This window comes from Pantoea coffeiphila, from assembly GCF_016909495.1.
In the GTDB taxonomy this organism is placed as follows: domain Bacteria; phylum Pseudomonadota; class Gammaproteobacteria; order Enterobacterales; family Enterobacteriaceae; genus Erwinia; species Erwinia coffeiphila.
In genome coordinates this window covers 517,081-574,751 of the sequence record NZ_JAFBFW010000001.1, presented here as the reverse complement: position 1 = coordinate 574,751, position 57,671 = coordinate 517,081, and the positions used below count along the sequence as shown (strand labels likewise).

The following is a 57,671-nucleotide window of genomic DNA, read 5'->3' as shown; positions in this document are numbered from 1 at the left end:
TGTGATGTATGCACAGGAGGCAATGAGGGAGCGGTTCCTGTTCAGCGACGTGCATATGCGCGGGCACTATCCTGCTTACATTCTTAAAGAGTGGCAGCGTAAGGGCTACAGTATTGCCATGGAACCTGATGATGCGCAGATCCTCCGCGAGGGATGTGCTGATTACATTGGGCTGAGTTATTACATGAGCAACGCGGTCAGTAAAGCCAATGCGGGCTCAGGATCGGCGCTTTCAGGTTTTGAAGGCAGCGTGCCGAATCCGCATGTCAAAGCCTCCGACTGGGGCTGGCAAATCGACCCGGTTGGTCTGCGTTATGTTCTAAACATCCTTTATGAGCGCTATGAGAAGCCGCTTTTCATCGTCGAAAATGGCTTTGGTGCGATTGATAAAAAGGAAGAATCCGGCGAAATCAACGATGACTATCGCATTGATTACCTTCGCTCCCACATTGAAGAGATGAAGAAAGCCGTAACGGAAGATGGCGTTGAACTGATGGGCTATACCCCGTGGGGCTGTATTGACTGCGTGTCTTTCACCACCGGTCAATACAGTAAGCGCTATGGTTTTATTTATGTGGATAAAAACGATGACGGCAGCGGCACCTTTGCGCGTTCGAAGAAGAAAAGTTTCGACTGGTATCGACGGGTTATTGCCAGCAATGGGAGTGAACTTTAACGATCCTGAGAGCCGAACGGTCCAACGTTAGGGGCAGATCGCGGTGTGATTAGTGAATGGGGTGACCGATAAGGGCAGATTGCGGCGGGATTGGTGAATGGGGCGACCGCTGCGGGCAGATCGCCGGGCCGCCGTGAACCCAGTCCCTGGGTGCTTGGCTGCCGCATCCGTGCGGCAGACACCTGGCTAACCTGTCCCGCAGCGGTCACCCTTCCAAATCATGGCGTTGCTGCCGAAAAAGTCCTTTCTTAACAGCAACACCGAAGTCTTCAGGCAATCGGTGCTATCCGGATAAGCGGACCGTCCGAGCACAGGGAAGTGCGAGGCCGAGCGAACAGGGAAGTGCCAGCGGGTCCGCGTTCCGGATAGCACCGATAGGCCGGGCACGTGAACTGAAGCGATCGGTTGACGCGCTACACTGTGTAAGTTCGAGCGAACAGGGAAGCGCCAGCGGGTCCGCGTTCCGAATAGCACCCATACGCCAGACTCAGGAACCCACAGCGAGACAATCCCTGCCTAACCCAAGTGCCAGCGGGTCTGCGTTCCGGATAGCACCGATACGCCAGGCTCAGGAACTCGCAGCGAGATAACCCCTTCCTGACCGCCAGCGTTAAAAATCATCCTGTTGGAGATAACGCCACGCATACTGCGCATACAGCTCAGCGCCGTGCACCATCACATCCTCATCAATATTGAAGCAGCCGTGATGATGCGCCCAGTCGGTGCCTTTCGCCTTGTTACCGCAGCCCAGCAGGGCAAAGCAGCCGGGGATATTCTCAATAAAGTAGCTGAAATCCTCACCGCCGGTGGTCGGCCGTTCGGCGTACAGCACCTCTTCACCGAAGGCATCACGGATCACCGACTGCGCCAGCAGGGCGCTGCGCTCTTCATTGATCACCGGCAGCGTGCCGTAGGTGTACTCAACTTCCGCCGTGGCACCGTAGATCTCCGCCGTGTGATGAGCATAGCGCTCGATCGCCGCTTTCAGGCGTTCACGGGTGGCAACGTCAAAGCAGCGCACCGTGCCGTCCAATACCGCATTCTCGGCAATCACGTTGAAGCGCGTGCCGACTTCCATCCGACCAATGGTCACCACCGCGGATTCCAGCGGCGAGGTCTCGCGCGAGACAATCGCCTGCAGATTCATCACAAACGAAGAGGCCACCACGGCGGCATCAATACAGGCTTCCGGCATCGAGCCGTGGCCGCCGCGCCCTTTGAATCTCACTTTCAGCAGATCGGCCGAGGCAAAGCTGGAGCCGACGTTGCAGGAAATCTTGCCGGAGGCGGTGGTCGTCCAGATATGCATGCCAAAGACGTTATCTACGCCCTCAACCGCACCCTGGCGAACCATCTCACGCGCACCTTCGGCGATCTCTTCCGCCGGCTGGAAAATCAGACGCACGTTGCCGCGTAGCCCGGCGCGGTTCTCCTGTAGCGCTCTGGCCGCGTTCAGCAGCATGGAAGTATGCGCATCGTGGCCGCAGGCGTGCATTTTACCGTCGGTCAGGGATTTGTAGCTGAGTGTGGTGCTCAGTTCCTGCACCGGTAGCGCATCCATATCGGCACGCAGCGCCACGGTTTTACCGGGCTGGCCGCCTTTGATCTCGGCGATAATGCCGGTTGGCTGAGTCAGACGGTAGCTGATGCCGATCTCATCCAGCGCCTGCGCCACTTTCTGGGTGGTGCGGATTTCTTCCCACGGCAGCTCGGGGTGCGCATGCAGATCGCGACGGAAGGCGATCATCGCCTCTTTCCAGGCGTGGACGGCCTGCGTAATTGACTGGCTTGTCATAACGGTTGCTTCCCTTATTTTTCGTACCATTGCACTGAATAATGATTTAAACAGCAGGAATAATGTAGCCCACCATGATCCCGGCAAGCACCACCGACACCATGGTGACGGAAATAAAGCCCCCGACCAGCATCGGTGCCAGCATGTGCTGGGTCAGCACCTCGCGCTCTTTCTCATCTTTGGTCAGCGCGGTGATGGCTTCGTTAGTAATAATATAGTCCGCCGGGAAGCCGTACATGGAGGTTAGCGCGATAGCGAATGCCATCTCCATGCTGACGCCCAGCATTTTTCCCACGATCCAGGAGACAATAAACATCCCGACTACGGCAGCGGCAATCAGCACCAGCATCGGCAGCAGCAGGCGCAGCAGCATTTCCGGCGTGGCGCGGTTCAGCGTATCAAAAATAAACAGCATCAGGCCCATCACCGCAAAGCCGAAGCCGTTGGCTTTTTGCAGCGGCTGCCGCTCCAGGAAACCCAGCGAGGCGGCGATCACGCCGAACAGCAGGCACAGCACGAACGGGCTGACCGCAACAACGGGAGCCAGCCAGCCGGAGACCAGATACGCCAGCCAGCCGACGAAGGCGAGGCGCATAAATTTAAAATAGCTGGTGTTGTAGTGGGCGGGCATGCGACCAAACAGGCGCGGCATGGCGTTATCCGCTGCGCCGGAGGTTTTATCCGGCAGCGGGGTGCCCGCGACCGTCTCCTGCCACTCGCCGCTGCGGTACTTTTGCAGCACGCGCTTTCCCTCACGCTGCAGCATAATGGCGGTCAGCGGATAGCCGGCAAAGCCCTGCATCACGTAGATCAGAATGGCGAAAACGGATAAATCAACCAACCCGGCGGATGCCGCGCCCTTGGACATGATGATCGCCGAGACGATGCCGCCGACCAGCGGGGGAATGGTCACAATGGCGGTGTTGCGGTCGAACATCAGCATACAGACCACAAATACCGTCACCATAATACCGGCGATACCGGCCAGAGAGATGATAATGGTTTTCCACTGGCGGATCAGTTCAGGAACCGACAGCAGGGTGCCCATATTGGTGATCAGTAAATACATCAGCATCACCGCAACTACCGGGGTGATACCGGCGCGGCTGACGATATCCTGCGGGAAGAAGGTCCAGTAGCCAAATAAAAACAGCACGGCGCAGACAAATACGGAGGGTATCCAGGCTTTCGTTCTGACAGAAACCAAATCGCCCAGGTATAAAATGACCATGACCAGTAAAAGTGCGAACATTTGTGACATAAGACACATCCATTTGATTATTTTTAGAATAACAGCCCTGTTGGTCAGATAATCTGATTTTTACCTGATGATTATAATTATCAACTAGTTGGTGGTGTTGCTAACGCGAAGTTTTAGAATAAATGCCCAGGGTGTTAAATAAGGTGACCGGTGACAATAATTAACACAGCACAAAACTGATGACCAGAGAAGAATCACTGAAAGTGTGAGGTTATAAGGAAAAACTATGTGAATTTAACTTTCAGGGGGTATTTCCGGCGGCGTTGAAAGTTTGACAGGGCTATATTCGGGCGAGTGCTAAAAATCTAATTTTACTTACGGTACGTAACGATAAAATAACAACCGACAGCGCTGCCAGGCGCTGTCGGTCATATTGTTAACGTGCCAGACGATAATACGCTTCATTCCAGCGCAGCGCATCGCGGAAACCGTGGATGGTGGTGTCGTTATCAATCACCAGCACTTCGATGTTATGTAGTTCGCCGTACAGACGCATATCGTCAACCGTCAGCGCCTGGCTGAACACCGTATGATGTGCACCGCCGCCGAGTATCCAGGCTTCTGAAGCCGTCGCCAGCGAAGGCTGGGCACGCCACAGCGCGCGGGCAACCGGCAGTGCAGGCAGGGCATGCGGCTGCTCGATGGCATCCACCACGTTAACCAGCAGGCGGAAGCGATCGCCCATATCGATCACGCTGGCGTTGACCGCCGCACCGGCCGGAGAAGAGAAGATCAGCCGCGCCGGATCGGCCTTACCGCCAATGCCCAGCGCCTGCACATCCAGCAGCGGGCGCGCTTCACGGGCGATAGACGGGCAGACTTCCAGCATATGCGAACCTAATACCAGATCGTTGCCCGGCGAGAAGTGATAGGTGTAATCCTCCATAAACGAGGTGCCGCCCGCCTGATTGCCGGCCATCACTTTGAAAATATGCAGCAGCGCGGCGGTTTTCCAGTCACCTTCACCGGCAAACCCGTAACCCTGCTGCATCAGACGCTGCACTGCCAGCCCCGGCAGCTGGGTCATACCGTGCAGAGTCTGGAAGTTAGTGGTAAACGCGCGGCAGCCTTCTCCGTCGAGGAAGCGTTTCATGCCCAGTTCGATGCGGGCGGCATCCAGCACGTTCTGGCGTCTTTCCCCGTTAACCGCCGCTGCAGCAGAGAACTCATAGCGGCTCTCGTACTCATCAACCAGCGTGCTGACATCGCCGTCGCTGACCTGATTAATCACCTCCACCAGATCGCCAACGCCCCAGCCGTTAACGGCATAGCCGAACTGGATCTGCGCGGCGACTTTATCGCCTTCCGTAACCGCCACTTCACGCATATTGTCCCCGAAGCGCGCGACTTTCAGCTGCTGGCTGGCGAGTTTTGCGGCCGCCCCACGCATCCACTGAGCGATGCGTTGAATCGCCTGTGGGTCCTGCCAGTGTCCGGTGACCACCTGATGCGGCAGGCGCATACGGGCGCCGATGAAACCGAACTCACGGCCGCCGTGCGCGGTCTGGTTCAGGTTCATAAAGTCCATATCCATGCTGTCCCACGGAATCTCCGCATTGAACTGAGTATGGAATTGCAGCAGGGGTTTATTCAGCACGGACAGCCCGCCGATCCACATTTTCGCCGGTGAGAAGGTGTGCAGCCAGGTAATAATTCCCAGACACTGCTGGTCGTGGTTGGCATCGCGGCACAGCGCCAGCGCCTCGTCCGGGCTTTTGACCAGCGGTTTAAGCTGGAGTTGGAAGGGCAGTTTTCCTTCGCGGTTAAGCTGGTCGACGACCTCTTTGCCGTGCTGTTCAACCTGACGCAGAGTTTCCGCGCCGTACAGATGCTGGGTGCCAATCACAAACCATACGGTTGCGGTGTTTAACAGGGTCATAAAACCACTCCTTCACTGACGGATGACTGTTGTGGCGCAAACTGCGGTTCGGCAACTTCGCACCATTGAAGATAACGCTGATAAAGCTGTTGAAAACGGGCGACGCGGGCAGGATCGGGTTGCAGAGTCTGCTCCAGCGGGCTGGCCATCTGCTGCTGCGCGGCCGGAATATCGGCGTAGACGCCTGCGGCAACAGCGGCAAAAATGGCCGCACCCAGCGCGCAGCACTCGTCGGAAGCGACGATGTCCAGCGGGCGGTTCATCACATCACAGCACACCTGCATGATGGCCGGAGACTTGCGTGCAATGCCGCCGAGCGTCAGGATCTGCTGTACCGGGATATCCTGATTTTCGAAGCATTCCATAATGGTTCTGGCCCCGAAGGCGGTGGCGGCAATAAATCCGCCGAACAGCGTAGGGGCATCGGTGCCCAGATTCAGGTCGGTAATCACCCCCTTCAGGCGCTGATTGGCAAACGGCGTGCGGCGGCCGTTAAACCAGTCCAGCACCACCGGCAGATGATCGAGCTGCGGATCGCTGGCCCAGGCTCTGGTTAAATCTTCCAGCAGGGCGCGGCGGATCGGTTCCAGCTGGGTTTTCAGTTCCGGCTGTTGCTGCATCACCTGCACCAGTGGCCAGCTGAGCAGGCGGCTGAACCAGGCATACATATCGCCAAACGCCGACTGACCGGCTTCAAAGCCGATCATCCCCGGCACTACGCTGCCGTCCACCTGGCCGCAGATGCCTTTAATCGCCCGATCGCCCACGCGCTCGGGATCGGCAATCAGAATGTCGCAGGTGGAGGTGCCGATGACTTTCACCAGCGTGTAGGGCTTCGCCCCGGCACCAACCGCGCCCATATGGCAGTCAAAGGCACCGCCGGAAATCACCACGCCGCTCGGCAGGCCAAGGCGTTCAGCCCATTCGGCGGTGAGCTCGCCCACAGGCAGGTCGGCGGTCCAGGTATCGGTAAACAGGGGAGAATCCAGATCGCGGGTCAGCAGCGGATCGAGCGCATCGAGGAATGCCGCCTCAGGCAGACCCTGCCACAGCGGATGCCACAGGGATTTATGCCCGGCGGCGCAGCGCCCACGGCGCAGATCGGCCGGAGCGGTGGTGCCGCTGAGCAAAGCCGGAACCCAGTCGCACAGCTCAATCCACGAGGCAGCAGCTTCACGTACTGCGGCATCTTCGCGGCTGACGTGCAGAATTTTGGCCCAGAACCATTCCGAGGAGTAAATCCCGCCGATATAGCGTGAATAATCTTCGAATTCGCCGCTGTGGCACAGGCGGGTGATGGCTTCCGCCTCTTCGATGGCGGTGTGATCCTTCCACAGCACGAACATCGCATTGGGGTTATCGGCAAATTCCGGGCGCAGCGCCAGTACCCGACCTTCACGATCGATGGGCGCAGGGGTAGAGCCGGTTGAGTCGACGCCAATTCCTACCACGTTCTGGCTGTCGCTACCGAGCTTAGTGACAACGTCACGGATGGCCTGCTCCAGCGCTTCGATGTAGTCCGCAGGATGATGGCGGAACTGATTGCGGTTGGGCTGACAATAGCGGCCCTCCTGCCAGCGCGGATAGGCAACGACCTGCTTCGCCAGTTCACGTCCGCTGGCACATTCCACCGCCAGCGCCCGAACCGAGTCGCTGCCAAAATCCAGACCGAGGGTTATGGCACCCTTGTTCATAGTTGTTCTCCAGAGACGATAGTCAAGTCTCTCTATCCTGGGAACATGGCGCAGAAGCGGTTAGGTGTGAGTGGCTGCAAATATGCACTTTTCTGCCATCAGATGCGGTTATGTGATGCGCTTCAAATGTTACTTTCCGGTTAAATCAGCTGAATGCATGGACAAAACGCCTGTAATTCCAGTGTGTGATAGCGCTCTACAAATTTCCGCCTGTATGCGGGTAAAACTAATTAACCGCCGCCGCAAAAAACACGACGGTTTTATATAAGCTACTGTTTATTCGATTTTAATTATTACATCTTCCGATTGTTACCGTTTACACAACCCCGTCAAAAGCGGGCACTGAGCCGGAGAGCCTCATGCACAAATTTACTAAAGCACTGGCCGCAATCAGCCTTGCTGCCGTTATGTCACAATCCGCTATCGCAGAGACAATGAAACTCGGTTTTCTGGTGAAACAGCCGGAAGAACCCTGGTTCCAGACCGAATGGAAGTTCGCTGACAAAGCAGGCCAGGAGCTGGGCTTTGAGGTGATCAAAATTGCCGTGCCGGACGGCGAGAAAACCCTTAACGCCATCGACAGCCTGGCAGCCAGCGGTGCCAAAGGCTTTGTTATCTGCACCCCGGACCCGAAACTGGGTTCCGCGATTATGGCGAAGGCGCGCAGCTACAACCTGAAAGTGATTGCGGTGGATGACCAGTTCGTGACCGCCAAAGGCAAACCGATGGATACCGTGCCGCTGGTGATGATGGCAGCGACCAAAATCGGCGAGCGTCAGGGGCAGGAGCTGTATAAGGAGATGCAGAAGCGCGGCTGGGATGTGAAAGACACCGCAGTAATGGCGATTACCGCTAACGAACTTGATACGGCACGTCGCCGCACCGGTGGTTCTATGGACGCGCTGAAAGCGGCCGGATTCCCGGAAAAACAGATTTATCAGGTTCCCACCAAATCTAACGATATCCCCGGTGCGTTCGATGCCGGTAACTCGCTGCTGGTACAGCATCCTGAAGTGAAAAACTGGCTGATCGTCGGCATGAATGACAACACCGTGCTCGGCGGCGTGCGCGCAACAGAAGGCCAGGGCTTCAAGGCACCTAATGTTATCGGCATCGGTATCAACGGTGTGGACGCGGTCAGCGAACTGTCAAAAGGCCAGGCCACCGGCTTCTACGGCTCGTTGCTGCCAAGCCCGGACGTTCACGGCTACCGCAGTATCAAAATGCTGCATGACTGGGTGACCAACGGCGCGGAACCGGCGAAGTTTACCGAAGTGACCGACGTGGTGCTGATCACACGCGACAACTTCAAGGCCGAGCTGGCTAAGAAAGGGCTGATGTAATGCGCTTTAAGTGACAACGTCACTTGATGTGGGTCGATCGCTGCAACGGTCGGCCCACGGTCTGATTATTTGTATTACGGGGCGAATAACGCCGTTACCGTCCCACACCGTTTCAGGGGAGTGATATGACCAGAGAACCCGCTTATCTCAGCTTTCACGGCATTGGTAAAACCTTTCCCGGCGTGAAGGCACTGCAGGACATCAGCTTCGACTGCCATGCCGGAGAGGTCCATGCGTTGATGGGGGAAAATGGTGCCGGGAAATCAACGCTGTTGAAAATTCTCAGCGGCAGCTATCGCGCCAGCAGTGGAGAAATTCGCCTTAAGGGCCAGCCGGTCAATTTTCAGCACACCACCGATGCGCTGAACGCCGGAGTGGCGATTATTTATCAGGAACTGCATCTGATCCCGGAAATGACCGTGGCAGAGAATATTTTTCTGGGCCAGCTGCCGCAGCGCGGCGGGCTGGTCAATCACCGTCGCCTGCGTGCGGAGGCGGCAAAACAGCTGGCGGTGCTGGGGATGGATATCGACCCCGATATGCCGCTGAAATACCTCTCGCTGGGTCAATGGCAGATGGTCGAAATTGCCAAGGCGCTGACCCGCAACGCGCAGGTGATTGCCTTTGATGAACCGACCAGCTCGCTTTCCGCTCGTGAAATCGATCAGCTGTTCCGCGTCATTCGCCAGCTGCGCGCCGATGGCCGTGTGGTGCTGTACGTTTCACACCGCATGGAGGAGATCTTTGCCCTCAGCGATGCGATTACCGTTTTCAAGGACGGACGCTACGTGCGTACCTTCAGCGATATGAGCACCTGCGACAACGAACAGCTGGTGCAGGCGATGGTCGGGCGCGATATCGGCGATATCTACGGCTACAGCCCGCGTCCGTGCGGCGAGGTGCGCCTGCGTCTGGATAACGTGCAGGCGAAAGGCGTGCGCAGCCCGGTCTCATTCAGCGTCCGCGCCGGTGAAATCGTCGGGCTGTTTGGCCTGGTGGGCGCAGGGCGCAGCGAACTGATGAAGGGGTTGTTTGGTGCCACTCGGCTGACCGGCGGCGAGCTGTGGCTGGATGGCGAAAAACTCAACCTGCGCGAGCCGGTTGAGGCGATCCGTGCCGGGATTATGCTCTGCCCGGAAGATCGCAAGGCCGACGGCATCATTCCGGTGCACTCGGTTCGCGACAACATCAACATCAGCGCCCGTCGCAATAACCTGACGGCAGGTTTTCTGATTGATAAAGCCTGGGAGTCGAAAAATGCCGGGCTGCATATCCGCTCGCTCAATATCAAAACCCCAACGGCGGACCAGCTGATTATGAATCTGTCCGGCGGCAACCAGCAGAAGGCGATCCTGGGCCGCTGGCTGTCGGAAGAGATGAAAGTGATCATGCTCGACGAGCCAACACGCGGTATTGACGTGGGTGCTAAAAACGAAATTTATCAGCTGATCTATGCGCTGGCCGAGCGCGGCATTGCCGTGCTGTTTGCCTCCAGCGATCTGCCGGAGGTGATGGGCCTGGCCGATCGCATTCTGGTGATGCGCGAAGGAGAGATTGCCGGCGAGCTGGCCCACGACGATGCCACCGAAGCGCTGACCCTCGGTCTGGCGATGCCTAAAACCGCTAAACCTGCCACCGCGGTGGCCTGATATGCAGGAGAAACCTATGTCTTCGACAACTTCAACGACCGCCCCGGCGGCACCGTCGCGCCTGAGCTTCGGACGTATCTGGGATAACTTCGGCATGCTGGTGGTGTTTGCCGCGCTGTTCCTCGCCTGTATGGTCTTCGTGCCTAATTTCGCCAGCATTATCAATATGAAAGGGCTGGGGCTGGCGATTTCGATGTCCGGAATGGTCGCGTGCGGCATGCTGTTCTGCCTGGCCTCCGGCGATTTCGACCTCTCCGTGGCATCGGTCATTGCCTGCGCCGGAGTGACCTGTGCGGTAGTCATCAACCTCAGCGAAAGCCTGTGGATCGGCGTCGGTGCCGGTCTGCTGCTCGGCGTGGCCTGCGGCTTCGTTAACGGTTTCGTCATCGCTAAGCTGAAAATCAACGCGCTGATTACCACCCTCGCAACCATGCAGATCGTGCGCGGTCTGGCCTATATCTTCTCCGATGGTAAAGCGGTAGGCATCGAAGATGAACGCTTCTTCGCGCTGGGCTATGCCAGCTGGCTGGGCGTACCGGCACCGGTGTGGTTAACCATTATCACTCTTGCGCTGTTTGCCTTCCTGCTGAATAAAACCACCTTTGGCCGCAACACGCTGGCTATCGGCGGTAACGAAGAAGCCGCGCGTTTAGCCGGTGTACCGGTGGTGCGCACGCGGATTATCATCTTTATCCTCTCCGGCCTGGTGTCCGCCGCGGCGGGGATTATCCTGGCGTCGCGCATGACCAGCGGCCAGCCAATGACCTCAATCGGCTATGAGCTGATCGTGATCTCTGCCTGCGTACTGGGCGGCGTATCGCTGAAGGGCGGCATCGGTAAAATTTCTTATGTGGTGGCGGGGGTTCTGATTCTGGGTACGGTGGAAAACGCCATGAACTTATTGAATATATCGCCTTTCTCACAGTACGTGGTTCGCGGTTTGATATTGTTAGCAGCAGTGATCTTTGACCGCTACAAACAGAAAAATAAAGCAGCCTGATAAGGGGACGCGTTATGTATCATCGCCTGGCACCGGTCACACAATCTAACCCGCTGTTACCTGGTTATCAGTTCGGTGCCTGGCTGGTGGCCGGGCTGACGCCGATTAACGCCGACGGGCCGCTCGATTTTTTTGTCGATCGTCCCCACGGCATGAAAGGCTACATCCTCAACCTGACGGTGAAAGGGCGCGGACGCATTTTCGACGGCGATGCGGCCTTTGACTGTGAAGAGGGCGATCTGCTGCTGTTCCAGCCGAAAACCCCGCACTATTACGGCCGCTCGCCCGACAGCAATGCCTGGCATCACCGCTGGGTCTATTTCCGCCCCCGCGCCTACTGGAGCGACTGGCTGTCGTTTCAGGACGAGGTGCAGGGCGTGGGACGGCTGCACCTACCCGAGGCGCTGCGCGGGGAGTTCGACCGCCTGTTTGCCAGCATTGAAAACACCCACAACTCCGGGCGGCGTTTCGCCGAAGAACTGGCGATGAATCTGCTGGAACGCCTGTTGCTGCGGGCGGTAGAAGAAGATCCGCGCAGCCATCAGCAGGTTCGCGACTCGCGGGTGATTGAAGCCTGCCAGTATGTCACCAGCAACCTGGCGGCAGAGGTAAAAATTGAGGAAGTGGCTAAACACGTCTGCCTGTCGCCTTCGCGGCTGGCACACCTGTTCCGCGAGCAGATGGGGGTTAACCTGCTGCGCTGGCGGGAAGATCAGCGGGTGATCCGCGCCAGACTGCTGCTGCAAACTACTCAGGAGCCGATTGCCAGCATTGGCCGGGAAGTGGGCTATGACGATCAGCTCTATTTCTCGCGGGTGTTCCGCAAACGGGTCGGCGTCAGCCCCAGCGATTTCCGCCGCCGCAGCCTGGATGCGCACGATGCGCTGGTCGCTCAGGAAACATGGTACGTACCACGGCGTGCTAATGAATAAGAATCAGAATGATTTCACCTTGTTCTCTCTGGTCCGATCGTCTTAAATCAATGGGTAACCAGAAGAGGGAAAGTGATGACTGATAAAATACGTGTAGGGCTGGTGGGCTATGGTTTCGCCAGTAAGACGTTTCATGCCCCGTTGATTGCCGGTACGGCAGAAATGGAGCTGGCCGCTGTTTCCAGCAGTGATGCCACAAAAGTCCACGCCGACTGGCCCTCGGTGCAGGTGGTTGCCGATCCTCAGGCGCTGTTTGACGATCCGAACATCCAGCTGATTGTGATCCCCACGCCGAACGATACCCACTTCCCGCTGGCGAAAGCCGCGCTGGATGCGGGTAAAAACGTGGTGGTGGATAAACCGTTTACCGTGACACTGTCACAGGCGCGCGAGCTGGACGCGCTGGCAAAAGCGAAAGGTCTGCTGCTGTCGGTGTTCCATAACCGCCGCTGGGACAGTGACTTCCTGACCGTCAAGTCGCTGCTGACCGACGGCACCTTGGGTGAAGTGCGTTATTTTGAGTCGCATTTTGACCGCTTCCGTCTGGAAGTAAAACAGCGCTGGCGCGAGCAGAAAGGCCCGGGTAGCGGCATCTGGTACGATCTGGGGCCGCATCTTATCGATCAGGCGCTGCAGCTGTTCGGTTCCCCGGTGGCGATTAACGTCGACACCACCGAGCTGCGCCCGGGCGCGCAAACCACCGACTACTTCCACGCTACGCTGATCTATCCGCAGCGCCGCGTCGTGCTGCATGGCAGCATGCTGGTGGCGGCCGAGTCCCCGCGCTATCAGATCCACGGCACGCAGGGCAGCTACGTGAAGTATGGCCTCGATCCGCAGGAAGATGCGCTGAAAGCGGGTGCCCGCCCGCCGCAGGAAGACTGGGGATACGATATGCGTGACGGCGTGGTGACGCTGGTTAACGGGGATGTGCTGGCTGAGAAGACTCTGCTGACCATTCCGGGCAACTATCCTGCGTACTATGCGGCGATCCGTGATGCGCTGAACGGCGTGGGTGAGAACCCGGTGAAGGCCGAAGAGGCGATTCAGGTGATGGAACTGATTGAACTGGGTCTGCAATCCGCAGAGAAGCGCCAGACGCTGTCGCTGAGATAATCTGAGCGGTTAACGTAAGACCCTGCCGCAGAAGTAATGCGCGGGTCTTCGTAAGTCACTGCCGCTGAGATGTCCGCAGCGCTGTAGACTCACTTGGGTCATTGAATGTCGAACCACTGCCGCCGCCTGTTGGATCGCTATCCGTCATGCGGCGGCAGTTTTTTCTTAATCTACTGTCTTGAACATTAACCCGCGACGCGAGCCCGTACCGCGGCTTTTTCCGCCTCGCTCAGGAAGGCGATTTTCAGTCCGTTATCCTGCGCGGTGCGCATCTGCTGCTGGCTCAGACCGGCTGCCGGTGCGGCAAGCTCATACTCATGACCAATCTCGATGCCCTGCACCGCCGGGTCGTCGGTATTGATGGTGGCCAGAATACCGTGCTCCAGGAAGGCTTTCAGCGGATGGCTCGCCAGCGAGGCGACGGTGCTGGTCTGGATATTTGAGGTGAGGCAGGATTCAATACCGATGCCGTTCGCCGCCAGATAATCCATCAGTGCCCGATCTTCAATGGCCTTCACGCCGTGGCCGATACGCTCCGCACCCAGCTCGCGAATCGCCTGCCAGATGCTGTCAGCACCGGCGGCTTCGCCCGCGTGCACCGTGATGCGCAAACCGGCATCGCGTGCGCGGTTGAAGTGGCTGAGGAACTGATTTCCCGGGAAGCCAAGTTCATCACCGGCCAGATCCAGCGCGGTGATACCGTCGCGGTGTGCCAGCAGGGCATCCAGTTCGCGCAGGCAGGCCTGCTCGCCGAAGGTGCGGCTCATAATTCCGATCAGGCGGACGTCAATGTTGTGTGCGGCACAGCCTGCTTTCACACCGTCGATCACGGCTTCCACTACGCCTGCTACCGGCAGATTATGGGTCATCGCCATATAGCCCGGAGAGAAGCGCAGTTCGGCGTAGTGAATTCCGGCGCGCGCGGCATCTTCAACGTTTTCCTGCGCCACGCGGCGGCAGGCATCCAGCGAGCCAAGTACCTTCACGCCCCAGTCGAGTTTATTCAGGAAGCTGACCAGATCCGGTTCGGTTTCGATAACCTGCACGTGCGGGCGCAGGGTTTCCAGCGTGCTGGCGGGCAGGGTGATGTTAAATTCGCGGCCCAGGTCGAGAATAGTTTGCGCACGAATGTTGCCATCAAGGTGGCGATGAATATCGGTAAGGGGAAGCTGGCTGTCGATCATGGTCGGCACTCTTGAGGTGATGTAAAAGTGCAGAGCATTATAAAAACTAATTGCGCAACAGTACCAGTTATTTGCGCAAATGGGTGATTGGTTGCTGGTTAATTGGGCGGAATGCTGATAGTTGGGCATTGGTGCTGCGTTGTTTGCAAAGCCGGGAGTTAGCGCTGGCTGGCCGCGCCCCCGCTCGGGCTGTCCTCGCGCCGCTTCGCGGTTCCCTCACTTCGTACGTCAGCCTGTCGGACCGCCACAGACGGGCCGTCCTGGCCCGACCGTGTCTTTCGGCCGCGTCCATGCGGCCGAATCCTGGCTTCCTTTCTCCGTTCAGCGCTGCGGATTGCCCGTTCGGGGGCACGGCCTGCCTGCTCTCAGAGTTTGGTGTTGCCTGAAAGCCAAAAAGCGATGAAATTGTCGGAAAGGGACAGCCTCTGCTGCTGCGTAAGGGCATCCGCAGCGCCGAGGTGGAGCCGTTGAGCCAGGAGACGACAGCAGGGACGCTGGCGTCAGGCCGGGTTTGAACAGGGATGTTCAATCCTGGCCGATCCGTCGGCGCAATGGCGTAACCGAGGGCACCGTGCCACGCACGGCGCGAGGACCGCCCCTGGAGCAGCAGCAGAGGCTGTACCCCCGCCACCATTTCACAGCGCTTCTTACTTTAAAAAGCAAAAAACGATGGAATTATCGAAGTGGGACCGCCCTGGAGCAGTAGCAGAGGCTGAACCCTATCCACCAGACATAAAAAAACCGCCATCACAAGGATAGCGGTTCTGGATCTCTACCGAATCACCGACTAAATCAGTTCTGCGGAGCAACCTGCGGCTGAACTTCAGGTGCAGCCTGTTGCTGCTCTTCCGGCTGCGCCTGCGGTGCAATCTCATCACCGCCGCCCAGCATATAACGCGACAGGAACTGCTCCAGCGGCATCTTCTCACCGTTCATCGTTACCTGGCCGGTAGCGTACTGCAGCGTGGTGAGAATATTATTATCCTTCTGGGTAGTCAGCTTAAACATCTGGCCCATCGCGGCCAGACCCTTCACCTGCTGATCGGCAAGCTTGGCGGCCTGATCCTTATCATACCCCTCGGTCATCGCCACGTGAGTCATCATCTCCGTCGCCATATCCATTGAAATCTGCAGCTTGCCGTCGAACGACTTCAGCACGTTATCCACCTGCTGGCCCACGGTCTGGGCTGGCGCCGTAGCCGCCGCCGGATCTTTAAACTGTACGGCAAGATTGAAGCTGCTCTCGCCTTTATCATTGCTCCAGCTCAGGGGGGCAATACTCACCGACGGGTTGCCTTTCAGCAGCAGCGGAAGGTTTGCCGCCAGCAACTCGCTGACGCGCTGCTGATAAAGCTCAGGATTGTTCTGGACGGCCGGATCGCCGGTCAGCGCCATCACCTGGTTGTTGTACTGAGTGGAGAACTGTTTCATCGCCTTGCCGTCGAAGTCGGCAAGTTTAATCAGCAGTTTACCGTGGCCGAAGTCCTGGCCCTGAAGCTTCAGGCTGTCGAGCGTGTAATCGATCTGGCCGGAAACGTGATTATCCTTCGAATCAAAAGTCGACTTGCCGTTAAGGTTCTCCAGCGTCAGCGCTTCTTTATCACTCACGGTCGCGCTGAGTTTTTTCAGCGTCAGATCCTGATCGCCGATGCGCAGTCCTTCCGGGCTGAGGCGGCTGTTCGCATCAAGCTTGAGGCCGTTAATGGTAAACAGTACCGGCATCTCCAGCTCATTTTTACTGGCAATGGAAACGCTGTCGATATTGCCGTCAAACTTGACCGCGTCACCTTTGTCATCCGCTGAAATCGACAGCGTACCGCCGTTAAAGGCAAAACGTTCACCGGTCTGAACATTGCTGTAATCAGCCGGCAGCAGGCGCACATCGGAATCGGTGCTGCCGCTGTAGCCAACGCGGGTTTCAACCTGAACAATGGACTGTCCCTTAGCAATTTCAAACAGCTTCTTCACCGGATCGGTGTTTTCCAGCTCGCTGTGAACGGAAGCCATGCTGGGTATGAGATTGAATTTTTTCAGCTGGGCAAGCGGGAAAGGACCATGATCGATGGTCTCCTTCATGACGATGCTCTGGCCGGGTTTCAGAATTGAGTTGTCTTCGGTTTGTGAACTGGACTGAAGGATCAGACGCACGGTGCTGCTGAACAGGCCGCGCTGATAATCCTGATAGCTAAGCTGCAGGCGGCTTTCCGGCGCCGTATCGCGAATCTGCGCGTTCGCTTGCTGTACCAGCTGATCCATGTTTTTTTCCAGCTGCTTACCGGTAAGCCAGGCACCCCCGGTCCAGATAACGCCAAGGGCAACTACTACGCCGACGGCAATCTTGGTTTTTTTCATCTGTAAGTCGTCCTTTTTTGATTCACGAACGCCGGTTAACCTCTTCAAACCCTGCAGGCAACATAATGGCGAATAAAAAACGCCTTACGGCGTTTTTGTGGAATAACTTCAATAATATTAGCAATTATGGCTGGATACGTCAGCCGCAATTAGCCAGATCGTTAAATGCCCGCGCAACGCGACCGCTTCCACTCAGGGTAATCGGCGATTCACTGGCGGCAATAAACGCTGACTCGCCCGGCTTCAGCGTCAGCTGCTGTTTGCCGTTGTCCAGTACCGCTTCGCCTTCGATGCAGAAAATAATGGCCGCGCTCTGCTGCTCAACGCTCAGCGGTTCTGCGCTAAGGGTGTGGATGGCGAAAGCAAAATCTTCTACCGGAATGGGGAAGGTTTGCGTATTTCCCTGCTGAACCGGCACCGTCAGCAGCGTATCCGCAGGCTTTTCGACAAACTTCAGGTTGGCCAGCAGCTCGGGAATATCGATGTATTTCGGCGTTAAACCGGCACGAAGAACGTTATCGGAGTTAGCCATAATCTCCAGCGCTACGCCGTTCAGATAGGCGTGCGGCGTTTCAGCGAACAGGAACATCGCCTGGCCCGGCTGCAGTTCAATCACGTTCAACAGCAGCGGGGAAAACAATCCGCTATCGTCGGGATACACTTCCGCGATGCTGCTGATGGTCTGCCACGGTTCGCCCGCGTTGGCGTTTAATTGCTCACGCAGAATATCCAGCGCCCGCGCCTTAACTTCGCCTTCCATCGACAGCAGGCTGGCAAACAGGTCGGACAGATTAGCGGCGTCCGGTGCGTGGATAAATTTCTCAATTGCCGGGTGCGCCGCAGATACGGGTAGCAGCAGGGCGGCAATCTCCTTCAGCGGACGGAAGCCGTTGATCGCCTGGAATGGGGTCAGCGCATAAACCAGTTCGGGCTTGTGGTTGTCATCTTTATAGTTGCGGTTAGCAGCATCGATCGGGATACCCGCCGCGTTTTCGCGGGCAAAGCCTTCAACTGCGGCGGATTTGCTTGGGTGAACCTGGATAGACAGCGGCTGGTCGGCGCACAGCACCTTAAACAGGAAAGGCAGCTCATTAAAACGCCTGGTGACGGCTTCACCCAGCAGGCCGGTTTTATCCTCGGCGATGACATCGCGCAGCGAACGCGGGGCATTATCAACGATAATCTGTGAAGAACTCTTCGGATGGGCACCCATCCACAGCTCCGCCATCGGCTGCTGCGATGGGTTTTCGATACCGTACAGCTCCGTCAGCGCCGTTTTACTTCCCCAGGCATAATTTTGCAGCGAATTGATTAATTTTTGCATGATGTTTCCCTGTTAAACCCTGTTCAGGTAGCTAATTGCCGATAGTAATACCCAAAGAATACCCTGGAAGACAATCCGAAAAATCCTCTTTAAAACAATCGGAGTGCAATAAACGCGAATGAGTCGCATAATGTTAAATAGTTGTATGTAAATATATGGCCCGCAGTTACTGGCCACCGGTTACTCAAAACGGGCCATTTAAAATCATATGTTTGTGCTAAAGGAGAGAGAGGAATGGCAGCCCACCGCATTGAAAAAGACTCAATGGGACCTATCGAAGTACCGGCTGATAAACTTTGGGGCGCGCAGACCCAACGTTCACTGGAACACTTTCGCATTTCAACGGAAAAAATGCCTGTCGAGCTGGTCTATGCTCTGGCGCTGACCAAGCGCGCCGCAGCCAAGGTAAACAGCGATCTCGGCCTGCTGCCGGGTGAACGTGCTGGCGCTATCATCAGCGCGGCGGATGAAGTGCTCGCCGACAAGCACACGGCTGAATTCCCCCTCGCCATTTGGCAGACCGGTTCCGGTACGCAAACCAATATGAACATGAACGAAGTGCTCGCCAACCGCGCCAGTGAAATTCTTGGCGGTGAGCGCGGCATGTCTCGTCTGGTGCACCCGAACGATGATGTCAATAAGAGTCAAAGCTCTAACGACGTCTTCCCGACGGCGATGCATGTGGCGGCGGTTGTGGCGGTGCAGGAACATCTGCTGCCGCAGCTGAAAGTGCTGCAAAAGACGCTGAATGATAAGGCTGAAGCCTATAAAGACATCGTCAAAATTGGTCGTACGCATTTGCAGGATGCCACGCCGCTGACGCTGGGCCAGGAAATTTCAGGCTGGGTTGCCATGCTGGCACACAGCCTGAAGCATATCGAACAGAGTATCCCTCATGTGGCCGAGCTGGCTCTGGGCGGCACTGCCGTGGGCACCGGCCTGAATACCCACCCGGAATACGCGGTTCGCGTGGCGAAAGAACTGGCCGATTTAACTAAACAGCCGTTTGTGACTGCGCCAAACAAATTTGAATCGCTGGCAACCTGTGATGCGCTGGTACACGCGCACGGTGCGCTGAAGGGTCTGGCGGCTTCCCTGATGAAGATTGCTAACGACGTGCGCTGGCTCTCTTCCGGCCCGCGCTGTGGTATCGGCGAGATCGCTATTCCTGAAAACGAGCCGGGCAGTTCAATCATGCCGGGCAAAGTGAACCCGACCCAGTGTGAAGCGCTGACTATGCTGTGTTGCCAGGTGATGGGCAACGATGTGGCGCTGAATATCGGCGGCGCGTCCGGTAACTTCGAGCTGAACGTTTACCGCCCAATGGTGATCCATAACTTCCTGCAGTCGGTACGCCTGCTGGCAGACGGCATGGACAGCTTTAATCACCACTGCGCGGTCGGTATCGAGCCGAACCGTGACCGCATTACCCAGCTGCTGAATGAGTCGCTGATGCTGGTTACCGCATTAAATACTCATATTGGCTACGATAAAGCGGCTGAAATCGCCAAGAAAGCACATAAAGAAGGGCTGACGCTGAAAGGCTCGGCGCTGAAACTGGGCTATCTGACCGAGGAAGAGTTCGATGCCTGGGTGCGTCCGGAAGAGATGGTTGGCAGTATGAAAGTCTGATCCTTCCTGTACTACCTGAAGACTAAGCCAGGCTGATGCCTGGCTTTTTTTTTGTGCTTCTATCTGCTTAAGGGCATCAGGCAAGCCGATCGGTATACAGATGCAGCCGTGGGATCAGCATAAACAGCGGCTGCGCCAGCGGTTTGTGGCGGTGATTCACGTTATCCGCGTCGTAGTTAAGCAATTCGCCCAGCACCGGCACGCTGGCCGTATCCTTACACAGCACGATTAAAGGCGAAGGGCAGGCCAGCTGGGTCTGCTTCTGGCTGCTGCTGTTCCAGACTCTGGCGATCGGCTGCACCTTGACCGGCCGTTTTATCTTCAGGCGCGCGCTATCGGGCAGGGATTTGATCGATTCTATCTCCTGTGCCACTTTTTCCGCCCACTGCTCGCGGCTCCACGGTGCCTGCGCCCGGCCGGCATTGTGGCTTTTTTGCAGTTTCTCCAGTATTTCGTCGCGGCTGACGTTTTTAATAATATGCTTGTTGGCCCAGCCGAATCGCACCGAATCAGGATTATCCAGCAGCACCAGCGAGCGATAGGCGTTGAGGGTAATCAATCCGCGCTGGTGGGTATGAACGAATTCGAATCGCTCTTCGCTCGGCAGCCCGGACTCGACGGTAATGATCTGCTCCAGCTGCTTTTTTAGCGTGTTTATTCGTTCAACCTGCTGCTGGAAAAGGAGAGACTGCTCTTTGTCGACCTGCAGGCAGATAGCGCCGGGCAGGCGAACGGCCGATTTGGTACTGATTTTTTCCGACTGGTGCTGCATGAATAGCCGTGAAAAATGCGCCAGAGCAAGTTGTAATGCGGACTGGCCCACGCGTTGCTCAACGCTAATCTGCGTAAGCGGGTCACTCTCTTTGCCTTTCTCAACAGCAGGCAATTCAAATACCCTGGCCGCCAGCAGCCGCAGGGAAAGGATGTGCTGTTGCAGGAGGTCGAGTTCAGACTCCAGCTCAGCGACGCAGTGGTGCAACCGATCTACGGCATGATAAAGGCTCATTCCATTCCCCATTAGTTACAACATACTAATGATGATAATGATTACTGGTGCTCAATTCAACATCAGTGTGCGTTTTATTCAGGCAGAGAGGGGCAAGGTAAATAACGTTTAGCGTTGATTGGTTAAGCAGTCTGTTCGCGCGATGTCCGGGGAAAAAACGGGCCACGCTGATTGCATTGGCCCGAGAGGGTGAATAAATCAAAGCTTTTTAAGGTGCAGACGGCTACCTACCAGTATCGACAGCAGCAGCATTGCAGAAATAAAAGCGGTGATCCCGCTCCAGCCAAAACTATGCCAGAACACGCCACCTAACGTGCCCGCGACGCTGGAACCAAGGTAGTAGCTGAACAGATAAAGCGATGAGGCCTGGCCTTTGGCACGGCGTGCACGCATGCCAATCCATCCGCTGGCAACGGAGTGTGCCGCAAAGAATCCGGCGGTAAACAGCATCATGCCGGGCAAGATCAGCCAGACACTGCTGAATAATGTGATCAGCAGGCCGCTCATCATCACCAGCGTTGAAACTAACAGGACCGGTGACCGGCCATACTTCGCTGTCATCGCACCGGCTTTGGGTGAACTCCAGGAACCGGTGAGATACACAACGGATAGCAGACCAACAACCGCCTGGCTAAGTGAATAGGGGGGGGCCAACAGACGATAGCCAATGTAGTTAAACAGCGTGACGAAAGATCCCATCAGCAGAAAACCTTCGGCAAATAACAGCGGCAAACCGCTGTCGCGCCAGTGAAGGCGGAAGTTAATGGCCAGACTGCGTGGTTTTAGCGACGCCGGGCGAAAATGGCGTGAGTCGGGCAGAATTTTCCAGAACATAACGGCGGAAGCCAGCGCAAAACAGCCGATGATGGCAACCGCCACGCGCCAGCTGCTGTAATCAGTGATCACACCGCTTAACAGACGGCCGCTCATGCCGCCGATGGAATTACCGCTGATGTAGAGGCCCATCGAAAAAGCGACAACCGCCGGGTTCATCTCTTCGCTCAAATAGGTCATCCCTACCGCTGCAACACCGCTTAATGACAGGCCGGTGAGCGCGCGCATCAGCAGAATGCCGTGCCAGCTGGTCATGGTGGACGAAAGCAGAGAGAAAATGGCCGCCAGCATCAGCGACGTGACCATCACTGATTTACGACCCAGCGCATCAGAGAGCGGGCCGGTAAACAGCATGCCCAGCGCGAGGAAACCGGTAGAAATGGAGAGCGAAATGCTGCTACTGGCAGGGCAAACGCCAAATTCATGCGACAGCACCGGCAGTATCGGTTGTACACAGTAGAGCAAGGCGAAGGTGGCCAGCCCGGCGGAAAACAGGGCCAGCGTAACGCGCATAAACTGCGGTGAGCCGCGATTAATATACGCACTGGCATTGGAATAATCAGACGGGATGCGGTTAACGGGCTCTTCAAGCGTAACGGCGTGGGTTGAGCGATTCACTTCAGGTTCCTTAGCGGGGATGGCTTAGTCTCTCCATGGAAAAGATAAGAAAAACCTATTATGATGTCTAATATATTAATAATCTCAAATGATATATTTAAAATATGAATATCGAGCTTCGTCATCTGCGTTACTTTATTGCCGTTGCTGAAGAACTGCACTTTGGCCGTGCGGCGCAGCGGCTGAATATCTCCCAGCCGCCGCTCAGTCAGCAGGTTCAGATCCTGGAGCAGGAAATCGGCGCACGTCTGTTTGCCAGAACCAACCGCAGCGTACGCCTGACGGCAGCCGGCCAGCAGTTTTTGCTGGATGCCCGCTTAATACTGCAAAACGTTGCTCAGGCCGCTGATAAAGCGGCGCGTTTGCATCGTGGTGATGAGGGTGAGCTGCGTATTGGTTTTACCTCTTCGGCCCCGTTTATCAGCGTGGTGTCCGATGCATTGTTCACCTTTCGTCAGCGTTTTCCCGCCGTTCACCTGCAAATGCAGGAGATCAACACGCGTCAGCAGCTGGCACCGCTGATCGATGGTCGGCTCGATCTGGGGGTGATGCGTAATACACCGTTACCGGAAACGCTGGATCATCAGCTGATCCTGGAAGAACCGATGTATGCGCTGGTTCATCGCGACCATCTGCTGGCCGGTAGACAGACCATCAGCGTTCGCGAACTGGCTAATGAGCCGTTTGTTTTTTTCGATCCCCAGGTCGGAACGGCCCTCTATACGGAAATTTTAACCCTGCTGCATCACTACCAGATTGAGCCGAATATTGCCCAGGAAGTGGGGGAAGCAATGACCATTATCGGGCTGGTTTCGACCGGGCTTGGTGTGTCCATTTTGCCTGCATCTTTCCGCCGCGTTCGGCTGGCGGATGTCGTCTGGATTCCTTTACAGGAAGCAGATGCGCTGTCACAGGTCTGGCTGGTTTGGTCGCGGCTGCGTGAACGACCAGCCGTCATGTCGGCCATGATGTCGCTGCTGCTGCCGGCGCATTAAATCGTGGAAAACATGAGCGCTCTTCTGCTGTTTATGTGCTGCAAATCACATATCGAATCAAATATTTGACCTTGTGTGCGAAGTGTTTCACCATGAGCAGTATGCTTTATTTTGAAGCGTGAAAATAAGCGGGAGCTGGGGTGTGATTGCGGACAATCAGCCTGGTCATATCGACCAGATTAAACAGACCAATGCCGGTGCGGTCTATCGGCTTATCGACCGGTTTGGCCCTATTTCGCGTATCGAACTGTCCAAAAAAGCGCAGCTGGCTCCAGCCAGTATTACCAAGATTGTTCGTGAAATGCTGGAAGCGCACCTGGTTAAAGAAACCGAATTCCAGGAACCCGGTAGCCGGGGGCGTCCCGCCGTTGGCCTGGTGCTGGACACGGAAGCCTGGCATTTTCTCGCCGTTCGTATTGGCAACGGCGATATGACTATCGCGCTGCGAGATCTCAGCAGCAAAATGGTAGTTGAACAGCAGTTTGCGCTGCCTCCCACCGATCCCGAGCCGCTTCTTCAGCGCATTATTCAGCTGATCGATCAATTCTTTGTGATCCACCAGAGCCGTCTGGAACGGCTGACGGCTATTGCTATTACCTTACCGGGTAGAGTTAACGGCCAGGCGGGTATCGTGCATCGCATGCCGTTTTATCAGGTCGATGACATGCCGCTGGGGCCGGAACTGGAGCTGCGAACCGGACTGCCGGTCTACATCCAGCACGATATCTGCGCCTGGACCATGGCTGAGTCACTGTTTGGAGCGTCGCGTGATGCCAGCGATGTTTTGCAGGTGGTGATCGATCATAACGTTGGTGCCGGGGTGATTACCGGCGGCAGACTGCTGCACGGCGGTGGCGCAACGCTCGTTGAGATAGGGCATACCCAGGTCGACCCCTGGGGCAAACTTTGCTACTGCGGCAATCACGGCTGTCTGGAAACCGTGGCCAGTACGGAAAGCATGCTCGAACTGGCCGCGCAGCGTATGCAGGCATCAATGAGCTCTTCGCTGCACAATCAGCCGCTTTCGATTGAAAACCTGTGTGATGCTGCACTGAGCGGCGATCAGCTGGCCTGCGACATTATCACCGGTGTCGGTGGCAGTATTGGACGTATTCTGGCCATTATGGTCAACCTGTTCCATCCGCAAAAAGTGTTGATAGGTTCGCCGCTCAATCGCGCACACCCGATTTTATTCCCGGCGATTAACGCCTGCATTCAGCAACAGTCGCTACCTGACTATGGCGCAACGCTGTCCGTGGAGCCGACCGAGTTCCTGAACCAGGGAACGATGCCCGGTGCGGCACTGGTGAAGGATGCGCTCTACAATGGCTCGCTGCTGATCAAATTACTGCAGGGATAACGAATCCACTAAATATTGCGCCAACGCAATCTTCACCGCCAGGCGCTGCCCTACAATTTTCGCTCCATTACTTCCCAAAAGTTTATCTGTGGGCCAGACATGGCCTGCTGGAGCCGTTTATGTATAAACGTTTATTTGTTACCGGAACCGATACTGAAGTCGGTAAAACGGTAGTGTCACGAGGGTTGCTGCAAACGCTTGCGGTGGGCGATAAGCATGCCGTTGGCTACAAGCCGGTAGCCAAAAGTAGTCAGCAAACCGAAGAGGGGCCGAGAAATAAAGATGCCCTGGTATTGCAGGCCTCTTCTTCACTTCAGCTGCCTTATCAGGCCATTAACCCGGTAACTCTGCTTGATGATGAAATCAGTACCAGCCTGCAGTCGTTTAGCTATGCCACATTAAGTAGCGGGCTGCATGCGCTGGATGAGCAGGCCGATCATATTGTCATTGAGGGAACCGGCGGCTGGCGTAGTCTGATGAGCGACAGGCGCCCGCTATCCGACTGGGTGGTGCAGGAACAGATGCCCGTCGTTCTGGTGGTTGGTATCAAACTGGGTTGTATCAGCCACGCTTTACTGACCGCACAGGCGATACTGAACGACGGGCTACCTTTGCTGGGCTGGGTGGCTAACCGAATTAATCCAGGCCTTGCGCACTACGCAGAAATTATCAACGTCTTACAGGATAAGATCCCCGCACCGCTGTTGGGTGAGCTTCCTTATTTACCACGTGCAGAAACCCGCGATTTGTCGCGCTATTTCGATCTCTCTCCCCTGAACTTATAAGCCAGATAACGTGGGCGAACCGCTTAAAGAGTTCGCCCCGGCTATACTCTTCTTTGAATCCATGCCGCAAAAAGCCATTGTTTTCGTTTACTATCCTGACGGGATGTTGTTTTAATTATCGTGATTTCGCGCGCTGAGCTAATCAAAACCCTGGAATTTATGTGACGTTGTCACCAGCTAAAGCGCACAATCCGAAAACTCCACGACAAGATTTGGTACACACTTAGCAGGGAAGCAACGAAAAGGAATCCCATGTCAGAAAATACAATTAACGCCGTAACCCGGCGTCACTGGGTGCTGATTGCCTGCATGCTGTCGATGTTTATGGCGGCCATTGAGGTCACCATTGTCGCCACAGCGATGCCCACGATCATTACTGAACTGGGTGGTTTTTCGCAGTTTGGCTGGGTTTTCTCTATTTATCTGCTTACCCAGGCGGTCACCGTACCCATCTATGGCCGCCTTGCCGATATGTGGGGCCGCAAACGCGTGTTTTTTATCGGTGCCGGACTGTTCCTGCTGGGCTCGATACTCTGCGGATTCGCCAGTAGCATGGGCTGGCTGATTCTTTTCCGCGCCTTCCAGGGGCTGGGGGCCGGGGCTATTATGCCGCTGACCTCAACGATTATCGCCGACGTTTATCCGCCAAAAGAGCGCGCAGGCGTGCAGGGCTGGCTTTCCAGCGTGTGGGGCGTAGCGGCGATTGTCGGGCCACTGACCGGTGCCTGGCTGGTACAGCACTTTAACTGGGCGCTGGTTTTCTGGGTTAACGTGCCAATTGGTATCATTTCGATGCTGCTGCTGGTGCGTTTCTTCCCGGAAAGCCGGGAAAAAACCGATCGGCGTATCAATTTCACCGGCAGCTGTTGGTTGATGCTGACCGTTACCGCGCTATTAACCGCACTGTTACAGGCCGAGTCGCTTGGCTACTGGACGCTGGTATTAAGCGCCGTTGCGCTGTTAGCCGGATGGGGACTGTTGCGCCACGAACGTTACTCGGGCGAGCCTCTGTTTCCCCTGGCTATCTGGCGCACCAGAACGCTGCTGGCGGGTAACGTAGGCAACCTGCTGATCGGTGCGGCGATGATGGGGATCAGTGCATTCCTTCCTACCTGGATTCAGGGCGTTAACGGCGGTACACCGCTGCAGGCAGGGAGTGCGCTGGCGATGATGTCAATTGGCTGGCCGCTGGCCAGTACGCTAAGCGGCAGGCTGATGCAGCACACCTCTTACCGATTTACCGCTCAGCTGGGTTCGCTGCTGCTGATAGCGGGAACGGCGATGCTACTGATTTTGCATCGCGAAAGCCCGGTATGGTATGCCGGATTATCCGCTTTCGTCATTGGTACGGGGATGGGGATGACCAGCACCACCTTCCTGATTGCGGTGCAGAATACGGCGCAGTTTGAGATCCGTGGGATTTGTACCGCTTCGGTGATGTTCAGCCGCATGTTAGGCTCTGCGCTGGGCACGGCGCTAATGGGGGCGGTGCTGAACTACAACTTGATGCTGCGCCTGCCGCAATATAGCGATCCGGTGCAGCAGGTGATGTCACCCGCCGGGCGCGAGCAGCTCAAACCCGCGAACCTTGATCTGATCCTGACGGAAATCGCGCACTCGCTGCACTGGGTGTTTGTGGTGTCACTGATTATTGCGTTTGGCAGCCTGCTGATGTCGCGACTGGTGCCGGTACAAAAACCCCATTAGGAAGGGACCGCTGACCAGGCATAATGCCTCAGGTCAGCGGTAAAGAGATTACTGTGCAGGTGTATCCTGGGAGGTTCCCGCACTGGCAGGAACACTGTTTTCGCTGTCGTTACCGTTGCGTTTATAGACGATTTTTTGCGTATCGCTCTCGCAGTGCCCGACAACCTGACCACCAGCCTGCTCGGCCTGATCGTTAGGGACGATATCCAGCGAGAAACCGGATTCTGGCACGCCGTTATTGATGATCTTCTGACTAATATCAGCCTTGACGCTTTCGCAAGATGCCTGAACGGCCAGCGGGCTGGCAACGAGCAGGGCGGTTAAAATCCACTTAGAACCTTTCATCATTTCATCCTTTTGCGTGAGAACAGCGGTAATTATAAGCCAAAAAATTGCCCACCAACGTGAAACGCTGTCAGCCCCATAGCGATGCACTTTTAATTATGGGGCGTTTCTTTCCACATTCCGTTGGCGAACAGAGAAGTGACCGGGCTTACGGTGCAACCGGGCGTCCGGTACGACGATCCAGGCAGCGCAGCGTATTAGGTTCCCAGTAGGCGTTCACATTCAGGCTTTTTTCGCAGCCGTCGCGGGTGTCAAAGGCGCGATCGACTTTATCGAACTCTTTCTCAACACGATTGTTCACTTTGCCACGCAGGCGATGAGTATCATCCCACTGTTCTTTCTCCTGACGAGCCTGTTCTTTACTCAACGAGTTATCGCCGTTTTCAATCACCAGACGGTCAGTGCGCGCCATTGCGCTGTGCTGCACGGAAAACAGTGCCGCCAGTAAAACCAGTGGTAGGGTGGTGCGGGTCAGACGTTGTTGTAGTGATTTCATCAAAGGTTTCCTTTCTTTACAGACGCGAAGCGGAGACAACTGCTGCGCAGATATTGCCAATAAGTATATCATCAGCGCCGAAGTGCTCACCAGCGACCCGGTGTGTTCATTGAGGATTCGGAGAGATTTACACGTATGTTGACCACCACGTTACTGTTTTTTGCCACCGCGCTGGCCGAAATCATTGGCTGTTTCTTGCCCTGGCTTTGGTTAAAAAAAGGCGGCTCCCCGTGGCTGCTGCTGCCCGCTGCGCTAAGTTTGATGATTTTCGTCTGGCTGTTAACCCTGCATCCGGAGGCGAGCGGGCGCGTCTATGCCGCCTACGGTGGCGTGTATGTTGTGACGGCGCTGGTCTGGCTGCGGGTGGTGGACGGCGTAAAGCTCAGCACATGGGACTGGGTTGGGGCCGCGGTGGCGTTCTGCGGAATGCTGATTATCGTGGCGGGATGGGGAAAAACCATTTAGCCGCTGACCTGCTCCCGCCTGAAGCGGGGGCAGGCAGCAGAGGGGAAATTACGACTTATGCACGCGTAAACCGGCCTGGCTTTGACCTACCGGCATCATTTCCAGCGCGTTAATGTTCACATGCGCTGGCAGCGTGGCGACCCACCAGACCGCTTCGGTCACGTCTTCCGGCGTCAGCGGTACAGCGCCGTCGTAAACGCCATCGGCACGGGCATCATCACCCTTAAAGCGCACGTTAGAAAACTCGGTGCCGCCCACCAGACCCGGCTCAATATCGGTCACGCGGAGTGCGGTGCCGTGCAGATCGGTACGCAGGTTGAAGCTGAACTGACGCACGAAGGCTTTAGTTGCACCATAAACGTTGCCGCCAGGATACGGCCAGCTACCGGCAATCGAACCCAGATTGATGATATGACCGATATTGCGTTCCACCATGCCTGGCAGGATGGCACGCGTCATGTACACCAGCCCTTTATTGTTGGTGTCGATCATATCTTCCCAGTCATCCAGGCTGGCGCGCTGCGCCGGTTCAATCCCCAGAGCCAGACCGGCGTTGTTGACCAGAACGTCAATGTTGCGCCATTCGGCGGGCAGGCTGGCAATCGCCTCATCGATGCCTGCGCGGTCGCGCACGTCAAGCTTCAGCGTATAGACATTCTCACCCAGCTCTTCCTTCAGTGCATCCAGGCGTTCCTGACGGCGGCCGGTTGCAATCACCTGATGACCCTGCGCGATAAAACGACGGGTAATGCTCTGACCAAAACCAGCGGTCGCGCCGGTAACAAATACGATCATCTCACTGTTCCTCAATACAAAATTGGGCGTCATAACCCGGAAATTTCCACCATGCAGCGCCGATCACCATACCATCTCAGGGCAGATGTGATAAGAAGCGAATGGTTATGATTAATAAGAAAATGTCGCACCAGCATGGTGCGAAAGTGACGGACTCTGCGTTATTTCGGTGCCGGGGAACAGACGAATAATGTCCGGTAGAGGAGCGTATTTATTATTAATGCCAGGCAACCGTTTGCGCATTAAATAGCAAACGGTTGCCTGCCGTTTTTATCATTCCAAAATATGATGCCTGCCAGAATTTAATTTATCCGACTGATAAATATGATTAATTTATTTATTCTCGCTGGTACGGATTTTGCAAAACAGCAGAGTCTGTTTTTTCGGAAACAGAATGGTCACTCTGTTTGTTTATCGATAACCAGCACCTTTCCCGTGAATTGCGGGACGGATCTTCCGCCGTGCTTGAAGGAATAATTATGCCAGTAACCTGTAGCCACGCCATTCGCGGCAGCTTTTTCGATATTACCCGTACGGTGAGTACGCCGGATGAACTTTTGGACGCCGCGCGCTACATCGAAGATGGCCTGCTGTTGCTTAATGCAGGCAAAATTGTTTCCCTCAGTCCCTGGCAGGAGGAGAGTTCACAACTGCCACCGGGCTGCGAGGTGGTGGATTATCGTGGCAAGCTTATCGTCCCGGGATTTGTCGACACGCATATTCACTATCCGCAAACCGAGATGATCGGGGCCTTTGGCGAGCAGCTGCTCGAATGGCTGAATCAGTATACCTTTCCGGTGGAAAGTCAGTACCACTGCCCGCAGCACTCTGCACGAATGTCGGCATTTTTCCTCCAGCAGCTGCTAAGCAACGGCACCACCACCGCGCTGGTGTTTGGCACTGTCCACCCGGAATCGGTAGACGCGCTATTTTCGGCCGCGCACGGCCTGGGGATGCGGCTGATCGCCGGTAAAGTGATGATGGATCGCCACGCGCCGGAAGCGCTGACCGAAACGCCGGAACAGAGCTATCGGCAGACGCGCGAACTGATTGAACGCTGGCACAATGTTGGTCGCCTGAGCTATGCGCTGACGCCACGTTTTGCCCCCACATCCTCACCGCAGCTACTGGAAAAAGTCCGCCAGCTGCGTGAGGAGTTCCCGGATACCTGGCTGCATACCCATCTGAGCGAAAACCCGCAGGAGGTCGCCTGGGTGAAGGCGCTGTTCCCTGAAAACAGCGGCTATCTTGATGTTTATCATCAGTATCAGCTGACCGGCCGCCGCAGCCTGTTTGCCCACTGCCTGCACCTTGAAGATGAAGAGTGGGACTGCCTGCACCACACCGATTCCGCCGTCGCCTTCTGCCCAACCTCTAATCTGTTCCTCGGCAGCGGATTGTTCGATCTGCAAACCTGCTGGCAGAAAGGGGTGAAAATGGGCGTGGGCACCGATGTTGGTGCAGGCACTACGTTCAATATGCTGCAAACCCTCGGCGAGGCCTACAAGGTGGGACAGCTTCAGCGCTACAAACTTTCAGCCTGTGAAGCCTTCTATCATGCCACGCTCGGCGGGGCGAAGGCGCTGGATCTGGACCGGCACATCGGCAGCTTTATGCCGGGTAAAGATGCGGATTTTGTGGCGATCGATCCGGCGGTGTCCGCGCTGCAAACCCTGCGCCACGGCAACAGCCGCGATATCTGGGAAAAGCTGTTTGTATTGATGACGCTGGGCGATGACCGCAACATCGCCGCGACCTGGGTTGAGGGTCGCTGCGTGTGGCAGTGTGATAAATCCCGGCAGGCAGCATAAGTTAATCCGTAATTAGCAGGTTCAGGTGGGCAGTAAGGCATTGCGTCCTGCGTGATTCCACGTTTATTCTGGAAAGCGTGCAACAGGGAGCAGGAGAGCAGGGAAATGCGCAACAAATCCGCTATTTACGCCATAGTTGTGGCACTGAGCGCCAGCCCGTCATCGCTGCTGGCGGCAGAATCATTTAAGGAGAATCAGCCGATGTCCACCCGCCAGCTTAACCCGTTCAGCCAGGCCAGTACGCTGCCTTACCAGGCACCACCTTTCGATCGCATTAGCGATGAGGATTATCGCGCCGCGCTGGAGAGCGCTATCGAGCTGAAACGCACTGAGATCGCTGACATTGCCGCCAATCCGGCACCGGCCGATTTTAATAACACTTATCTGGCGCTGGAAAAGAGCGGTGAAAATCTGCGCCGGGTCTATAACGTATTCAGCGCGATGACTGCCGGCAACACCAGCGATGCGCTACAGGCGCTGGACGAAGAGATTTCCCCAAAGCTGGCCGCGCTGGATGATGACATTCACCTCAATGCTGCGCTCTTTACCCGGCTGGATACGGTGTATCAGCAGCGCCATCAGCTGTCGCTGGATGATGAATCGTTAAGGCTGGTTGAAGTGACCTGGCAGGCGTTTCAGCTGGCCGGGGCGCGGCTCAGCGATGAGGAAAAAACCGAGCTGAAAGCGCTGAATCAGGAGTCGGCAAGGCTCAGCAGCCGCTTTACCCGTCGGCTGCTGGCCGCCACCAAAGCCGGAGGCCTGGCCGTGGCCAGCAGCCAGCAGCTTGCCGGACTGAACGAGGCGGAGATTGCCGTTGCCCGCGCAGCGGCGGAGGCCCGTGGCCTGTCGGCTCAGTGGCTTCTGGCGTTGCAAAACACCACGCAGCAGCCTGCGCTTCAGTCTATCGACGACCGCAGCACCCGCCAGGCGCTGTTTAACGCCGCCTGGGCGCGGGCGGAGAAGGGTGACGAAAACGATACGCGCGAGGTCATTGCCCGGCTGGCGCAGGTGCGCGCCCGGCAGGCGAAGCTGCTGGGCTTCGACAGCTTTTCCGCCTGGAAAATGCAGGATCAGATGGCGAAAACCCCGCAGGCCGCGCTGGATTTCATGCGACAGATTGTACCGGCGGCCAGCGCCCGGGCGCAGCGTGAAGCCGACGATATTCAGCAAATTATCACCCGTCAGAACGGCGGTTTTAACCTGGCACCGTGGGACTGGCTGTTCTACGCCGAGCAGGTAAGGCGCGAACAGTACGATCTTGATGACGCTCAGCTCAATCCCTATTTTGAATTGAACAACGTGCTGGAAAACGGCGTGTTCTACGCGGCAACCCAGCTGTTCGGCATCACCTTTAAACCGCGCGCTGATATTCCGGTTTATCATCCCGACGTTAAAGTCTATGAGGTGCTGGATAAAGACGGCAGCCCGCTGGCGCTATTCTATACCGACTGGTTCCGCCGTGATAACAAGGGCGGCGGTGCGTGGATGGGCAACTTCGTTGAGCAGTCGACCCTGTTGGGCACTAAGCCGGTGATTTACAACGTGGCAAACTACACCAGGCCTGCGGAAGGGCATCCGGCGCTGCTTTCGTGGGATGATGTCATTACGCTGTTCCACGAATTCGGCCACGCGCTGCACGGCATCTTTGCCGAACAGCGCTATGCCAGCCTTTCCGGCACCAATACGCCGCGCGATTTCGTCGAGTTCCCGTCGCAGATCAACGAGCACTGGGCCAGTAATAACCAGGTGTTTAACCACTATGCTCGCCACTATCAGACCGGTGAACCGATGCCAGCCGCCCTGCGCGAGCGGATGCAGGCCGCCAGTAAATTTAATAAAGGCTACGATATGACCGAGCTGCTGGCGGCGGCGCTGCTCGACCAGCACTGGCATCTGCTGGCTGCCGATGAACCGCTGCAGCAGGCTGACGTTATTGAGCAGCGGGCGCTACAGCAGGAAGGGCTGGATTTGCCTGCGGTGCCGCCGCGCTATCGCTCCAGCTATTTCCAGCACATTTGGGGTAACGGCTACGCCGCCGGTTACTATGCTTATCTGTGGACGCAGATGCTGGCGGACGATGGTTATGCCTGGTTTGAGCAGCACGGCGGGCTGACCGCTGAAAACGGACAGCGTTTCCGCGAGATGATCCTCTCGCGCGGCAACAGCAGCGATTTGCAGCAGCTGTTCCACCGCTGGCTGGAACGTGAACCGCAAATCGAACCGATGCTGCACCATCGTGGGCTGAAGTAGCACCTTGCAACGGCGGCGCGAAAAGCGCCGCCATACACATCCTGGAGAGAGTTATGGCCATCGTCGCCTGTCTGCATGCGGCCAGAAGCAATATTGACGTTTTTGAACAGGCTCTGCTGGCGCTGGATTACTCGGACGTTGAACTGCTGCACCGTGTAGAAAGCGAACTGTTTGAGCGCGCGGTCGCGCAAAATGAAGTGACGGACGATATTACCCTTGCAACCCGGCAGGCCATCAGCGAACTGTGTGAACAGGCGGACGTGGTGATCGTCACCTGTACCACGCTGGGCGTGGCGGCCTTTGAAACTGAGTTCAGCAAGCCGGTGCTGCGCATTGATGCTACCCTCGCTAAAGTGTCCTCACGCTATCACGGTACGATCCTGGTTCTCTGCACTGCCAGTTCGACACTTGAATCCACGACCCGACTGTTCAGCGCCTTTATTCCGGGTGAGCGCCTGGTGGTGGAGCTGATCCCGCGTGCGTGGGCGTGGTTTAATCAGGGCGATATTGCCGGTTATCATCAGGTGATCGCCGATTATATTCGCCAGCGGCCGGAATGCGCGCTCGGCTGCATTGTACTGGCGCAGGCCTCCATGAGCGGCGCGGAAAAACTGATCCATACCACGCTGTCGGTATTGAGCGGCCCGCAGGTCAGCCTGCAGGCCGCAATCGACAGCCTTGCCTGATTACGACTCTACCAGCCTGGCCGCAATAGTCCGCCGTTGCAGCCAGGCATACAGCGCCACCGCCAGCGTGCAGAGTGCCAGCGTGGTCAGCATCACACCGCCGCCAAAGCGATCCAGCAGCAGTCCGCTAAACAGCGGTACGCTCAGCCGCGACAGGGTAAACAGGCTGGCCTGGATACCGTAATCAACCGCCCGGTTTTCCTTGCGGCTGAACGCCATCATCAGCATAAACATCAGTGCCGACAGTCCGCCGATGGCACAGGCCATTAGCGTGGAGATTGCCAGTAGCAGCGCGGCGGAAAGCTTTAGCGAGACTCCTGCCGCCAGCAACAGCAGCGAAATCCCGGCAAACAGCAGCCAGCCCGGCAGCGCCGTGCTGGCATTGCCCCGGTTCAGCCAGCGTGCGCCAATCAGGCTGACCAGTGCTCCGGTGACGCTGCCGCCAACCCCCACCCACATAATCACCTGCTGCATCGGCAGTCCGGCATCCAGCAGCAGCGGTTTCAGCCACAGCCAGCCGCTGCCGAGGAACGGAAAGGCCAGAACGCAGAGCGGATACCAGCCTTTTCCTCCCGGCTGCCGGAAAAAGCCAAGCATCTCGCTGCGGCGATATTCCCCGGCGGGCGGTTCCGGCAGCAGCCTCAGCAGCAGCGCGCAGAGCAGGGCCGCCGCGCTCATTAGCAGACAGGGCAACGCCCAACCGTAGTGCTGCCAGAGCAGCAGCATAATGCCACTGCCGCCCACCGCGCCGGTGAACAACGCAGCGGCGCGAACGCTGCCGGCACGGGCCTGTTCGCCTTCGTGAAACAGCGCAATCGCCAGCGCATTGACCGGCACATCGCACCAGGCCAGCAGCAGGCTGCAACACAGCAGCAGAGCAAACAGCAGGCTTTTATTCTGCTGCAAATCGAACTGGCTGAGCAGGGCAAACAGCAGTGCCAGCCCCAGCCAGAGCAGGCTTCCCCAGCTTTTATAGCGCTGGCGGAACAGCCTTCCCCGCTCTACCGGTAGCGCCAGCCACAGTTTGATCACCGCAGGCAGGGCCGCCAGCTGGAACAGCCCCAGCTGCTGGCCGCTCCAGCCCTGCTGATGCAGGATCAGCGGCAGGCCGAGCATCAGCCACGTGACCGGCAGCGTCAGGCTGACGTTAAACCAGAAAAACATCAGCTGTAGCAGCGCCCGGCTCACGAGCGTTCTCCGCGCCAGGCGCAGTGAATGTGTAGCGGTGCCATTGGAAACGGCTGTTCACCGCGATCCTCCACCCGAAAACCTGCTTCGGTCAGCATCTGCGTCAGCTGATGGTGGTGGAAGACGTGCTTGCCGCGCATCAGCAGCGGCAGGAAGAAGGGCAGAACCCGGCTAACCTGCTGCGGATCGTCACCCAGGCGTGCGTGGGCACTGATTAAGACACCGCCGGGATTCAGCCGTCGATACAGATCGGCCAGCGTCTGCGCCGGATCGGCAACGAAGTGCAGGAAGGAGGAGCACCAGATAATGTCGAAGCGGTCGCTGTCCGCCAGTTCACTGACCGCGCTGAAACGGTCTCCCACTCCGGCGGCAACGAGATTTCCCTGCGCCACCTCGGCCGTCAGCGGCAGATCCTGCACCACGCCGGTCAGCTGCGGATAGCGCTGCGCCAGCGCCACGCTGACCAGTCCCGGCCCGCCGCCCATATCGAGCATTCTGGCCGGATGGTTGAAGCGTGTCACGGTTGCGGCGATCGCGCAGGCGGTATCCGCGGTGAGCGCCCGCTGCTCCTGCGCAATTTGTCCCCCAGCGGCAGCGGCCCAGGCGGCGTCATGCGGCAGCTGTTCGCTGTATTCGGGCAGCGGCTGCTTGAGCATCTCAGTCAGCTGCTGGCCAAATCCGCGCAGCGCCTGAAGGCGGTAGCGCCATGCATCACCCATATAGCGTTCGCCCTGCTGGCAGAGGTACGGAATGACAGCCGAAGCGGTACGATAAAGAAGCGATTCGCCCTGCTGCTGCTGGCGATCCAGCAGTTGAAAACTCCACAGCAGCTCCAGCAGATGCGCAGTGGGGTCGGCATGCCACTGCAACTTCTCCGCCAGCTGCCGCGCGCTGAGCGGGTTTTGCAAGTGGTCAAACAGATTGTTTTGCAGCGCCAGCTGCACGCTGTCAGCCAGCACGCTGTCGGCGGCCAGCCGGTCGATCATCCTTACGGGAAAGGTCATAGTTTGTAGCTCACTTTCAGGCCAAGTTCACGCGGCGGGCTGTAAATGCGTACGCTACCGTTGAGGTAGCCCACGGCGTCATACTCTTTATCGGTCAGGTTATCGACGAACAGCGAAACATCCAGGTCGCGCCAGGCATAACCGAGGGTCATGTCGACAACGCCGTAACCGGCCTGACGATACTGATTGCCCGCATCGAGAAAGCTATGGCTGGCTCCGTGCCACTGCAGCAGGCCGTATGCACCGCTGGTATGTTCGTAGCGCAGTCCGAGGCTGGCGGTGGCATCCGGCGCGAAGGTGTTGTGATTACCGGCATAGTCGTTGCTGCCGTCGCGATAGTTATCGAAACGGGTATGGTTGAGCCCGAGTGATCCCTGCAGACGCAGTTCAGGCAGCAGCGCGTAGTCGGCCTCCAGCTCCCAGCCGGTAGATCGGGCTTTTGCTGCGTTGTTGATATACACCACACCGGCCTGGACCACCTGCTGAACCTGCATATCGTCGATATCCATCAGGTAGACTGAGCTGCTGTAACGCAGGCGGCGATCGTCGGACAAACCCTTAACCCCCAGCTCCCAGGAGTGAACTTTTTCCGGGTTGTAACGGAAGTAGTCGGTCGCCGGTGAAAACAGGTTATAGCCACCGGCGCGATAGCCCTGGCTGTAGCTGGCGTAGCTTTGCAGATCGGGCTGCCACTGATACTGCACGGTAATTTTCGGCGAGACGTTGTGCCAGGTGGAGCTGCGTTTATCCATCCCCGTCGGTGACATTTCAATTTCGCTGCGCTCAATGCGCCCACCCAGCGTTACGCTCCACGGGCCGCCCAGCATCTGCGTCCATTCACCGAACAGCGCCTGCGTATTGCCAATCTGAGCGTTGCGCATTTCGGTGGACATCATCGGCAGCTTTTGTACGAAGCGGTAATCGTTGTCGTCGCGATCGAAGTACAGCCCGGCCAGCCAGCGATGATCGCTGCCTTCGCCCTGAAGGCGGAATTCCTGAGATAGGGTGGTGAACTGATTATCGCGCTGCATATGCAGCGTATCCGGCGCGGTGAAATCGGTATCCTGCTGAATGCGGTCGAGAATTTCGGTGCGGGCGCTGATGGAACGGAACTGCCAGCCGTTTGACAGCATGTGGCGATAGTCGAGTGAGGCGACGCTGGCCTGTGAGTGGTTCCATGAATCGGTGCCGCTGGCGACTTTTCTGTTGCGGCTGGCCGCCGGTCCCCACTGCGAACCGCCGTCGTGATAGCGCTGCTGGCTGTAGCGCAGGCGGATATCGTCGGCGTCGGTCGGCGTCCAGCGCAGTACGATCCGCGCGTTATTGCGCTCGCGATCGTCGGCTTTGCCGCCGGTGGTGGTGTTATCAACGTAACCGTTTTGCGATTTCCATTCGCCCGCTACGGCGGCATACAGCCGATCCTCAACCAGCGGAGTGCTGAAGCTACCGCGCAGCTGCTGCCGCTGGCGGCTACCGGCAATCGCCGTAATTTCACCGCGTTGTAGATTATCCGGCGTGCGGGTGACAACGTTGATGACCCCGACTTCGGCATTGCGGCCGTAGAGCGATGACTGCGGCCCGCGCAGGATCTCCACGCGATCGACGTCGAGGAAATTATTATCAAAACCCTGTCCGGCCAGCAGGGGCACGCCGTCTTCGCTGAGCAGCATGGCCGAGTTAAACCCGCTGCCGCTACCGGTTACTCCACGTACCACCGCAAGGTTAGTGCCGGCCTGGCCCCAGGGCTGAAATGCCATACCGGGTGTCATGGCTGCCAGCTGGCTGACACTGTCTACCCGGCGTTCTTCAAGATCTTCACCGTAAAGAACGGAAAGCGATGCCGGTACTTGCACGGCAGGCAGTTCCGTTTTGGTGGCGGTGACCACCATCTCATTATTCTGTACGTCGGCGGCGATTGCCGTCATGCCGGGGGCCGCCAGCAGCAGGCCCCAGTAAGATCGTGCCATTCTCATCCTCATCGTTTGTCGATAGCGCAGGGTCAGCAACTATGATATCTATAATGAGAATGCTTATTATCCTCGTTTATATGCGAGGCGGTGATTTTAGTCTGTGAAACGGTGAAGGTGATGATTCAGGCTTTCCAGGGGACGCAAAGCTATCGGCTGACATCGGCAGATGCTGAACAGCAGGGCAACATTCGGTCACTGCCTGCCACGGTGGGGCACTGCCTTTCCCGTTTCAATCCGGTGGCAGAAGGCTTTACCGTTGTTTGTTCCAACTACCAGCCGGTGCGGCCTTTGATAGAGGAAACCTGCAACCCACACGATCGCCCAATGCTGGTGCTGACTTTTGGTCTGGCAGGAAACTCGCAGTTTTGCGGGCGCGACGGCAGCGAAACGCAGTTTACCGAGGGCCAGCTTACCGTCACCAGCTTTCACGGCAGCCAGGGAGAGCGGCGCTATCGAGGCGGGGAACAGGTCAGCCAGCTGCGCCTGCTGCTGAGCGCCGACAGCGTCAGTCACTATCTTGGCGCGGCGGTCTGCGACAGGCTGTTCGCCACCGGTCGCGTGGTGAACCATGCCTTCACGCCTTACAGTCGGGCAACGGCCACGCTGTTAGAGCAGCTCAGGCAGGGCGGCAATGACGCGCTGATGCTACAGATCCACGCACTGAATTTGCTGGCCCAGCAGCGGCATTTGGTGGAAGAGGTGAAGCACAAACCTCTGCACCCCAGAGACGATCTCCAGCTGGAGCAGGCCCGTGACTGGATGCTGGCCCATCTCGATGAGCCGTTTTCGTTAAGTACGCTGGCGATGGCGGTGGGGCTAAGCGACTACAAATTGAAGCAGGGTTTTCATCAGCGCTTTAACACCACCCCCGGTCAGATGCTATTACAGATGCGGATGGAAAAAGCCCATCGTCTGCTGGAACAGGGCTATCAGGTTGCGCAGGCAGGCTGGCAGGTGGGTTATCGCCACGCTAACAACTTCAGCGTGGCGTTTTATCGCTATTTTGGTCGCCAGGCCAGTGAGGTCACCGGGAAAAAAAAGTAGAGGATGTGAAAAAAATGTTTATGCTGTGATAACAATATGCTGCTACCGATTTTGTCGTCCGGGAATTAAACATGTTCGATCTGTCTTTAGTCATTCTGCTGTTCCTTGCTGCCTTAAGTTATTTCAGTCATAACCTCACTGTCACGATTGCTCTTCTGGTGCTGGTCGCTATTCGACTGACCCCGCTGCAGCAGACTTTTCCATGGATTGAAAAGCAGGGCGTGACCGTGGGCATCATTATTCTGACCGTTGGGGTGATGGCGCCGATTGCCAGCGGTTCTCTGCCCTCCAGCACGCTGCTGCACTCCTTCCTGCACTGGAAATCCCTGCTGGCGATTGCGGTGGGAATTTTTGTTTCATGGGTTGGTGGGCGCGGCGTCACGCTGATGAGCAGCCAGCCGACCATCGTCGGCGGACTGCTGATTGGCACCATTATTGGCGTTTCACTGTTTCGCGGCGTTCCGGTCGGGCCCCTGATTGCGGCCGGTCTGGTTTCGCTGCTGATTGGTAAGTTCTGATTCGGATAAGCGTGCAATCGTTACCGATCGTCGTCATAAACCGAAGAGGGATGGCGGCATAGTGCCTGCACGTTTATTTGCATGTAGGAATAGAGGGGCAGTGCGCTGAGCAGTTCGTGCAATTCTTCAGCATCGCGTACGTCAAATATGCTGATATTGGCGTAGCTGCCCACAATGCGCCACAGATGGCGCCATTTACCCTCTCGCTGTAGCCTGTGTGAATAGTCTCGCTCGCGCTGTTTAATATCGCTGGCTTCGGCCCTGGTCATTGACGCTGGCAGATTGACGGTCATTTCTACTCTAAACAACATACACAGCTCCTTTTTGCCTGGATCGAACCCTGCCTGGGTTCGCCTCTTTTTACGGACAGCTTTTCTGCTGTCGGTTTTCTGCAACGCGCCTTCACCATAACATCCTTCAAAGGGGCGTTATCGGCCATTTCCTGCCGCATAATATCGGCTACGTTGTCGTGCTGTGCTATTCTGCGGCCCTTCCCATTCCGCAAGCAGAGAATACCGTGAGTACAAAACAGGATAAGCGTAAGAAACGCGCGAAAGAAAAAGCGAAACAGGCCAACAAAAGCCGCGCGCACGGCCGCAAACTTGATGCAATTGGCCGCCAGAACTACGAAGCGACGCCGGAAATGGTTGAACTGTTTCACACGCTGCCTGCCCTGGACGAAAGCGGTGATATGCCCTTCGTCAATGCCGTTTACGACTGGTCACTGGCCGAGTATCAGTTTGACGGTGAAAATGAGGAAGGAGAAGCATTGCAGGTTGCCGCGCTGTGCGTGATGTATATTCACTGGGTGACCAGCGGCGGTTCAACTACGCTGGTGCAGAACGAGCTGATTGAAGCGGCGCTGCGCCTGGTGGAAGACAATGAAGCCTTTAAGCAACGCTATCAGGCAGCGCAAGACGCGGCGAGTAACGCCTAAAAAAAGGGCAGGTTCCGCATGGAACCTGCCAGTCATCTTGCCAACCCTACTTCATGATCCCTCCCTTCTTATCCGGGCTAGCGGTGCAAACTGCACCACGCCAGATAAGAGGGCGGTTTTGTTTATCTCTTACCTTACTTGCTGGTGTATGCCGTCAGGCTGTCCATTGAATCGCGGGCTATTTGCCACAGATCGTCTTCCCAGTGTGTCGGGCTGAGCAGCTCCGGGCACCATACGCCGCTGTAGCCGGTTTTATTCACCGCCGCCACCCAGCGATCGATATCCACTTCACCTTCACCCGGCTGATAGTTGCGCTGTACGCGCTCGTCCCACGCCTCTCCCGGGTGCAAACGGCGGCCATCGCAAAAATGCACGCCATAAATCAGATTAACATCAAGGGCTTCTACCTCTTCCGGGGTGGTATCGCCACCGGCGTACAGATGCCAGAAATCGATCACCACACCAACGTTGTCAGCGCCGACCGCATCGATAATGGCCTGACCCTGTTTAAGGCTGTTAAACGGCGTAAAGGCAACCACCTCGATCTGGAATTTAATGCCGTACTGTGCGCCAATCGCCGCAATGTCCCGGACGTTTTGCGTCAGAATTTCCGTACGTTCTGCTTCAGACAGCGCATCGATTTCATTCAGCGCCATAATCTGTACCACCGGGCAGCCCAGCGCCTGAGCGGCACGGCAAATTTTGTCCGCCTCATCCAGCATTTCGCGGCGTTCCTGCGGCTGATGACGGCCAATGCGCTTCAGCGCATTAATGCAGCTGATTTCAATATTGTAGTGCTGCATCAGCTGTTTATACTTTTCCAGCGTTCCGCCGTGCTCCAGGTAACGGAACAGGTGCTCCGGCAGCAGTTCCAGTGCATCAAAGCCCGTTTCATGGGCGATACGCAACTGAGTCACCGCGTTAGAATGTAAAACGGAAACGCCATGTAACGCTTTTTTCATCGGTCATCTCTCATTCTGATTGCTTTAATGCGCGACGAGGCTGAATGATATCTATCATGGTAAAATGATAGGTTTGATAGCCTGATATCATTCATCACCTTCGATCATTATCTGACGTCCGGTGGCCTGTGAATGGAGACAGCCTAAGGTTAAAGGAATTTAAATTCCATTTAATATATAAATGAAATATAAATTCTTTGAAGTCGATCATGTTTTGCCATGACGTTATCGAACAAATGATAGATAATGATAGAAAAATATCATGCCTTTCATCGATGACGACGATGCGAATCGCGTAGTTCAATCCTGCCGGGATAAAGCGCGTTGTGTTCCTCAATCTAGGGGGAGGTCAGACGACGCACCGCATCGGGCACCAGTTCGGAAAAGGGTTGGCCGCAGGTTGTCAGGCAATAGCTCTCCGATGCGGCCAGCTCAATCCCGTCAAAGCCAACAATTCCCATCAAACCTGAGGCATTTGCTGCCCGCAACGCTTCAATTGCCCCGATGGCCAGAACGTCATTTTCGCAAAACAGGGCGTCAATTCGCCGGTCTGCACTGGTCTGATTTAAATAGTGAGCGAGGGTATGATAGCCGCTGGCTCGCTGATAATGATTAGCATGCAGCATGGTGAGCCGCGCTTCATCAACGCCCAGTTCCAGCAGACGGTCACGGTAGCCATCAAAGCGTAACAGCTGGCTGGAGTCGGTATCCGGGCCTTTCATATAGCCAAAGCGACGAAACCCCTCACCGTGTAGCAGCTCAGCCATAGCAACCCCGGCCTGGTAGCCATCGGTGGTGACCACCTGAATATAAGGATGGGTGCTGCTGCGCCCTATCTGTACCAGAGGGATGTGGTGAATATCCTGCGCCAGACGAATAATTTCCTCGCTGAGCAGCGTTCCCATAAACAGCAGCCCGTCAACCTGTAGCTGGTCGGCGAGGGTCAAGAGCCCTTCATCGCGCTGGCTGATGTTCAGCAGCAGAGCAAGATATCCCCGTTGCTGCAGCTGCCGGGTCACTTCGTCCAGCAGCGGCATCAGGTTTGGATTGTGCAGCTCATCAACCACCACGCCGATGATGCGCGAGCTTTTTTTGGACAGGCTGCGGGCCAGCAGGTTAGGGCGATAGCCCAGCGCACTGGCTGCGGCCTTCACGCGCTCCAGGGTCGCCGGGGAGATGGATGCACCGTCGGTGAACGCCCGAGATACCGTCCATTTTGAAACGCCTGCTCTGTGAGCGACATCGCTGGCGGTCACTTTTCTCATCGGCGCTTTAGGTAAGTTTTTTTTCTGCATCGTGAGCCGTAACCCGCTGTTATCAGTGTGGAAAAGGATCTGAATCCGAAATTTTTTCGACAGTATAGCAGGCCGGTAGCGATATCTGCACTCGGGTGCAAATATTCCGCTATCAGTGACAGAGAGTCAGACAGCAAGTCGGGAGCTAAAAATGGCGTGATTTGATAGAAGGAACGACGAGTCACTCATCGAAGGTAAAACGCCGGTGTTGTGGCTGAAATAGCACGCAAGGCACTGAACAGGGGCGGAAAACCGCCCCAAAGAGACGGATTAGCCCGGATAGATACCGCGATCTTTACGCGCCATCAGAATACGTTCACAGGCCACAATATAGGCCGATGTACGCAGGCTGCACTCTTTCTCACGCGCTTTGTCCCAGACGTGGATCATCGCCTCGGTCATGATTTTATCCATGCGTTCGTTAATTTCGTCTTCGCTCCAGAAGAAACTGGCCATATCCTGCACCCACTCAAAGTAGCTGACGGTTACCCCACCGGCGTTGCAGATAACGTCAGGAACCACGGTAATGCCGCGTTCGGCCAGTACGTCATCCGCCTCCGGGAAGGTCGGGCCGTTGGCACCTTCAAGCACCAGACGGCAGTGCAGCTTCTCGGCACGCTGGCGGGTGATTTGGCCTTCCAGCGCGGCCGGGATCAGAATATCCATTTCCACGTCCCAGAAAGCGTCATCGCTAATCACGTCAGCCCCGGTGAAGCCAGCGATTTTTTTATGAGTGGCCTGCCATTCGGTGAGTGCTGCCAGATCGATACCCTGAGCGTTAAACAGCGTTGCGGTGTGGTCCTGAATCGCGACCACGCGGCCACCGGCGCTGGCAAACAGGCGAGCGGCCTCGCTGCCAACGTTACCAAAGCCCTGTACGGCAACTCTGGCGCCTTCCAGCTCAATACCGCTGCGGCGTGCCACTTCACGGCCGGTAATAAATACGCCGCGCCCGGTGGCCTTTTCACGGCCCAGAGAACCGCCAAGGTGGATCGGCTTACCGGTTACCACGCCGGTAATCGTGGTGCCGTGATTCATGGAATAAGTATCCATCATCCAGGCCATCACTTTGCCATTGGTGCCGACATCCGGTGCAGGAATATCTTTCTGTGGCCCAATAATCAGACCGATTTCGCTGGTGTAACGACGGGTCAGACGCTCCAGTTCGCCTTCCGACAGAGCGAAAGGATCGACGCGAATACCGCCTTTTGCGCCGCCGTAAGGCAGGTTTACCGCCGCGCATTTAATGGTCATCCAGGCGGAGAGTGCCATCACTTCATTCAGGTCAACGTTGGGATGGTAGCGCACGCCACCTTTTCCCGGGCCGCGTGAGAGGTTGTGCTGCACGCGGAAGCCTTCGAAGTGACGAATGGTACCGTCATCCATCTGGAGGGGAATATCAACGATCAGCGCGCGCTTGGGGTGGCGCAGGGTATCGATCCAGCGCGACAGTTCACCGAGGTAGGGGGCGACGCGATCGATCTGCTGCAGGTAGGTTGACCAGGCTGTCTTGCTGCCTTCAGATACGTAAGATAGCTTTTCCATAACAAACCTTTATTTTATTAGCTCCACTTCGTCGGTGACCAATATGTACCCGGCGCGTGGCGCTTAGTTATAACTACTAATTACCGTGGATAGCTCAGGACATCTCACTGAGCTGCCATCAATTTAACACCAAAAAAAAGTTTCAAACTTATTAAATAATTGTAAATTGCTCCGTTTTGGTGCAGGTTTTTGACCTCAAACTGCATAGTTAACCTCGACGATAGGTCGGAGTTGCTTAACGGGCGGTTTCCAGCCGATAGTTATGCAGGTAAACTGCATATTTCTATTTTTATTATATTTTTCAGAAATTTGAATGCGATCATACTTTGGTGTTGATGCCCGCCGCGAGTGTTGAATCACACTAAATAAACATCATGTCGTCCAGATTCAGGAGAAGAAACTATGTTAACGGACGCTGAAAGCCTGAAACAGAGCTTTCCACTGTTAAATGAGTTGTGTGCATTACAACCCGTCACCTGGTTCAACCCTCGCTACACCAGCATGCAGGAAGGTTATCCTCACGTAGGGCTCAGTGCTGAACAGGTAGCCGATGCGGCCGCAAGGCTTGAACGTTTTGCTCCCTGGCTGGCCATCGCTTTTCCGGAAACTCAGGCCAGCGGCGGCATTATCGAATCGCCGATCTGTCCACTGCCCAAGCTGCAAACGGTGTTAGATGCGCGTTATGGCCAGCAGTTGACGGGGTCTTTGTGGCTAAAAAAAGACAGTCATCTGCCGGTTTCAGGTTCAATCAAAGCGCGTGGCGGTATTTATGAAGTGCTGGCGCATGCCGAAAAGCTGGCAATTGAGGCTGGATTGCTCACGCCGCAGGATGATTACGTTCGCCTGGCAGAGCCTGAATTTCGCCAGTTCTTTGGCCAGCACCGTATCGCGGTAGGTTCCACCGGTAATCTCGGTCTGTCGATTGGTATTATCAGCGCCGCGCTTGGATTTGACGTTACGGTACATATGTCCGCCGACGCCCGCGCCTGGAAAAAGCAAAAACTGCGCAGCCACGGCGTGACCGTGGTGGAGTACGAGCAGGATTACGGCGTGGCGGTGGCGGAAGGGCGGCGACAGGCCGCTATGGACGAGCGCTGTTTCTTTATTGACGATGAAAATTCGCACAATCTATTCCTTGGCTACGCGGTTGCGGGCGATCGGCTTAAACAGCAGCTGGCCGCGCAGCAGATTACCGTAGATGCGGAACATCCGCTGTTTGTCTATCTGCCGTGCGGCGTCGGTGGCGGCCCCGGCGGGGTGGCGTTTGGCCTCAAGCTGGCCTTTGGCGATAGCGTCCACTGCATTTTTGCAGAGCCAACTCATTCACCGTGCATGCTGCTTGGCGTGCATACCGGTTTGCATGATGACATTTCAGTGCAGGATCTGGGCATTGATAACGTTACGGCTGCAGACGGGCTGGCCGTGGGGCGTGCTTCCGGTTTTGTTGGTCGGGCGATGGAACGGTTACTCAGCGCCTTTTATACACTGACTGACGAAGAGATGTATGCACTGCTGGGCCTGACCGAGCGGCATCAGCAGCTGGCGCTGGAACCGTCGGCGCTGGCCGGTATGGCTGGCCCGTGGCGGCTGACAGCGCAGAGTGAGCAACTGGAAAAACAAGGGATTTCCGCGCGAGCGCTGGCGGGCGCAACGCATCTGGTGTGGGCGACCGGTGGTGGCATGGTGCCGCCGGATGAGATGGCGAAGTACCGTGTGGCGGCCACATTAGCGCTTAAAGAGTAAACAATCATCGTCTTCAGAGTAGTCGGTCGGGCGATAAGCGTGCATCCGTGCTTTGCCTGGAACGGCATAAGCGGTATTCTAGCGCCGAAAAAGTTTCCTATATTGAGGTCGACATGATTATTAAACCACGCATTCGTGGCTTCATCTGTGTTACTGCCCACCCGGCGGGTTGTAAAGCTAACGTAGAAAAACAGATCGAGTACGTTACTGCTCAGGGCGAGATCGCTTCCGGCCCGAAAAAAGTTCTGGTCATCGGCGCCTCAACGGGTTACGGCCTCGCAGCGCGTATTTCCGCTGCATTCGGCTGCGGTGCTGACACGCTGGGCGTGTTCTTTGAACGCCCGGGCGAAGAGAGCAAACCAGCCACCGCCGGCTGGTATAACTCCGCGGCATTCGAAGAGCTGGCAACGGCTAAAGGTCTGTATGCGAAAAGCATCAACGGCGACGCTTATTCTGATGCCGTTAAGCAGAAAACTATTGAACTGATCAAACAGGACCTCGGTCAGGTTGATCTGGTGGTGTACAGCCTGGCCGCGCCGCGCCGTACCCATCCAAAAACCGGTGAAGTGTTCAACTCCACGCTGAAGCCAATCGGTAAATCACTGGTCACCCGTGGTCTGAATACCGATAAAGAAACCATCAATGATGTGGCGCTGGAACCGGCTTCACAGGAAGAGATCGACGGCACCGTCGCGGTGATGGGCGGCGAAGACTGGCAGATGTGGATCGACGCACTGCTGGAAGCCGGCGTGCTGGCTGAAGGCGCAAAAACAACGGCCTTCACCTATCTGGGCGAGAAAATTACCCACGATATTTACTGGAACGGTTCTATCGGCGAAGCGAAAAAGGACCTGGACAAACGTGTTCTGACCATTCGCGACACCCTCGCTGCTCACGGCAACGGCGACGCGCGCGTTTCCGTGCTGAAAGCGGTTGTCACTCAGGCCAGTTCCGCGATCCCGGTAATGCCGCTGTATCTGTCACTGCTGTTTAAAGTGATGAAAGAGAAAGGCACCCATGAAGGCTGTATCGAGCAGGTTTACGGTCTGTTCAAAGACAGCCTGTACAATGCCTCACCGATTCTGGATGAAACCGGTCGTCTGCGCGCTGACTACAAAGAGCTGCAGCCGGAAGTGCAGGAAGAAGTGACGCGTCTGTGGTCCGTTGTGACCGACGAAAACCTGAACGAGCTGACCGATTTCGCCGGCTATAAAGCTGAGTTTATGCACCTGTTCGGCTTCGGTCTGGAAGGCGTTGACTACGCGGCTGACGTTAATCCGGATGTGAAAATCAAAAATCTGGTGCAGATGTAATTCCTGCCCGGATGAATGAACGGAGCAGCGACTGAGTTTTTAAACGCGCTGCTTCATTCAGCTTGATCAACCGCCATCGGTTAACGATGGCGGTTTTTTTTCGCCTGGTGATATGCAGCCAGCGAGATGAACACCAGTGACACCACTACCGACAGGGCTGCCGTCAGCAGCATAACACCGGTTTGACCGCCGGAATTTTCCAGCAAATAACCGGCTATTGATGGCCCCAGCGCCTGACCGCCGCCGATAACCAGGTTGATCGCGTTCATCAGTTTGCCATTGTTATCCAACGCCGCCACCCGCGACAGAATTAACGGCAGGACGTAAATCCAGGAAAATTCAAACAGCACCGCCGCCAGCGCGAATCGTACGCTGAGCGGGTGATGGCTGAACAGCGCAATCCCCACCAGCAATAATACGTATCCCAGCAGTAATAAAAACCGTCTGTGGCTGTGTGAAGACAGTGCTGCGGTGATGCAGGCACCCATCATGCCGAACACCGTAGCAACCGCCAGTATCTGCCCGCTGTGAATACGATCCAGCCCGGCATCTGCCGCAATGGTTCCGCTAAATGCCCAGACGGCGCTTTGTCCGGTATAGAACAGCAGCACTGCCAGCGCCGCCAGCAGCCCGGGCATATATGGCCCGGTGATATTCTTCGTTTGTTTCTGTACCGCTAAACCGGCCGGAAAAGCGCGTATCAGCGGAAAGCAGCCCATCATCAGAATGGCCAGCAGTAAATAAACCGTCATCAAGCCAAAACGGGCAAACAGCGGTGGCAGCACAAGTAAGCCGACCGCGCCGAGTAGCAATTGCCCGAGTATCCACAACGAAAATACTCTCCCTGAATTGCGGGTTGTGGCCGCGCTGGTAATGCACAGGATCATCAGCGTCCCTCCGGCCAGCGAAGCGATAAAGCGGCACGGCAGAAGCAGTGCAAAGGTCCCGGCAAAAGCCGATACGACATTACCCACCGTGAAAACGATAACAGACAGCAGGGCAACGCGGTGCCAGTGACATCGGCCCAGCCACCACCAGGCGGGGAACGTCGCAAGGCTCATCGCGCCCAGCTCCGTTGAGAACAGAAAACCGATGTAAGAAGGAGAAAGATGCAGCTGCACCGACAGCTGTGCGGCAATAGCGGGGGCGGTCATCAGGCCCCCGGGGGCCAGTGCGGCAAAGGCGACAATAGCGGACAGTAGCCGTCGCGATGGGAGAGCGGGTGATTCCTGCATGATGGCATTCCCTGCGGATCATTTCGTGCAGTATCGATTTTTAAACGCGCGGAGCGCTATCGTTCAGAAGAACGATACAGGCAAACAGGGTGGCCCGCCTGCACCTGCGCATAAGTATCGCCAGCCAGCGAATTAACAACCAAAGATAGTTCGTATCAGAATTTATTAAAAAGCCACCGGCTTTAAGGTTGAGTAAGTAGATAATTTGCGACATTTTTTGCTATTATCACTTCGCTTCCTTGCAGGTGGAAAATCGCAAAGTAAAACTAAGCCTGCTACGGGTCTTTAACTGTGTGCAACGGACGGATTTTGCACTGTTACCCCTTCTCCTGTGAAAGCAGGAACGCAATCTGGTGATGATATGCATAAATTAGTTCCAGCGCTGATGATGGCTTTCTTAGTCACGGGTTGTGCTGTTCATCCACAACCGCGCGTTGCGCCACCACCGCCTCCACAGCCGGTTGTGGAAAAACCAACCCTGAGCGCATTTGATGCTCGCGTTGGACAGTGTCGTGATGAGCTGGATGCGCTGCAATCTTACAACGTGACGGTTTATCAGCAGTACCGCCAGCGTTTCGATCGCATTAACGGCCAGCTGAATAAATATATGGAAATTCGTGGCAAAATTGGCAGCGACATTGACGATATCGCCTTACCAAAATATCAGTTTAATCTGCGCAATCTCTGCTTCGATATCCGCAGCGAACTGACCCGTCAGATCGTGAAAGAAGTCTGATAGTCTTCGCGGCAGCATCACGCTGCCGCGTTGTTCACTGACTGTTCTCCCGCGTATACAGTACAAATTCTATCTTGCCTTCCGCGTACTCATCCGGCCTGTTTTGCTGCTCCAGATATTTCAGCATCAGCGTCATTGAGCGCTGAGCAAGTTCCCGCGTATTCTGATCGAGCGCCAGCGCCAGCGCATCCTGCGCCAGCAGCGCGCGGGTGGTGGGATACAGCTCATGGGTGATAAACACCGCTTTATTCAGCAGCCGATAGCGTGCCAGCGCCTCGCCGATTTCGCGATTTCCCAGCCCGGTGTTGTAAACTCCGTGAATGGTTTTACTCTCGTACAGCTGCTGCTCCAGCAGACGGCTGACCTGCTGGCGGTCGTCCAGTGCGGCCAGCACCTTATGCACGCGCAGATGAGGAAACTGGCTGGAGAGCACCGCGCTGAATCCTTCCACCCGCTGCCGGTGCGCCAGGTAATCCATTCGCCCGCTGATGATAATCACCTCACCCGGTCCGTTGATCATTTTTCCCATCAGCAGCCCGGCGGTGCGCCCGGCCTGTAGCTGATTAATCCCGACGTGGCACAAACGCTTCGCCCCTGGCAGGTCGGTGGCCAGCGTGATCACCGGCACGTTGCGCTGATAACAGTGCTCAAGCGCGGCATAGATCGCCGGATGCTCGTGAGCAAATACAATGATGCCGTCGCGCTGTTCGCTGGCCTTGACGATCTGCGCCGCCAGCAGTTCCGGGTTATCCTCGGCAATCAGCGTGCGGTGTAGCGTCACCTGGCCATAACCCAGCTGACCGGCAAGATTGCTAAAGTCCTGACTCAGCTGGCTGAAGAAAAAGGCATCGCTGCTGCTGAGTAACAGCGCAATCTGCCACGGCTGGCGGTGTGCGTCGGGCAAAATACGCTTCAGACCCGCTTCTCTTGCTGCCTGTAATACCCGGCGGGTTGTGGCCGGGGAAACACCGCCGCGCTCGTTAAGTACGCGATCGACGGTCGCGACTCCCACGCCAACCTGCCTGGCCAGCTCTTCCAGCGTGATCTTCTTCACTCTTTTCTCCGAATGATGGAATTCCATCAAAAAGTCGATTCAGCCAGTATATTCACTGGCGCTATCCTGGCAATCGAACACTGATGTTTAACCTATAAAGGCGTCGCAAAATGGTACAAAAACGTAAGTTTGCCCTGCTGGGCACCGGATTTATCGGCCAGGTTCATGCTAAAAACCTGGCGGCCCATCCGGATATTGAGCTGGTGATGGTGGCCGATCAGGATCGCAGTCGCGCGGATGAGATTGCCAGCCGCTACGGTGCGCGCGTGGGTAGCGTGACGGAGGCGATTAACAGCGATGCCATCGATACCATCCTGATTGCGACGTCCACACCATCACACGCCGAATTTCTGGCCGCGTCGGCCGCGGCGGGCAAGGCGGTCTATTGCGAGAAACCTATCGATCTGTCGCTGGAAAAAGCGCGCCGGGTGGTAGACGAAGTGGCCCGCCATCCGGTACCGGTGACGGTCGGCTTCAACCGCCGCTTCGATCCCAGCCACAACCAGCTGAAACAGCATTTGCAGCAGGGGCTGATTGGGAACGCGGAACTGATCCAGATGGTTTGCCGCGCCTCTGAACTGCCGCCGCTGAGCTATCTGCAAACCTCCGGCGGCCAGATGCGCGACCAGGCAATACACTTTTTCGATCTGCTGCGCTGGCTGACGGAAGACGAAGTGGACACCATCGGAGCCATGGGATCGGCGCTGGCAATGCCGGAAATCGCCAGCTTCGGCGATGTGGACACCTCGGTGCTGATGATGAAAATGCGCAGCGGGGCGCTGGCGCAGTTGGATAACACGCGCCGGACCGGATACGGCTATGACGAGCGTATTACCGTACTCGGTTCGCAGGGAATGTCCGATTCCGCGGCGCAAAGCCCGCAGGGCGCCACGCTCTACAGCACCTCCGGTATCAACCGACCACCGCTGTATGCCGACTGGTTCAACCGCGTGAAAGAAACCTATTACCTGCATCTGGATGCATTTGTCCGCTCGCTGAATGGCGAAGCGGTATCCGTGCCGGGCCTGCACGACGGGCTACAGGCGCAGGCGATTGCCGAAGCGGCAGTGAAATCACTGGAAACCGGCACTTTCTGTAAGGTTGAGCAGCTGTAAAATATAACCGCAGCCGATCGCCGCGGGTGATCGGTTTCATCCTCAGCGTTCATCGGAAATATCACTTCTGTATGGTTATACCCAATGACAGGTTTTTAGTGCACAATATTGCCATTGCGAATTAAAGATATCAGTGCGCTGTACAATTAACTAAGATATAATTTCAAGCCACATTAATGACCGGAAAAACCGATATGAAATGGATTGCGGGTATTGTTTTTCTAATCGTTGGAGGGCTATTTTTCAATGGTTATTACACGGCAAAACAACAACTGGAGAAGGGCGTTTCGCTATTAGAGGTGGCGTTTACCTACAATGCTATGAATCCGGTTAGTCAGTATGGTTATTCTTGGGTGATGAAGAACAATAACGATCTGCAACGAGCAGTGAGCCGCATGAATGAGGCCACGCAAAAATTGAACGACGCTTCAACTGACTAATTTTTTTTTATCGTATTAATTCCTTAGTGCATGGTATGGATATCTGGTGAAAGAAAAAAGTCCGATATAAACCCGCAACTCGGCAGCTTAATATAAGCAACTTTTTTCCAGTCCTGGCAGATCGAACAAAGAGTCAGTCCCTTACAATATGGCAATCCTGCTTGCTGGAAACAGCATGTCACAAAAAACTTACGCAGTGAGTCGGCCATTACCGGAATTGAAAAAGCCGCCAGAAACGAAGGCGGCTTTTTTTCGATGTCTGTCAGACGCTGAAACTACTTCTCTTCGTTAAACACCTGACCAATCTGCCGACGCACTTCATCCATTGCCGCCAGCGTATCAATAGACGCAGAGAGCGGGCGAACCGGCGACTCCGTTTTACCCTGTCCCACGCACCAGGCGAAGTGAACGGCTTCATGGAACAGCTGGTCGTAGCGGTTACGCGGCTCATCGAAGTGCAGCACTTTTCCACCCTGGCTTGAGGTGAGGGTAAACGGCCCCGGCGCGTAGAAGGACGCACCGCCAATCTCCAGCGTGGCATCACGTCCGGCAATCACCGCCGCGCAAGGCGTATTACTGAACAGGGTGGTATTCAGCACAGAGTGCATGCCGTTATTGTGGGTCAGCAGCATTGACGTCTGACCGTTCACACCGCCCGGCACCTGCTGCCCGGTGGCGTGGATGGACACCGGCGCACCGGCGACTTTCACGCTAAAGCCGATCAGATAGCTGCCGAGATCCATCATCGGCCCGCCCGCTAAATCTGCGTTGAAGATACGGTGATCGGGGGTGAAAAATTCGCCGTGGTCGGCAAGCAGGGTATGCAAATCGCCCAGCGCACCATCCTCCAGCAGCTGGGTGATAATGTCGTATTTTGGCAGGAAGTCGCACCACATCGCTTCCATACACAGCAAACCTTTGGCTTTTGCCAATTCGGCCAGGCCGCGCGCCTGCTGCGCGTTGAGCGCCAGCGGTTTTTCAATCAATACGTGCTTACCGGCGTTCAGCGCCTGTAGTCCGTCGGGATAGTGATGATTATGCGGCGTGGCGATGTACACCGCATCAATATCCGGTGAGGCCAGCAGCTCGGCGGCACTACCAAAAGCCTGCGGAATGCCCATTTTGCTGGCGAAGGTGCTGGCCCTGTCCTGCGAACGGGAGGCTATCGCCACCAGCTGCTGCGAGGTGAACTCTTTCAGCGCGCGGGCAAAGCGTTCGGCAATCCAGCCCGGGCCGATAATGCCCCAGCGCAGCGAGGGAACGGCGTGGGGATCGAGCGTACGGGCCTTGGGTAATGAAGACGGAAACATGGCAGCTCCTGATTATTATGTGTAGGGCATCAAGCGGATTGAGTCGCCGCCGGGCGGCGCTATTTCACTATAGTCAGCGGATTTTACGGGGGAAACCGCTTTTATGATGGAAATCCATCAATCTGCCGAGGCAAGCCGCTATTAATAATCTTCAAGCAAAAACAGCGCATTGCGCGCTGTTTCGGGATGGGAAATGAACGGTTGAATTCAAATCAGATTGAATCGGTCATCAGGTTTAAGCGACGGCGGCAGCGCCTCATTATTCATATCCCGCAGCGTGCGTTCGATGGTGTTGCAGATGGCATTCAGCGGCAGATCGTTGGCATCGACGCCAAACGGATCTTCCAGCTCTTCCGCCAGCGACTCCAGCGACAGGAAGGTGTAGGAGATAAACATCGACACGACCGGCGTCATATAGTGCAGGTCGGTGACCAGCGCAAAGGGCAGCAGGGTACAGAACAGATACACCGTGCGCTGGAGTATCAGGCTGTAGGCAAACGGGATCGGCGTGTTACTGATGCGTTCGCAGCCGCCCAGCACCTGCGACAGGGTATTCAGATTATGGTCAATGCCGTTATACAGCAGATCGGAGATCGCGGCGCGGTCGCGCTGCTGCGCCAGCCACTCGCCGAGGCAGAGCAGCAGCCGGTTAGCGCGAAACGGGCTGTTGAGCACCTCATTTTGCCAATGGGCAGGGAGCAGACGCCGGATATCTTCACTGCTGTCCGTGCCGCGCAGCTGATGCTTCAGCGCCCAGCTAAAGGCCAGTAGCAGGGAGGTGAACTCGGCTACCGCCACCGAATCGCTGCGCAGCGCGCCTTTGGCCTGCCGCAGCAGTGAGCGCGTGGTAATCAGCAGTGATCCCCACAGCGTGCGGGCCTCAACGAATCGGGCATAGCTGGCGCTGTTGCGAAAACCGAGGAAGATCGCAATCGCCACACCCAGCAGGCTGAACGGCGCGGTGGTCAGATGCACGCCCAGCGTTTCGTACCATTGCAGGCTGATTACCGCAATAATCGACATCTGCAGATTCAGCCCAAGACGAAACAGAATTTTGGACAGCACCGCGCCGCGCCAGGAAAACAGACGGCGGAACCAGTGCTGATGGGGACGAACGATCATGGCAATATTTCCAGTGAGTTAGACACAAAGCGGCAATGCAAAGCCAATATTGATATTTAAATCTGCGGCAATTTTATGGAAATCTGAAGGCATATCTTATTACCACGGATTACCACGGAGTTAGCTTATGAGCCAGATTGCACGCCGGATTAAACTCGGCCTGATGTTACAGGGAGCAGGTGGTCATATGAACGCCTGGCGGCACCATAACGTACCTGCTGACGCCAGCGTCAATGTTAACTGGTATCACCAGCTGGCGCATCAGGCAGAAGACGCCGGACTGGATTTTTTATTCGTTGCCGACGGTCTGCACATTAATGAAAAGTCGCTGCCGCACTTCCTTAACCGCTTCGAACCGATAGCTCTGCTGTCCTCGCTGGCTTCGGTGACGCATCGTATTGGCCTGGCCGGGACCATTTCCACCTCGTACAGCGATCCCTTTACCGTTGCGCGGCAGGTGGCATCGCTCGATCTGCTGAGCGGCGGTCGCGCGGGCTGGAACGTGGTGACCTCGCCGCTGGAAGGATCGGGGCGCAACTTTGGCCGCGCGCATCCGCAGCATTCAGAGCGCTATCGCATTGCCGAAGAGTATTTACAGGTGGTGCAGGGGCTGTGGGACTCGTGGGAAGACGATGCATTTATCCGCGACAAGCAAAGCGGCGTGTTCTTTGATGCCTCAAAACTGCACGCGCTAAATCATAAAGGCGAATACTTCTCGGTGGCCGGGCCGCTAAATATTCAGCGTTCGCCACAGGGACAGCCGGTCATTTTCCAGGCCGGTGCCTCCGATACCGGTATTGCTCTGGCGGCCAAAACCGCTGATGCGGTGTTTACTAACGCCCGCACGCTGGAAGAAGCCGAAAGCTATGCGCACAAGCTGGACGCTGAAGCCCGCGCTCAGCAGAAACCGACCCCGGGCATTTTCCCCGGCATCACGCCGATTGTCGGCAAAACGGAAGCCGAAGCGGAAGAAAAATATCGCTATCTGCTGTCGCTGCTGTCGCTGGACGATGCCCTCAGCTATCTGGGGCGCTTCTTCGATCATCATGACTTCAGCCAGTACGATCCTGACGGTCCGTTCCCGGAACTGGGCACGCTGGGAGAAAATACCTTCCGTTCAACCACCGATCAGATCAAGCGGCTGGCGAAAGAGGAACAGCTGACGGTGCGCGAAGTGGCCTACCGCACCACGCTGCCGAAGGGGGAATTCTTTGGTACGCCGGAGCAGGTGGCGGATACCTTTATTCGCTGGGTGGAGCAGGGCGGAGCCAGCGGCTTTATCATCTGTGGTCCGGTACTGAACGAGGCGCTGGAAGACGTGACCCGTTATGTGCTGCCAATTCTGGCCGAACGCGGCTACTGGCAGCAGGACGAGCGCACCACGCTGCGCGAGCGTCTGGATTTACCGGTGCGCGAAAACCGTTATGCGGGAAATGCCGAACAGCAGCTGACTCACGCAGGCTGATTTTTTAACCCGCGCAGCAGTTCAAGCAGCCAGCGGCAGGCGTCGCGCTGGCTGTTTTTCTGCCAGCTGTAAATTTTGACCGTGTAGCGCGGAATGGCAAACGGCAGCGGATGGATTACGTACTCCACGCTGTGCTGCAAACGCTCTGCGGCATAGCGTGGAATGGTCATCAGCAACGGGCTTTGCGCGATGATAAACGGTGCGCCGAGTACCGACGGCATCCGCAGAGCAATATGTCGTTCCAGCCCCAGCAGCGCCAGCTCGCTGTCGATATACCCCGTTTCCTCATTCCACGGAGTCACCACCAGATGCCGGGCGGCAATATACTGCGCCAGGTCGACAGGCCGATCCGCGGGGAAAAAACGCGGCGAGGCAATCACCACGTATTCATCTTCCATCCAGTCCATTTCTTCAATGTCCGGCAGCCGGCGATCGTGGGTCTCGCTGAATCCTAATGCGAAGTCCACCCGCCCGGCCATCAGTTCGTGCAGCGCCACTTTCTGTTCGCTGTGAATCAACTGAAAGCGAAGCCACGGCGCGAGCTGCTGGACTTTCGCCATCAGCGCGGGGAACAGACTGAAGGTGGTGAAGTCGGTGACGGCAAAGGTGAATTCGTGCTGGCTGGTTGCCGGATCGAAACGGGGGCGTTTCTGTACGCTCTGATTCAGCAGCGACAGGCTGTTATTGACCGATTCCGCCAGCGCGGTGGCAAAAAGGGTGGGCTGCATTTCGTGGCCCACCCGGTAAAACAGTTCATCGCCAAGATGGCGGCGCAGGCGGCTTAGCGCATGGCTCAGCGCCGAATTACTCAACGCCAGCTCCTCCGCCGCGCGAGCGACCGACTGGTGTCGCCATACCGCGTCAAATACCAGCAGCAGATTGAGGTCGAGGTTACGTAAATTTGGATGCATAAAATTCACTATATGCTGATAACAATGCACTTCATTCATCCGAGATTAGCGGGTATTCTGCCCGCCATCAACTCAATGTAAGACGGGAATATCCATGAAACTTGTTATCCGCCGCGCTGAACGCAGCGATGCCGCACTGATCCTCGCGATGATCGCCGAACTGGCCGAATACGAAAAAGCGCTGCATGAAGTGATTGCCACACAGCAGGATATTGAGCAGACGCTGTTTGCTGATGACAGTAAATCGGAAGGGCTGATTTGTGAGATCGATGGCGTCCCGGCGGGCTATGCGGTGTTCTTCACCAGCTACTCTACCTGGCTGGGGAAAAACGGTATTTACCTGGAAGATCTGTACGTTTCACCGCGTTTTCGCGGACAAAAGGCCGGGAAGCAGCTGCTGCGCCACATTGCCAAACTGGCGGTAGAGCGGGGCTGCGGTCGTCTGGAGTGGAGCGTGCTGGACTGGAATCAGCCCGCCATCGATTTCTATAAAAGCATCGGTGCAGCACCGCAGGACGAGTGGGTGCGCTACCGCATGGAAGGCGCGGTGCTGACGGACTTCGCCGCCTCCTGATCGCCCGTTATTCCTGACTGGCTGGTTCGCGGCCTCAGCCTTTGTATTAAGACAGCCGCCAATCAGCTTAACAGCCCCGCCAGAAAGCCAGCCCGCTTTCTGGCTCAATCGTATCGATTCTCCGAAGATTCAACCGACTTAACGTACCCACAGAGTGAGAAGCTTCAATAAATTCAGCAAGTTTTGCAGTTTTCCCCGTC

The 57,671-nt window shown here is 56.3% G+C and carries 49 protein-coding genes (1 of these 49 running past the window's edge); 25 read left to right on the top strand and 24 right to left on the bottom strand.

Annotated features, from left to right (window positions below; all coding sequences use genetic code 11):
• Positions 1 to 676 carry the 3' end of a 6-phospho-beta-glucosidase gene (locus JOE09_RS02655; protein WP_205064690.1) on the top strand. The gene continues 758 nt to the left of window position 1, outside the view, so the window shows 676 of its 1,434 coding nt (coding positions 759–1,434); its start codon lies off the left edge, out of view; its stop codon occupies positions 674 to 676.
• Positions 677 to 1,286: 610 nt separating this feature from the next.
• On the opposite strand, the gene JOE09_RS02650 is transcribed toward JOE09_RS02655, so the two are convergent.
• The 4 genes from JOE09_RS02650 to JOE09_RS02635 form a co-directional block, all read right to left on the bottom strand.
• On the bottom strand, positions 1,287 to 2,471 hold the full coding sequence (locus tag JOE09_RS02650) for an amidohydrolase (protein WP_205064689.1): 1,185 nt from the start codon (positions 2,469 to 2,471) through the stop codon (positions 1,287 to 1,289).
• 46 nt (positions 2,472 to 2,517) lie between these two features.
• Complete coding sequence (locus JOE09_RS02645; RefSeq protein WP_105595517.1) at positions 2,518 to 3,732, bottom strand: hypothetical protein; 1,215 nt, start codon at positions 3,730 to 3,732, stop codon at positions 2,518 to 2,520.
• Between the two features lie 376 nt (positions 3,733 to 4,108).
• Complete coding sequence (gene araA / locus JOE09_RS02640; protein WP_205064688.1) at positions 4,109 to 5,611, bottom strand: L-arabinose isomerase; 1,503 nt, start codon at positions 5,609 to 5,611, stop codon at positions 4,109 to 4,111.
• The gene (locus tag JOE09_RS02635; RefSeq protein ID WP_205064687.1) at positions 5,608 to 7,305 is read right to left on the bottom strand and encodes a ribulokinase; all 1,698 of its coding nucleotides are present in this window, start codon (positions 7,303 to 7,305) and stop codon (positions 5,608 to 5,610) included. Before JOE09_RS02635 ends, araA begins: the two co-directional genes overlap by 4 nt.
• A gap of 359 nt (positions 7,306 to 7,664) precedes the next feature.
• Here JOE09_RS02635 and JOE09_RS02630 point away from each other — a divergent pair, with 359 nt between their 5' ends.
• The 5 genes from JOE09_RS02630 (at position 7,665) to JOE09_RS02610 (ending at position 13,345) form a co-directional block, all read left to right on the top strand.
• Positions 7,665 to 8,648, top strand: a complete 984-nt coding sequence (locus JOE09_RS02630) for an arabinose ABC transporter substrate-binding protein (protein ID WP_105595514.1) — start codon at positions 7,665 to 7,667, stop codon at positions 8,646 to 8,648.
• Between the two features lie 125 nt (positions 8,649 to 8,773).
• A complete protein-coding gene (gene araG, locus JOE09_RS02625; RefSeq protein WP_200544746.1) occupies positions 8,774 to 10,297 on the top strand; it encodes an L-arabinose ABC transporter ATP-binding protein AraG in 1,524 nt (507 codons plus the stop codon).
• A gap of 16 nt (positions 10,298 to 10,313) precedes the next feature.
• Complete coding sequence (gene araH / locus JOE09_RS02620) at positions 10,314 to 11,297, top strand: L-arabinose ABC transporter permease AraH (RefSeq protein ID WP_200544747.1); 984 nt, start codon at positions 10,314 to 10,316, stop codon at positions 11,295 to 11,297.
• Positions 11,298 to 11,311: 14 nt separating this feature from the next.
• Positions 11,312 to 12,229 (top strand): arabinose operon transcriptional regulator AraC, encoded by a 918-nt coding sequence (gene araC / locus JOE09_RS02615; RefSeq protein ID WP_205064686.1) that lies wholly within the window; start codon positions 11,312 to 11,314, stop codon positions 12,227 to 12,229.
• 75 nt (positions 12,230 to 12,304) lie between these two features.
• Positions 12,305 to 13,345: an oxidoreductase gene (locus JOE09_RS02610; protein ID WP_205064685.1), complete on the top strand. Its 1,041-nt coding sequence runs from the start codon at positions 12,305 to 12,307 to the stop codon at positions 13,343 to 13,345.
• 185 nt (positions 13,346 to 13,530) lie between these two features.
• Here JOE09_RS02610 and add read toward each other — a convergent pair whose 3' ends face one another.
• The 3 genes from add to manA form a co-directional block, all read right to left on the bottom strand.
• Complete coding sequence (gene add / locus JOE09_RS02605) at positions 13,531 to 14,529, bottom strand: adenosine deaminase (RefSeq protein WP_205064684.1); 999 nt, start codon at positions 14,527 to 14,529, stop codon at positions 13,531 to 13,533.
• A 792-nt stretch (positions 14,530 to 15,321) separates the two neighbouring features.
• A complete protein-coding gene (locus tag JOE09_RS02600; RefSeq protein ID WP_205064683.1) occupies positions 15,322 to 16,881 on the bottom strand; it encodes a YdgA family protein in 1,560 nt (519 codons plus the stop codon).
• Between the two features lie 139 nt (positions 16,882 to 17,020).
• Positions 17,021 to 18,205 carry a mannose-6-phosphate isomerase gene (gene manA, locus JOE09_RS02595; RefSeq protein ID WP_105595506.1) on the bottom strand — a complete coding sequence of 395 codons (1,185 nt, stop codon included), beginning with the start codon at positions 18,203 to 18,205 and terminating at the stop codon, positions 17,021 to 17,023.
• Positions 18,206 to 18,439: 234 nt separating this feature from the next.
• Here manA and fumC point away from each other — a divergent pair, with 234 nt between their 5' ends.
• Positions 18,440 to 19,837, top strand: coding sequence for a class II fumarate hydratase (gene fumC / locus JOE09_RS02590; protein WP_105595505.1), 1,398 nt, complete (start codon positions 18,440 to 18,442; stop codon positions 19,835 to 19,837).
• Between the two features lie 76 nt (positions 19,838 to 19,913).
• On the opposite strand, the gene tus is transcribed toward fumC, so the two are convergent.
• A complete protein-coding gene (tus, locus tag JOE09_RS02585; protein ID WP_205064682.1) occupies positions 19,914 to 20,843 on the bottom strand; it encodes a DNA replication terminus site-binding protein in 930 nt (309 codons plus the stop codon).
• Positions 20,844 to 21,041: 198 nt separating this feature from the next.
• Positions 21,042 to 22,295, bottom strand: a complete 1,254-nt coding sequence (locus JOE09_RS02580; RefSeq protein WP_205064681.1) for an MFS transporter — start codon at positions 22,293 to 22,295, stop codon at positions 21,042 to 21,044.
• 104 nt (positions 22,296 to 22,399) lie between these two features.
• Here JOE09_RS02580 and JOE09_RS02575 point away from each other — a divergent pair, with 104 nt between their 5' ends.
• The 4 genes from JOE09_RS02575 to JOE09_RS02560 all read left to right on the top strand — a co-directional run bounded on the left by JOE09_RS02575 (position 22,400) and on the right by JOE09_RS02560 (position 27,142).
• Positions 22,400 to 23,290 (top strand): LysR family transcriptional regulator, encoded by an 891-nt coding sequence (locus tag JOE09_RS02575; RefSeq protein ID WP_205064680.1) that lies wholly within the window; start codon positions 22,400 to 22,402, stop codon positions 23,288 to 23,290.
• 142 nt (positions 23,291 to 23,432) lie between these two features.
• Positions 23,433 to 24,650 carry a sugar metabolism global transcriptional regulator Mlc gene (mlc, locus tag JOE09_RS02570; RefSeq protein WP_205064679.1) on the top strand — a complete coding sequence of 406 codons (1,218 nt, stop codon included), beginning with the start codon at positions 23,433 to 23,435 and terminating at the stop codon, positions 24,648 to 24,650.
• Positions 24,651 to 24,769: 119 nt separating this feature from the next.
• On the top strand, positions 24,770 to 25,435 hold the full coding sequence (gene bioD / locus JOE09_RS02565) for a dethiobiotin synthase (protein ID WP_105595500.1): 666 nt from the start codon (positions 24,770 to 24,772) through the stop codon (positions 25,433 to 25,435).
• Positions 25,436 to 25,687: 252 nt separating this feature from the next.
• Positions 25,688 to 27,142 (top strand): MDR family MFS transporter, encoded by a 1,455-nt coding sequence (locus JOE09_RS02560; protein WP_205064678.1) that lies wholly within the window; start codon positions 25,688 to 25,690, stop codon positions 27,140 to 27,142.
• Positions 27,143 to 27,190: 48 nt separating this feature from the next.
• On the opposite strand, the gene JOE09_RS02555 is transcribed toward JOE09_RS02560, so the two are convergent.
• Both JOE09_RS02555 and JOE09_RS02550 read right to left on the bottom strand, forming a co-directional pair.
• The gene (locus JOE09_RS02555; RefSeq protein WP_420830600.1) at positions 27,191 to 27,490 is read right to left on the bottom strand and encodes a DUF1161 domain-containing protein; all 300 of its coding nucleotides are present in this window, start codon (positions 27,488 to 27,490) and stop codon (positions 27,191 to 27,193) included.
• Between the two features lie 145 nt (positions 27,491 to 27,635).
• Complete coding sequence (locus JOE09_RS02550) at positions 27,636 to 27,983, bottom strand: DUF1283 family protein (RefSeq protein WP_105595497.1); 348 nt, start codon at positions 27,981 to 27,983, stop codon at positions 27,636 to 27,638.
• A gap of 135 nt (positions 27,984 to 28,118) precedes the next feature.
• Between JOE09_RS02550 and JOE09_RS02545 the strand changes: the two genes are divergently transcribed.
• Complete coding sequence (locus JOE09_RS02545) at positions 28,119 to 28,448, top strand: YnfA family protein (RefSeq protein WP_105595496.1); 330 nt, start codon at positions 28,119 to 28,121, stop codon at positions 28,446 to 28,448.
• Between the two features lie 48 nt (positions 28,449 to 28,496).
• On the opposite strand, the gene ydfG is transcribed toward JOE09_RS02545, so the two are convergent.
• Positions 28,497 to 29,243, bottom strand: coding sequence for a bifunctional NADP-dependent 3-hydroxy acid dehydrogenase/3-hydroxypropionate dehydrogenase YdfG (gene ydfG, locus JOE09_RS02540; protein ID WP_200544760.1), 747 nt, complete (start codon positions 29,241 to 29,243; stop codon positions 28,497 to 28,499).
• Positions 29,244 to 29,722: 479 nt separating this feature from the next.
• Here ydfG and guaD point away from each other — a divergent pair, with 479 nt between their 5' ends.
• From guaD to JOE09_RS02525, 3 genes are all read left to right on the top strand, one after another.
• Positions 29,723 to 31,054 carry a guanine deaminase gene (gene guaD / locus JOE09_RS02535; RefSeq protein WP_205064677.1) on the top strand — a complete coding sequence of 444 codons (1,332 nt, stop codon included), beginning with the start codon at positions 29,723 to 29,725 and terminating at the stop codon, positions 31,052 to 31,054.
• Between the two features lie 105 nt (positions 31,055 to 31,159).
• Entirely contained in the window at positions 31,160 to 33,304 is a 2,145-nt protein-coding gene (dcp, locus tag JOE09_RS02530) for a peptidyl-dipeptidase Dcp (protein ID WP_205064676.1), read from the top strand.
• 53 nt (positions 33,305 to 33,357) lie between these two features.
• A complete protein-coding gene (locus JOE09_RS02525) occupies positions 33,358 to 33,990 on the top strand; it encodes a hypothetical protein (protein WP_205064675.1) in 633 nt (210 codons plus the stop codon).
• Here JOE09_RS02525 and JOE09_RS02520 read toward each other — a convergent pair whose 3' ends face one another.
• Genes JOE09_RS02520 through JOE09_RS02510 form a run of 3 tightly spaced genes read right to left on the bottom strand, consistent with a single transcriptional unit; the run spans position 33,991 to position 38,149 of the window.
• Positions 33,991 to 35,178: an MFS transporter gene (locus JOE09_RS02520; protein ID WP_205064674.1), complete on the bottom strand. Its 1,188-nt coding sequence runs from the start codon at positions 35,176 to 35,178 to the stop codon at positions 33,991 to 33,993.
• Positions 35,175 to 36,182 carry a methyltransferase domain-containing protein gene (locus tag JOE09_RS02515; RefSeq protein WP_205064673.1) on the bottom strand — a complete coding sequence of 336 codons (1,008 nt, stop codon included), beginning with the start codon at positions 36,180 to 36,182 and terminating at the stop codon, positions 35,175 to 35,177. Before JOE09_RS02515 ends, JOE09_RS02520 begins: the two co-directional genes overlap by 4 nt.
• Positions 36,179 to 38,149: a TonB-dependent receptor gene (locus tag JOE09_RS02510; protein WP_205064672.1), complete on the bottom strand. Its 1,971-nt coding sequence runs from the start codon at positions 38,147 to 38,149 to the stop codon at positions 36,179 to 36,181. The genes JOE09_RS02515 and JOE09_RS02510 overlap by 4 nt, the downstream gene beginning before the upstream one ends.
• A gap of 120 nt (positions 38,150 to 38,269) precedes the next feature.
• On the opposite strand from JOE09_RS02510, the gene JOE09_RS02505 reads away from it, so the two are divergent.
• Together JOE09_RS02505 and JOE09_RS02500 are read left to right on the top strand one after the other, a co-directional pair.
• A complete protein-coding gene (locus JOE09_RS02505) occupies positions 38,270 to 39,196 on the top strand; it encodes a helix-turn-helix domain-containing protein (protein ID WP_205064671.1) in 927 nt (308 codons plus the stop codon).
• Between the two features lie 71 nt (positions 39,197 to 39,267).
• Positions 39,268 to 39,714: a DUF441 domain-containing protein gene (locus tag JOE09_RS02500; protein WP_105595488.1), complete on the top strand. Its 447-nt coding sequence runs from the start codon at positions 39,268 to 39,270 to the stop codon at positions 39,712 to 39,714.
• A 20-nt stretch (positions 39,715 to 39,734) separates the two neighbouring features.
• Here JOE09_RS02500 and catC read toward each other — a convergent pair whose 3' ends face one another.
• Complete coding sequence (gene catC, locus JOE09_RS02495; protein ID WP_105595536.1) at positions 39,735 to 40,025, bottom strand: muconolactone Delta-isomerase; 291 nt, start codon at positions 40,023 to 40,025, stop codon at positions 39,735 to 39,737.
• 206 nt (positions 40,026 to 40,231) lie between these two features.
• Here catC and JOE09_RS02490 point away from each other — a divergent pair, with 206 nt between their 5' ends.
• On the top strand, positions 40,232 to 40,651 hold the full coding sequence (locus tag JOE09_RS02490; RefSeq protein WP_205064670.1) for a hypothetical protein: 420 nt from the start codon (positions 40,232 to 40,234) through the stop codon (positions 40,649 to 40,651).
• Between the two features lie 134 nt (positions 40,652 to 40,785).
• Here the strand turns inward: JOE09_RS02490 and JOE09_RS02485 are convergent, their stop codons facing one another.
• The 3 genes from JOE09_RS02485 to JOE09_RS02475 form a co-directional block, all read right to left on the bottom strand.
• Positions 40,786 to 41,613, bottom strand: coding sequence for a sugar phosphate isomerase/epimerase family protein (locus tag JOE09_RS02485; protein ID WP_200544777.1), 828 nt, complete (start codon positions 41,611 to 41,613; stop codon positions 40,786 to 40,788).
• Positions 41,614 to 41,951: 338 nt separating this feature from the next.
• Positions 41,952 to 42,878: a LacI family DNA-binding transcriptional regulator gene (locus JOE09_RS02480; RefSeq protein ID WP_239552901.1), complete on the bottom strand. Its 927-nt coding sequence runs from the start codon at positions 42,876 to 42,878 to the stop codon at positions 41,952 to 41,954.
• A 300-nt stretch (positions 42,879 to 43,178) separates the two neighbouring features.
• Positions 43,179 to 44,453, bottom strand: a complete 1,275-nt coding sequence (locus JOE09_RS02475) for a Glu/Leu/Phe/Val family dehydrogenase (protein ID WP_200544779.1) — start codon at positions 44,451 to 44,453, stop codon at positions 43,179 to 43,181.
• A 402-nt stretch (positions 44,454 to 44,855) separates the two neighbouring features.
• Between JOE09_RS02475 and JOE09_RS02470 the strand changes: the two genes are divergently transcribed.
• Together JOE09_RS02470 and fabV are read left to right on the top strand one after the other, a co-directional pair.
• Positions 44,856 to 46,196 carry a D-serine ammonia-lyase gene (locus JOE09_RS02470; RefSeq protein WP_205064668.1) on the top strand — a complete coding sequence of 447 codons (1,341 nt, stop codon included), beginning with the start codon at positions 44,856 to 44,858 and terminating at the stop codon, positions 46,194 to 46,196.
• 113 nt (positions 46,197 to 46,309) lie between these two features.
• Entirely contained in the window at positions 46,310 to 47,509 is a 1,200-nt protein-coding gene (gene fabV / locus JOE09_RS02465) for an enoyl-ACP reductase FabV (protein WP_205064667.1), read from the top strand.
• 80 nt (positions 47,510 to 47,589) lie between these two features.
• On the opposite strand, the gene JOE09_RS02460 is transcribed toward fabV, so the two are convergent.
• Positions 47,590 to 48,744, bottom strand: coding sequence for an MFS transporter (locus JOE09_RS02460; RefSeq protein ID WP_205064666.1), 1,155 nt, complete (start codon positions 48,742 to 48,744; stop codon positions 47,590 to 47,592).
• Between the two features lie 361 nt (positions 48,745 to 49,105).
• Here JOE09_RS02460 and JOE09_RS02455 point away from each other — a divergent pair, with 361 nt between their 5' ends.
• Positions 49,106 to 49,480 carry a hypothetical protein gene (locus tag JOE09_RS02455; RefSeq protein ID WP_205064665.1) on the top strand — a complete coding sequence of 125 codons (375 nt, stop codon included), beginning with the start codon at positions 49,106 to 49,108 and terminating at the stop codon, positions 49,478 to 49,480.
• A 34-nt stretch (positions 49,481 to 49,514) separates the two neighbouring features.
• Here the strand turns inward: JOE09_RS02455 and JOE09_RS02450 are convergent, their stop codons facing one another.
• Positions 49,515 to 50,534: a substrate-binding domain-containing protein gene (locus JOE09_RS02450; RefSeq protein WP_205064664.1), complete on the bottom strand. Its 1,020-nt coding sequence runs from the start codon at positions 50,532 to 50,534 to the stop codon at positions 49,515 to 49,517.
• 110 nt (positions 50,535 to 50,644) lie between these two features.
• Between JOE09_RS02450 and JOE09_RS02445 the strand changes: the two genes are divergently transcribed.
• Together JOE09_RS02445 and JOE09_RS02440 are read left to right on the top strand one after the other, a co-directional pair.
• On the top strand, positions 50,645 to 51,649 hold the full coding sequence (locus tag JOE09_RS02445; RefSeq protein WP_205064663.1) for a Gfo/Idh/MocA family oxidoreductase: 1,005 nt from the start codon (positions 50,645 to 50,647) through the stop codon (positions 51,647 to 51,649).
• 194 nt (positions 51,650 to 51,843) lie between these two features.
• Positions 51,844 to 52,089 carry a hypothetical protein gene (locus tag JOE09_RS02440; protein ID WP_205064662.1) on the top strand — a complete coding sequence of 82 codons (246 nt, stop codon included), beginning with the start codon at positions 51,844 to 51,846 and terminating at the stop codon, positions 52,087 to 52,089.
• A 275-nt stretch (positions 52,090 to 52,364) separates the two neighbouring features.
• On the opposite strand, the gene JOE09_RS02435 is transcribed toward JOE09_RS02440, so the two are convergent.
• Both JOE09_RS02435 and JOE09_RS02430 read right to left on the bottom strand, forming a co-directional pair.
• Positions 52,365 to 53,399, bottom strand: coding sequence for a Gfo/Idh/MocA family protein (locus JOE09_RS02435; protein ID WP_205064661.1), 1,035 nt, complete (start codon positions 53,397 to 53,399; stop codon positions 52,365 to 52,367).
• A 207-nt stretch (positions 53,400 to 53,606) separates the two neighbouring features.
• Positions 53,607 to 54,521, bottom strand: a complete 915-nt coding sequence (locus JOE09_RS02430) for a bestrophin family protein (RefSeq protein WP_205064660.1) — start codon at positions 54,519 to 54,521, stop codon at positions 53,607 to 53,609.
• Positions 54,522 to 54,648: 127 nt separating this feature from the next.
• On the opposite strand from JOE09_RS02430, the gene JOE09_RS02425 reads away from it, so the two are divergent.
• A complete protein-coding gene (locus JOE09_RS02425; protein WP_205064659.1) occupies positions 54,649 to 55,986 on the top strand; it encodes an LLM class flavin-dependent oxidoreductase in 1,338 nt (445 codons plus the stop codon).
• Here JOE09_RS02425 and JOE09_RS02420 read toward each other — a convergent pair.
• Positions 55,974 to 56,909 carry a LysR substrate-binding domain-containing protein gene (locus JOE09_RS02420; RefSeq protein WP_205065096.1) on the bottom strand — a complete coding sequence of 312 codons (936 nt, stop codon included), beginning with the start codon at positions 56,907 to 56,909 and terminating at the stop codon, positions 55,974 to 55,976. The two genes, JOE09_RS02425 and JOE09_RS02420, sit on opposite strands and share 13 nt — an antisense overlap.
• A gap of 82 nt (positions 56,910 to 56,991) precedes the next feature.
• Between JOE09_RS02420 and JOE09_RS02415 the strand changes: the two genes are divergently transcribed.
• The gene (locus tag JOE09_RS02415) at positions 56,992 to 57,471 is read left to right on the top strand and encodes a GNAT family N-acetyltransferase (RefSeq protein ID WP_105595666.1); all 480 of its coding nucleotides are present in this window, start codon (positions 56,992 to 56,994) and stop codon (positions 57,469 to 57,471) included.
• Positions 57,472 to 57,671 lie beyond the last annotated feature (200 nt).

What these genes read in the sequence shown, in the direction of transcription:
- dcp (WP_205064676.1), top strand. Translation starts at nt 31,160, where the DNA reads ATGCGCAACAAATCCGCTATTTACGCCATAGTTGTGGCACTGAGCGCC.
- JOE09_RS02460 (WP_205064666.1), bottom strand. Translation starts at nt 48,744, where the DNA reads ATGCAGGAATCACCCGCTCTCCCATCGCGACGGCTACTGTCCGCTATT.
- JOE09_RS02500 (WP_105595488.1), top strand. Translation starts at nt 39,268, where the DNA reads ATGTTCGATCTGTCTTTAGTCATTCTGCTGTTCCTTGCTGCCTTAAGT.
- araG (WP_200544746.1), top strand. Translation starts at nt 8,774, where the DNA reads ATGACCAGAGAACCCGCTTATCTCAGCTTTCACGGCATTGGTAAAACC.
- manA (WP_105595506.1), bottom strand. Translation starts at nt 18,205, where the DNA reads ATGCAAAAATTAATCAATTCGCTGCAAAATTATGCCTGGGGAAGTAAA.
- JOE09_RS02515 (WP_205064673.1), bottom strand. Translation starts at nt 36,182, where the DNA reads ATGACCTTTCCCGTAAGGATGATCGACCGGCTGGCCGCCGACAGCGTG.
- araA (WP_205064688.1), bottom strand. Translation starts at nt 5,611, where the DNA reads ATGACCCTGTTAAACACCGCAACCGTATGGTTTGTGATTGGCACCCAG.
- JOE09_RS02630 (WP_105595514.1), top strand. Translation starts at nt 7,665, where the DNA reads ATGCACAAATTTACTAAAGCACTGGCCGCAATCAGCCTTGCTGCCGTT.
- tus (WP_205064682.1), bottom strand. Translation starts at nt 20,843, where the DNA reads ATGAGCCTTTATCATGCCGTAGATCGGTTGCACCACTGCGTCGCTGAG.
- JOE09_RS02485 (WP_200544777.1), bottom strand. Translation starts at nt 41,613, where the DNA reads ATGAAAAAAGCGTTACATGGCGTTTCCGTTTTACATTCTAACGCGGTG.
- JOE09_RS02430 (WP_205064660.1), bottom strand. Translation starts at nt 54,521, where the DNA reads ATGATCGTTCGTCCCCATCAGCACTGGTTCCGCCGTCTGTTTTCCTGG.
- JOE09_RS02610 (WP_205064685.1), top strand. Translation starts at nt 12,305, where the DNA reads ATGACTGATAAAATACGTGTAGGGCTGGTGGGCTATGGTTTCGCCAGT.
- JOE09_RS02555 (WP_420830600.1), bottom strand. Translation starts at nt 27,490, where the DNA reads ATGATGAAAGGTTCTAAGTGGATTTTAACCGCCCTGCTCGTTGCCAGC.
- JOE09_RS02475 (WP_200544779.1), bottom strand. Translation starts at nt 44,453, where the DNA reads ATGGAAAAGCTATCTTACGTATCTGAAGGCAGCAAGACAGCCTGGTCA.
- JOE09_RS02575 (WP_205064680.1), top strand. Translation starts at nt 22,400, where the DNA reads ATGAATATCGAGCTTCGTCATCTGCGTTACTTTATTGCCGTTGCTGAA.
- fumC (WP_105595505.1), top strand. Translation starts at nt 18,440, where the DNA reads ATGGCAGCCCACCGCATTGAAAAAGACTCAATGGGACCTATCGAAGTA.
- JOE09_RS02505 (WP_205064671.1), top strand. Translation starts at nt 38,270, where the DNA reads ATGATTCAGGCTTTCCAGGGGACGCAAAGCTATCGGCTGACATCGGCA.
- JOE09_RS02545 (WP_105595496.1), top strand. Translation starts at nt 28,119, where the DNA reads ATGTTGACCACCACGTTACTGTTTTTTGCCACCGCGCTGGCCGAAATC.
- JOE09_RS02525 (WP_205064675.1), top strand. Translation starts at nt 33,358, where the DNA reads ATGGCCATCGTCGCCTGTCTGCATGCGGCCAGAAGCAATATTGACGTT.
- JOE09_RS02645 (WP_105595517.1), bottom strand. Translation starts at nt 3,732, where the DNA reads ATGTCACAAATGTTCGCACTTTTACTGGTCATGGTCATTTTATACCTG.
- JOE09_RS02440 (WP_205064662.1), top strand. Translation starts at nt 51,844, where the DNA reads ATGAAATGGATTGCGGGTATTGTTTTTCTAATCGTTGGAGGGCTATTT.
- fabV (WP_205064667.1), top strand. Translation starts at nt 46,310, where the DNA reads ATGATTATTAAACCACGCATTCGTGGCTTCATCTGTGTTACTGCCCAC.
- araC (WP_205064686.1), top strand. Translation starts at nt 11,312, where the DNA reads ATGTATCATCGCCTGGCACCGGTCACACAATCTAACCCGCTGTTACCT.
- JOE09_RS02600 (WP_205064683.1), bottom strand. Translation starts at nt 16,881, where the DNA reads ATGAAAAAAACCAAGATTGCCGTCGGCGTAGTAGTTGCCCTTGGCGTT.
- JOE09_RS02550 (WP_105595497.1), bottom strand. Translation starts at nt 27,983, where the DNA reads ATGAAATCACTACAACAACGTCTGACCCGCACCACCCTACCACTGGTT.
- JOE09_RS02510 (WP_205064672.1), bottom strand. Translation starts at nt 38,149, where the DNA reads ATGGCACGATCTTACTGGGGCCTGCTGCTGGCGGCCCCCGGCATGACG.
- ydfG (WP_200544760.1), bottom strand. Translation starts at nt 29,243, where the DNA reads ATGATCGTATTTGTTACCGGCGCGACCGCTGGTTTTGGTCAGAGCATT.
- JOE09_RS02560 (WP_205064678.1), top strand. Translation starts at nt 25,688, where the DNA reads ATGTCAGAAAATACAATTAACGCCGTAACCCGGCGTCACTGGGTGCTG.
- JOE09_RS02415 (WP_105595666.1), top strand. Translation starts at nt 56,992, where the DNA reads ATGAAACTTGTTATCCGCCGCGCTGAACGCAGCGATGCCGCACTGATC.
- guaD (WP_205064677.1), top strand. Translation starts at nt 29,723, where the DNA reads ATGCCAGTAACCTGTAGCCACGCCATTCGCGGCAGCTTTTTCGATATT.
- catC (WP_105595536.1), bottom strand. Translation starts at nt 40,025, where the DNA reads ATGTTGTTTAGAGTAGAAATGACCGTCAATCTGCCAGCGTCAATGACC.
- JOE09_RS02650 (WP_205064689.1), bottom strand. Translation starts at nt 2,471, where the DNA reads ATGACAAGCCAGTCAATTACGCAGGCCGTCCACGCCTGGAAAGAGGCG.
- bioD (WP_105595500.1), top strand. Translation starts at nt 24,770, where the DNA reads ATGTATAAACGTTTATTTGTTACCGGAACCGATACTGAAGTCGGTAAA.
- JOE09_RS02425 (WP_205064659.1), top strand. Translation starts at nt 54,649, where the DNA reads ATGAGCCAGATTGCACGCCGGATTAAACTCGGCCTGATGTTACAGGGA.
- araH (WP_200544747.1), top strand. Translation starts at nt 10,314, where the DNA reads ATGTCTTCGACAACTTCAACGACCGCCCCGGCGGCACCGTCGCGCCTG.
- JOE09_RS02445 (WP_205064663.1), top strand. Translation starts at nt 50,645, where the DNA reads ATGGTACAAAAACGTAAGTTTGCCCTGCTGGGCACCGGATTTATCGGC.
- JOE09_RS02435 (WP_205064661.1), bottom strand. Translation starts at nt 53,399, where the DNA reads ATGTTTCCGTCTTCATTACCCAAGGCCCGTACGCTCGATCCCCACGCC.
- JOE09_RS02470 (WP_205064668.1), top strand. Translation starts at nt 44,856, where the DNA reads ATGTTAACGGACGCTGAAAGCCTGAAACAGAGCTTTCCACTGTTAAAT.
- JOE09_RS02455 (WP_205064665.1), top strand. Translation starts at nt 49,106, where the DNA reads ATGCATAAATTAGTTCCAGCGCTGATGATGGCTTTCTTAGTCACGGGT.
- JOE09_RS02480 (WP_239552901.1), bottom strand. Translation starts at nt 42,878, where the DNA reads ATGAGAAAAGTGACCGCCAGCGATGTCGCTCACAGAGCAGGCGTTTCA.
- JOE09_RS02635 (WP_205064687.1), bottom strand. Translation starts at nt 7,305, where the DNA reads ATGAACAAGGGTGCCATAACCCTCGGTCTGGATTTTGGCAGCGACTCG.
- add (WP_205064684.1), bottom strand. Translation starts at nt 14,529, where the DNA reads ATGATCGACAGCCAGCTTCCCCTTACCGATATTCATCGCCACCTTGAT.